At 42.1% G+C, this 57671-nt stretch carries 45 protein-coding genes (2 of these 45 cut by a window edge); 20 read left to right on the top strand and 25 right to left on the bottom strand.

The window, feature by feature from the left end:
• The 5 genes from TOL9009_RS0100445 to TOL9009_RS0100465 form a co-directional block, all read left to right on the top strand.
• Window positions 1-1779, top strand: the 3' portion of a protein-coding gene (locus TOL9009_RS0100445) for a CHAT domain-containing protein (protein WP_029630419.1). The gene continues 861 nt to the left of window position 1, outside the view; the window shows 1779 of its 2640 coding nt (coding positions 862-2640); its start codon lies off the left edge, out of view; the stop codon is at window positions 1777-1779.
• Window positions 1780-1955: 176 nt separating this feature from the next.
• Complete coding sequence (locus TOL9009_RS37210) at window positions 1956-2813, top strand: sensor histidine kinase (RefSeq protein ID WP_051502710.1); 858 nt, start codon at window positions 1956-1958, stop codon at window positions 2811-2813.
• A gap of 258 nt (window positions 2814-3071) precedes the next feature.
• Window positions 3072-3512, top strand: a complete 441-nt coding sequence (locus TOL9009_RS0100455) for a histidine kinase dimerization/phosphoacceptor domain-containing protein (RefSeq protein ID WP_029630422.1) — start codon at window positions 3072-3074, stop codon at window positions 3510-3512.
• A gap of 12 nt (window positions 3513-3524) precedes the next feature.
• The gene (locus TOL9009_RS0100460; RefSeq protein WP_029630423.1) at window positions 3525-4211 is read left to right on the top strand and encodes a response regulator; all 687 of its coding nucleotides are present in this window, start codon (window positions 3525-3527) and stop codon (window positions 4209-4211) included.
• A gap of 279 nt (window positions 4212-4490) precedes the next feature.
• Window positions 4491-6233 (top strand): ShlB/FhaC/HecB family hemolysin secretion/activation protein, encoded by a 1743-nt coding sequence (locus TOL9009_RS0100465; protein ID WP_260675809.1) that lies wholly within the window; start codon window positions 4491-4493, stop codon window positions 6231-6233.
• A 476-nt stretch (window positions 6234-6709) separates the two neighbouring features.
• Here the strand turns inward: TOL9009_RS0100465 and TOL9009_RS0100470 are convergent, their stop codons facing one another.
• Entirely contained in the window at window positions 6710-7162 is a 453-nt protein-coding gene (locus TOL9009_RS0100470; protein WP_242055131.1) for a helix-turn-helix domain-containing protein, read from the bottom strand.
• 395 nt (window positions 7163-7557) lie between these two features.
• Between TOL9009_RS0100470 and TOL9009_RS37215 the strand changes: the two genes are divergently transcribed.
• The 3 genes from TOL9009_RS37215 (at window position 7558) to TOL9009_RS0100485 (ending at window position 14865) form a co-directional block, all read left to right on the top strand.
• Window positions 7558-8550 (top strand): hypothetical protein, encoded by a 993-nt coding sequence (locus TOL9009_RS37215; protein ID WP_038295538.1) that lies wholly within the window; start codon window positions 7558-7560, stop codon window positions 8548-8550.
• Window positions 8551-8905: 355 nt separating this feature from the next.
• Window positions 8906-10474, top strand: a complete 1569-nt coding sequence (locus tag TOL9009_RS0100480; protein ID WP_029630429.1) for a helix-turn-helix domain-containing protein — start codon at window positions 8906-8908, stop codon at window positions 10472-10474.
• 638 nt (window positions 10475-11112) lie between these two features.
• Window positions 11113-14865: a hypothetical protein gene (locus TOL9009_RS0100485; RefSeq protein ID WP_029630430.1), complete on the top strand. Its 3753-nt coding sequence runs from the start codon at window positions 11113-11115 to the stop codon at window positions 14863-14865.
• Between the two features lie 373 nt (window positions 14866-15238).
• On the opposite strand, the gene TOL9009_RS46695 is transcribed toward TOL9009_RS0100485, so the two are convergent.
• From TOL9009_RS46695 to TOL9009_RS37235, 10 genes are all read right to left on the bottom strand, one after another.
• A complete protein-coding gene (locus TOL9009_RS46695) occupies window positions 15239-15430 on the bottom strand; it encodes a hypothetical protein (protein ID WP_186227438.1) in 192 nt (63 codons plus the stop codon).
• 161 nt (window positions 15431-15591) lie between these two features.
• Entirely contained in the window at window positions 15592-16377 is a 786-nt protein-coding gene (locus TOL9009_RS37220; RefSeq protein WP_051502711.1) for a hypothetical protein, read from the bottom strand.
• Window positions 16378-16408: 31 nt separating this feature from the next.
• On the bottom strand, window positions 16409-18223 hold the full coding sequence (locus TOL9009_RS37225; protein ID WP_051502712.1) for a TrbI/VirB10 family protein: 1815 nt from the start codon (window positions 18221-18223) through the stop codon (window positions 16409-16411).
• Window positions 18224-18237: 14 nt separating this feature from the next.
• Window positions 18238-18957, bottom strand: a complete 720-nt coding sequence (locus tag TOL9009_RS0100505; RefSeq protein WP_029630434.1) for a hypothetical protein — start codon at window positions 18955-18957, stop codon at window positions 18238-18240.
• 8 nt (window positions 18958-18965) lie between these two features.
• On the bottom strand, window positions 18966-20090 hold the full coding sequence (locus TOL9009_RS0100510) for a hypothetical protein (protein WP_029630436.1): 1125 nt from the start codon (window positions 20088-20090) through the stop codon (window positions 18966-18968).
• 97 nt (window positions 20091-20187) lie between these two features.
• Window positions 20188-21075, bottom strand: coding sequence for a hypothetical protein (locus tag TOL9009_RS0100515; protein WP_051502713.1), 888 nt, complete (start codon window positions 21073-21075; stop codon window positions 20188-20190).
• 12 nt (window positions 21076-21087) lie between these two features.
• Complete coding sequence (locus TOL9009_RS0100520; RefSeq protein ID WP_029630440.1) at window positions 21088-24306, bottom strand: ATP-binding protein; 3219 nt, start codon at window positions 24304-24306, stop codon at window positions 21088-21090.
• A gap of 15 nt (window positions 24307-24321) precedes the next feature.
• Window positions 24322-24981 carry a hypothetical protein gene (locus TOL9009_RS37230; RefSeq protein WP_051502714.1) on the bottom strand — a complete coding sequence of 220 codons (660 nt, stop codon included), beginning with the start codon at window positions 24979-24981 and terminating at the stop codon, window positions 24322-24324.
• 19 nt (window positions 24982-25000) lie between these two features.
• Window positions 25001-27271, bottom strand: coding sequence for a V-type ATP synthase subunit I domain-containing protein (locus tag TOL9009_RS0100530; RefSeq protein ID WP_029630441.1), 2271 nt, complete (start codon window positions 27269-27271; stop codon window positions 25001-25003).
• A 57-nt stretch (window positions 27272-27328) separates the two neighbouring features.
• Window positions 27329-27784 carry a plasmid mobilization protein gene (locus tag TOL9009_RS37235; RefSeq protein ID WP_186227439.1) on the bottom strand — a complete coding sequence of 152 codons (456 nt, stop codon included), beginning with the start codon at window positions 27782-27784 and terminating at the stop codon, window positions 27329-27331.
• A 617-nt stretch (window positions 27785-28401) separates the two neighbouring features.
• Here TOL9009_RS37235 and TOL9009_RS0100540 point away from each other — a divergent pair.
• The 3 genes from TOL9009_RS0100540 (at window position 28402) to TOL9009_RS0100550 (ending at window position 30738) form a co-directional block, all read left to right on the top strand.
• Complete coding sequence (locus tag TOL9009_RS0100540; protein ID WP_029630444.1) at window positions 28402-28776, top strand: hypothetical protein; 375 nt, start codon at window positions 28402-28404, stop codon at window positions 28774-28776.
• Between the two features lie 227 nt (window positions 28777-29003).
• Entirely contained in the window at window positions 29004-30050 is a 1047-nt protein-coding gene (locus TOL9009_RS0100545) for a plasmid pRiA4b ORF-3 family protein (protein ID WP_029630446.1), read from the top strand.
• A 112-nt stretch (window positions 30051-30162) separates the two neighbouring features.
• Window positions 30163-30738 carry a hypothetical protein gene (locus TOL9009_RS0100550; protein ID WP_029630448.1) on the top strand — a complete coding sequence of 192 codons (576 nt, stop codon included), beginning with the start codon at window positions 30163-30165 and terminating at the stop codon, window positions 30736-30738.
• A gap of 115 nt (window positions 30739-30853) precedes the next feature.
• Here TOL9009_RS0100550 and TOL9009_RS37240 read toward each other — a convergent pair whose 3' ends face one another.
• Window positions 30854-34189, bottom strand: coding sequence for a hypothetical protein (locus TOL9009_RS37240; RefSeq protein ID WP_051502715.1), 3336 nt, complete (start codon window positions 34187-34189; stop codon window positions 30854-30856).
• A 147-nt stretch (window positions 34190-34336) separates the two neighbouring features.
• Between TOL9009_RS37240 and TOL9009_RS0100560 the strand changes: the two genes are divergently transcribed.
• The 4 genes from TOL9009_RS0100560 to TOL9009_RS0100575 all read left to right on the top strand — a co-directional run bounded on the left by TOL9009_RS0100560 (window position 34337) and on the right by TOL9009_RS0100575 (window position 37930).
• Complete coding sequence (locus TOL9009_RS0100560) at window positions 34337-34567, top strand: hypothetical protein (protein WP_029630450.1); 231 nt, start codon at window positions 34337-34339, stop codon at window positions 34565-34567.
• 80 nt (window positions 34568-34647) lie between these two features.
• Window positions 34648-35574 carry a HipA domain-containing protein gene (locus TOL9009_RS0100565; protein WP_029630452.1) on the top strand — a complete coding sequence of 309 codons (927 nt, stop codon included), beginning with the start codon at window positions 34648-34650 and terminating at the stop codon, window positions 35572-35574.
• Window positions 35575-35803: 229 nt separating this feature from the next.
• Window positions 35804-37087 (top strand): RNA-guided endonuclease IscB, encoded by a 1284-nt coding sequence (gene iscB, locus TOL9009_RS0100570; RefSeq protein WP_029630454.1) that lies wholly within the window; start codon window positions 35804-35806, stop codon window positions 37085-37087.
• Window positions 37088-37180: 93 nt separating this feature from the next.
• Window positions 37181-37930 carry a hypothetical protein gene (locus TOL9009_RS0100575; RefSeq protein WP_038295540.1) on the top strand — a complete coding sequence of 250 codons (750 nt, stop codon included), beginning with the start codon at window positions 37181-37183 and terminating at the stop codon, window positions 37928-37930.
• Between the two features lie 11 nt (window positions 37931-37941).
• On the opposite strand, the gene TOL9009_RS0100580 is transcribed toward TOL9009_RS0100575, so the two are convergent.
• The 9 genes from TOL9009_RS0100580 to TOL9009_RS46705 all read right to left on the bottom strand — a co-directional run bounded on the left by TOL9009_RS0100580 (window position 37942) and on the right by TOL9009_RS46705 (window position 43720).
• Window positions 37942-38772, bottom strand: coding sequence for a ThiF family adenylyltransferase (locus TOL9009_RS0100580; RefSeq protein WP_029630457.1), 831 nt, complete (start codon window positions 38770-38772; stop codon window positions 37942-37944).
• Window positions 38756-39475 carry a Mov34/MPN/PAD-1 family protein gene (locus TOL9009_RS0100585; protein WP_029630459.1) on the bottom strand — a complete coding sequence of 240 codons (720 nt, stop codon included), beginning with the start codon at window positions 39473-39475 and terminating at the stop codon, window positions 38756-38758. Before TOL9009_RS0100585 ends, TOL9009_RS0100580 begins: the two co-directional genes overlap by 17 nt.
• Entirely contained in the window at window positions 39459-40169 is a 711-nt protein-coding gene (locus TOL9009_RS0100590) for a hypothetical protein (RefSeq protein WP_029630460.1), read from the bottom strand. The genes TOL9009_RS0100585 and TOL9009_RS0100590 overlap by 17 nt, the downstream gene beginning before the upstream one ends.
• Window positions 40142-40942, bottom strand: coding sequence for a hypothetical protein (locus TOL9009_RS0100595; RefSeq protein ID WP_029630461.1), 801 nt, complete (start codon window positions 40940-40942; stop codon window positions 40142-40144). Before TOL9009_RS0100595 ends, TOL9009_RS0100590 begins: the two co-directional genes overlap by 28 nt.
• A 2-nt stretch (window positions 40943-40944) precedes the next feature.
• Complete coding sequence (locus tag TOL9009_RS46700; protein WP_029630462.1) at window positions 40945-41367, bottom strand: hypothetical protein; 423 nt, start codon at window positions 41365-41367, stop codon at window positions 40945-40947.
• A gap of 28 nt (window positions 41368-41395) precedes the next feature.
• Window positions 41396-42112: a hypothetical protein gene (locus tag TOL9009_RS0100605; protein WP_029630463.1), complete on the bottom strand. Its 717-nt coding sequence runs from the start codon at window positions 42110-42112 to the stop codon at window positions 41396-41398.
• Window positions 42113-42429: 317 nt separating this feature from the next.
• On the bottom strand, window positions 42430-42693 hold the full coding sequence (locus TOL9009_RS37245; protein ID WP_038295542.1) for a hypothetical protein: 264 nt from the start codon (window positions 42691-42693) through the stop codon (window positions 42430-42432).
• Between the two features lie 242 nt (window positions 42694-42935).
• Window positions 42936-43544 (bottom strand): siphovirus Gp157 family protein, encoded by a 609-nt coding sequence (locus TOL9009_RS37250; protein ID WP_038295544.1) that lies wholly within the window; start codon window positions 43542-43544, stop codon window positions 42936-42938.
• 2 nt (window positions 43545-43546) lie between these two features.
• On the bottom strand, window positions 43547-43720 hold the full coding sequence (locus tag TOL9009_RS46705; protein WP_186227440.1) for a hypothetical protein: 174 nt from the start codon (window positions 43718-43720) through the stop codon (window positions 43547-43549).
• Window positions 43721-44239: 519 nt separating this feature from the next.
• Between TOL9009_RS46705 and TOL9009_RS37255 the strand changes: the two genes are divergently transcribed.
• The 3 genes from TOL9009_RS37255 to TOL9009_RS0100630 all read left to right on the top strand — a co-directional run bounded on the left by TOL9009_RS37255 (window position 44240) and on the right by TOL9009_RS0100630 (window position 46373).
• On the top strand, window positions 44240-45262 hold the full coding sequence (locus TOL9009_RS37255) for a hypothetical protein (RefSeq protein WP_063628663.1): 1023 nt from the start codon (window positions 44240-44242) through the stop codon (window positions 45260-45262).
• Window positions 45263-45324: 62 nt separating this feature from the next.
• Window positions 45325-45828 (top strand): DUF4365 domain-containing protein, encoded by a 504-nt coding sequence (locus TOL9009_RS0100625; RefSeq protein WP_029630465.1) that lies wholly within the window; start codon window positions 45325-45327, stop codon window positions 45826-45828.
• Window positions 45825-46373 (top strand): hypothetical protein, encoded by a 549-nt coding sequence (locus tag TOL9009_RS0100630; protein WP_029630466.1) that lies wholly within the window; start codon window positions 45825-45827, stop codon window positions 46371-46373. The genes TOL9009_RS0100625 and TOL9009_RS0100630 overlap by 4 nt, the downstream gene beginning before the upstream one ends.
• 619 nt (window positions 46374-46992) lie before the next feature.
• On the opposite strand, the gene TOL9009_RS0100635 is transcribed toward TOL9009_RS0100630, so the two are convergent.
• Window positions 46993-47388, bottom strand: coding sequence for a CU044_2847 family protein (locus TOL9009_RS0100635; RefSeq protein ID WP_029630467.1), 396 nt, complete (start codon window positions 47386-47388; stop codon window positions 46993-46995).
• A gap of 129 nt (window positions 47389-47517) precedes the next feature.
• On the opposite strand from TOL9009_RS0100635, the gene TOL9009_RS0100640 reads away from it, so the two are divergent.
• Window positions 47518-52695, top strand: a complete 5178-nt coding sequence (locus TOL9009_RS0100640; RefSeq protein ID WP_029630468.1) for an nSTAND1 domain-containing NTPase — start codon at window positions 47518-47520, stop codon at window positions 52693-52695.
• 255 nt (window positions 52696-52950) lie between these two features.
• Here the strand turns inward: TOL9009_RS0100640 and TOL9009_RS41820 are convergent, their stop codons facing one another.
• The 3 genes from TOL9009_RS41820 to TOL9009_RS0100660 all read right to left on the bottom strand — a co-directional run bounded on the left by TOL9009_RS41820 (window position 52951) and on the right by TOL9009_RS0100660 (window position 56358).
• Window positions 52951-55284 carry a relaxase/mobilization nuclease domain-containing protein gene (locus tag TOL9009_RS41820; RefSeq protein ID WP_051502716.1) on the bottom strand — a complete coding sequence of 778 codons (2334 nt, stop codon included), beginning with the start codon at window positions 55282-55284 and terminating at the stop codon, window positions 52951-52953.
• On the bottom strand, window positions 55281-55706 hold the full coding sequence (locus TOL9009_RS0100655) for a plasmid mobilization protein (protein WP_144238096.1): 426 nt from the start codon (window positions 55704-55706) through the stop codon (window positions 55281-55283). Before TOL9009_RS0100655 ends, TOL9009_RS41820 begins: the two co-directional genes overlap by 4 nt.
• 124 nt (window positions 55707-55830) lie before the next feature.
• Window positions 55831-56358: a hypothetical protein gene (locus TOL9009_RS0100660; RefSeq protein WP_029630470.1), complete on the bottom strand. Its 528-nt coding sequence runs from the start codon at window positions 56356-56358 to the stop codon at window positions 55831-55833.
• A 756-nt stretch (window positions 56359-57114) separates the two neighbouring features.
• On the opposite strand from TOL9009_RS0100660, the gene TOL9009_RS37270 reads away from it, so the two are divergent.
• Window positions 57115-57671 carry the beginning of a ParM/StbA family protein gene (locus TOL9009_RS37270; protein WP_051502717.1) on the top strand. It continues 580 nt past the right edge of the window, so 557 of the gene's 1137 nt are visible here — the first part of the coding sequence; it begins with the start codon at window positions 57115-57117; the stop codon falls past the right edge of the window.

Consider the following 57671-nt stretch of genomic DNA (forward strand, 5'->3'; position numbering starts at 1 on the left):
CAACAATCCGCTACATCTCCCTCAGTGAATCTGCGTATACAAGCCCAAGTTAACCAACTTAGCTTGCTTGTCGATACTAATCAAAAAGATGCAGCTAAAAGCTTATTGCCACAAATACAAAAGCAAATTGAGACATTACCACCGAGCTACACCGCGATTGAAGCACGAGTGAATCTCGCGCAAACGATGATGCGGATGAGGAAACAAACCCCAGAAGCCATTAATCTACGTGAAGTCGCGCAACTGCTATCAGTCACCATTCAACAAGCTGTATACTTAGGAAACCCCCGTATACAGGCTGACGCGCTGGGAAGCCTGGGTAATATATATGAAGAAAGGCAACGGTGGGCAGAGGCAGAAAAGTTGACTCAACAAGGACTTCAATTAGCGCAACAAATTAACGCAGGTGATATCGCTTATCGTTGGCAATGGCAGTTAGGACGGGTAACAAAAGCGCAGGGGAAAATTGATAGTGCGATCGCTGCATACAAAGAAGCTGTCGGCACAATCAAATCGTTGCGAACAGATTTAGCCGCAGCCAGTCCGGATGTACAATATTCTTTTAGATATGAAGTTGAACCGATTCACCGTCAACTTGTTGAGTTGTTAGTGGAATCCAATAAAGAAGGCAGTCTCAAGACAGCACGAGATGTGATTGAAGGGTTGCAATTAGTTGAACTCGATAACTTCTTCCGGGAAGCTTGCTTGACTGCGAAGCCAGAACAAGTAGATCAAGTGGATCGACGAGCAGCTGTAATTTATCCAATTATTTTAGATAACCAGCTTGCGACTATCGTCAGCTTACCCAAATCTCAACCAGATTCCCAAACCAAAGATAACCGTGATTTTCGCTACTACAAAACAAGCATTAGCAAAAAAGAAGTTGAGGCGATCGGATCACGTCTAGGAGGTATCCTTAACCAATCAAATACCTTTGACCTGACGCTGCCCGAACTCCAAAAAATGTATAAATTAGTTATCGAACCAGAAGCCGCAGACCTTGCCGCAAGTCAGGTAGAAACACTGGTATTTGTTTTAGATGGAGTTTTGCGGAATATACCAATGGCGGCGCTACATGATGGAAAAAATTTTTTGGTAGAAAAATACAGCATTGTCCTGACACCGGGACTGCAATTATTAGCCCCGCGATCGCTCAAACAAGAACGCTTGGGAGCCTTAGTAGCTGGACTTAGTGAAGCTCGTCCCCCAGATTTTTTTGCGCTACCCAATGTCGAGAAAGAAGTGAAAAAAATTGAATCTGAGCTTCCCAGCCAAGTCTTATTTAACAATAAGTTTACAAATTCCGCGTTTGAAAATAAAGTATCAGCCGTTTCCTACCCGATTGTACATTTAGCAACCCACGCTCAATTTAGTTCTCAAGCAGATGAAACTTTTATTCTCACTTGGAATGGTAAAATCAAAGTCAACGAACTTAGTAGCCTTCTTAAAAACGTCCAATTGTCGCGAAACAAACCACTCGAACTGCTCATACTCAGCGCTTGCCAAACGGCGACGGGTGATAATAAATCCGCATTAGGATTAGCAGGTGTAGCAGTGCGTTCCGGTGCCAGCAGTACCGTAGCAACTTTGTGGCAAATCAACGATGAAGCATCAGCAACCTTGATGAGTCAGTTTTATGAGCAATTGCTACAAGCGCGTAAAACAGGTATCTCAAAAGCAGAAGCTCTCCGTCAAGCCCAACTTGCCATTTTAAAGAACCCGGAATATAAATCACCATATTACTGGGGAGCGTTTGTGTTGCTGGGGAATTGGATTTAAGTCCTGTTAGGATGATTCTATTCGGAGTGCGTGCGGTTTTTGGGTCATAGCTGGTTTGCATCCTTCTGATGAAGATCCTCTTGAACCAGCTGACCCTGTATGAATTCACTAAATTGCATAAGCTTCCCTGACTGAGAAATATAGAAGAAATAGCCGGACATTACAAAGAGGTTGTCGTGGTCGAAGAACTTTATACACCAGAACAACTCGCTCAAATGCATGACTCTTTATGGCAATGCGTATTGCAATTTGCCAATCTCTCAGCCGTGCAAGAACGCAATCGCATTGCGCGGGATTTACATGATTCTCTGGGACATGCATTAACTGGGCTGAACTTTCAATTACAAACAGCGATTAAACTTTGCCAACCCGATCCAACTCAAGCGCAGGAATTTTTGACTGAGGCACATCGTTTAGTAGCGATCGCAACTCAAGAAGTCCGCCAATCTGTCAAAGCATTACGTAGTGAGCAAATCGAAACCCAATCTTTAGAAACGCTGATTGAATTTCTGATCGATGATTTTCAGCAAACAACTGGAATTTTACCTGAAATTGAGATTAACTTACTCATTGCATTACCCTCACAACTTGTCACACCCATTTATCGAATTATCCAAGAAGCGCTTAACAATACTCGCAAGTATGCTCAAGCAACAAAAGTACAACTTTATATCTGCACAACTGCAACACAGGTGCATGTAACAATTCAAGATAACGGTCGCGGATTCGACCTTGAAGAAGTTTCAGGTGGTTACGGACTCAAAGGAATGCAAGAACGAGTAGCAGTTTTACAAGGTCATTTACATTTAGAATCTCAACCCGGAGATGGTTGTTGCATCACTGTTGAGATTCCCATCCATATATCTCACATATCTCATATACCGCAAATGCCTGAAATATATATTCCTAAAGAATCTCCTTCAATTAGCAAAAACCCAAACGCGGGAGTGCCTGCTAGCGCTTCTCTACGAGACGCTACGCGAACGCTATCAGTCAAAATTGGTGAATGGCAACCTCTTCATCTGAATAAATGACAAAATTTAGCATTATTATAACCAGCGTTGAAAACTCCAAACTCCTAACTCCGTGTCTTTTGACTCCTGACTCCAACTTTAGTATTAGATAAATGTATGTTTTAAAACTTTTTGTTTATGACAGGGTAAAAATTAAAACTAAAGTTGGAAAATTGCAGTAGTAGATAGCCAAGCGGTTCAATTAGAGCTATTAATAAAGTAGTTGAGATTTAACTTTATAATCTCTTCACCAAATCTTATTATTCAAGTACAAAAAACATGGTGACTGTTTTGTTAATTTGGATATTTTTCTTGACGCTAGCTTGGCAATTGATGAAAACTATTTGTACATATCGCCAAAAAACTCAAGAATTGATATTAGCTGAAAATCAATTGAAAATTTATGCATCAAAGATGGAATACTTCACACTCATTGAAGAAAGAAATCACAATTTACTTAACTTTTATCACGGCTTAGGACATTCGATCGCAGCTTTAGATATCCAACTGCAAGTTGTACAAAAACTTTGGCAAATCAACCCAATACAAGCTGAAAAATCACTGTCAGAAGCTTACCAACTGAGTAGCACTCTGATGTACGAAGTACGTCAAATTGTGAGAAATATGGGTGAAGATTCTTTCAATAAACAAAGCACACAACAAAGTAGAGAAAATCTCGCTCGTACAAAGTTAGAGGAAGAAAGATATGTTTATTTTTAAAAGGTGCGCTGTATGATTCGCTTATTACTTGTAGACGACCAAAGTTTAGTTCGTCAAGGTCTCAAAGCAATTTTGAGCCTAGAACCAGATTTAGAAATTGTGGGTATGGGGGAGAACGGAGAAGAAGCGATTTCCATTATAGAACGTTTGGCGATCGCACAAGTCGAAACACCACAACCGGATATTGTGTTAATGGACTTGCGAATGCCAGTTATGAATGGCACTACTGCCACCCGCATCATTTGTGAACGATTTCCCAACATAAAGGTTTTAGTATTGAGTACTTATGATGACGATCGCGATGTGAGTGAAGCGATTCGAGCCGGTGCGAAAGGTTATCTTCTTAAAGATATGCCTTCAAGTGAACTTGTGAATGCAATTCGGTCCATCAACAGTGGATATGCCCAACTCGCACCAGGTCTTCTTGAGCGGGTTGTTAGCCAAAATATAGCAAAGCCAATATCGCAATCTATTTCCCCCGCACTGGCAGAATTGACACCAAGAGAATTAGATGTAGCACGTTTAGTGGCGATTGGCGCAACAAATCAAGAAATTGCTCAGAAACTATTTATCTGTGAAAGTACAGTTAAAACGCACATCAACAGCATTTTTAATCGTCTAAACCTAAAGAATCGATCGCAACTTGCGATTTATGCTAATTCTGTTTTCCTTGAAAAGGCAACCACGCAAAACGCCTAATAAACCGACTTTTTGGTTGAAAAGAAAACGCCGAAACGACGTATTTAGGTTGAAAAACCCGGTTTATGCTTTCATCAAATTTGATGAATGCTTTAACTTTCCTTTGCACAGTGCAGCAACACCGCATTATTTCTTCATCTATTCTGTTCAAGTCTCATGTTAAATTTGCATTTACTTAATAACATTTTATGGATAATCGGTAAACGATTATTTCCAAGGTCTTCGTCTTATTTAAAACCCCTATATTTATTTATGGGATTGCCTTCTACCCTTTGCCTTTTGCATTTTACATTCTTGATAGTTTTTTCTGCATCTGCTTGGGCAGATAGCGGCATATCTGCGTTACCATCTGAAGAAATTCCCGATATTGCCCAGCGGATTGATGTTCCGAATATTCCTCCTCAAGATATTCCGCGATCGCTTCCCCCGAACCCACAGCCAGAGCAAACACCGCTTGAACTTCCACCCCCTGAAGATTTATTGCCAAAACCAACTACTGGGCAACCACCCCCAGAACTACCTGGTGATACGCTTAATAATATCTTCGTCCGTAAATTTGAAATAGTTGGCAGTACCGTTTTTAGTTCGCAAAAACTCACTCAATTACTCGAAGAAAAGTATACAGGACGAAACCTCAGCTTTGCAGAATTGTTTCAAGCTCGGTCAATTATTACCGACTTTTACGTTAAACGTGGCTATATCACTTCCGCAGCCATCATTCCCCCTCAAACTTTAGAAAATGGGATTGTCAAAATTCAGATAATTGAAGGTTCCCTTGAAGGCATTAAAATCAATGGCAGCCGTCGTTTGCATCCCGATTATGTCCGCAGTCGCATTGCGTTAGCAACTACGGCTCCAGTCAATGTTAATCGTTTGTTAGAGGGATTGCGACTTTTGCAACTCGACCCACTCATCGCTAACATCTCGGCTGACTTGCAAGCTGGAACCAGTCCCGGAAAAAATTTGTTGCAAGTGAATATAATTGAAGCGAAAACTTTGAGTGTTACCCCATCGATTGATAACGGACGAGCGCCCAGCGTTGGTAGTTTCCGGCGTCAAATTGAATTGAACCAAGCAAACTTACTTGGCTTTGGGGATCAGTTAAGAGTCGGCTACACAAACACAGATGGTAGCAACGAAGTAGATGTCAGTTATACAATTCCTCTGAATCCCCGTAACGGCACACTCCGCCTCGCCTATGGTAATATTAACAGTAATGTAATTGAACCTCCTTTCGATAAACTCGATATTGAGGCAGATTCAAGTTATTACGAACTCAGCTATCGTCAGCCTTTATTTCAACGCTCAAGAGAGGAGTTTGCTGTTGGATTCACTTTATCACAACAACAAAATCAAACAAAGCTAGGTATTGACAACATCGGTGGGTATCCCCTTTCTCCGGGAGCAGATGAAGAAGGACGCACTCGCATTTCTGCTTTGCGATTTTTTCAAGACTGGGTTAAGCGAGACGAACGACAAGTTTTTGCAGCGCGATCGCAATTTTCTTTCGGGTTAGGTCTATTTGATGCCACAATTAACGAAAGTGCCCCTGACAGTCGCTTTTTCGCTTGGCGCGGACAGGCTCAATGGACGCGACTTTTAGCTGCTGATACATTATTAATCGTGCGCGGTGATATCCAAGTTGCGGATAGGGCTTTAGTTCCATTTGAACAATTTGGAATTGGGGGACAACAAACTGTTCGGGGATATCGTCAAGACGCATTGTTGACAGATAATGGCATATTATTTTCTACAGAGTTCCGCCTGCCTATTCTCAAAGCGAACGGTAATGGAGTGCTGCAAGTTGCACCCTTTATTGACATTGGTACAGGTTGGAATAATGGCAAAAGTAATCTTGTTCAAAATACACTAATTGGTGCAGGATTGGGATTGCTATGGCAACAAGAAAACTTATCAGCCCGAATCGATTATGGTCTTCCTTTAATCTCAATCGATGCCGACAAACGAACGTTGCAAGATAACGGTATTTATTTTTCTATCAGATATAGCCCGTCATTTTAGGTTAAAAGCAGTTGTTGAGGGGGTGGCAAGCGCTCTGCAACCCTTGCGTGTCAAAAAATAGAGAGCTTTCTGATATAAAAAGATACAGTTGATGAAGTTGTATTAGTTTTAGAAACGTCAAATACTAAACCAAGTATTTCAAATATCGGTTTTTATCTCAGATAGACTAGGCACAGACATATTCCTTGTTTCGATGACGTATCTGGTCTACTTCCACCACCAAAGCGCCACAATCCGAATTTTCTTTTTTTCAATAAGTACCTATTTCTCTAAATGTTTTTGTTCGACTAAATCTACGCTTTGCTAAAAAATGCTCGTATTCAATACCGATTAATTGCTTTGATTCGTGAGGATATGACTCTATTTTTTCGTTCTTGTGTTGTCATGGTAGATGCACTTCCATTTGTGCTGTGTTGCTTAATTATTTGACGATGCTTATATTAAGGATAAGTTTAAAAATTACAACTATAATTATTTCACTCTACCCCTGCTAGAAACGCTACACTTGAAGAAATTACTTCCGCAATATCTACTGGGTCAAGTAAATAAATTTTTGCTAAAACTTCTTTTTTAATCTGATCAGAAACCGAGCTTTTGTCATTTTTTACTTTCTCTAATGGTTTCTTCTCCAAACCTTGACGGTAGGCTAATAAAGAAATTTTCCCATCTAAATAAAATTGCAGCGATCTAGTGTTACCACCGCTCAACTTCGCCAATTGCCTAAAGTTTTTAGAATCGCATTCGGGAATGGTTTTACTCTTCAACCATCGGTACACAGTTGAGAAATCTACACCAATAGCTGTGGCTAAAGTAGTTTGAGTCCAGCCCTCTTGTAGTAGCTGTTCAATCAATTGAGCCAGTCGATTTTGGCGTTCCTGCATATTAGAAGACCCGGACTCAACAGTCACAAAAGTTACTTTAGCGGTCATACTTATGTAAACTACCTTAGCCTGTATTCCACTATGTCTTAACCTCCGCAAAGGGCACGGCTAGGATCAGACATTGTGGAGTTTAATTATTCATCCTATTTAACTAATTTAAGTCAAAAACCCTTGCATTTACAAGCGTTTCAACAAAACCGCACTGTCCTCCGCGCGCTTGGTTGGAGGAGGAAGTTATTAGAGGAAGTATTCATATCATAAGTGCCTGCCGATTTCTGTTTAGCATAATACATAAATTAATTTATAAGAAAGTTTAAGCAACTATGTGATTAATATTGCATTGTGCAATGCTTAATATTGCATTTTGCAAACACACCGACGCAGTTAAATCACCCATTCGTTAATGAAAGAGTTTTAACGTTGTCGGAGGAAAAAACATATCAATGTCATACTCTAACTCTACTGTAGATTTAGATACACTCTTACGCACTCGAACTCAAGATAGTGAACAAGTGGCGTTAAATGCGAACTGCATTTCAAACAAGACTAATGGTCAAAACCCGTTGAGCAGAGAAAATTTACTCAGCGATGCTGAGGCAGTAGAACTAAGGAGGCTAGAGGCTAAAGTAGAACTCGGCTTAAAAGCGTTTTGGGAAATAGGACAAGCCTTAAGTCAGATTCGAGATAAACGTCTTTATCGGGAAACCCACAAAACATTTGAAGAATACTGTATCACTCGTTGGGAGATGTCTCGGCGTTCAGCTTATCAGTTGATCGGTGCTGCGATTGTGGTCGAAAATGTGCGCAATTGCGCACAAATTCTTCCCCTCAATGAAGCTCAAGCCCGTCCTCTCGTGGCACTTCCTCCTGAACAACAACGAGAAGCTTGGAAGACAGCGGTTTCTACGGCTGCAAATGGCAAAGTTACAGCTCTTCACGTTGCCCAAGTTGCAAGAGAATATCACAGAGCAAGTGTGCCTACCACGCCCAGGAACAAAAACACTTTTGACCAACAAAAGCAATCAACTAAAAACTCTACACCGTCAATTACCCCTAGTTGCTGGAATTGCTCTCATTGCAGCCGAGAGTTTGTAGATAATCCCCAAAACTTTTATTGTTACCAGTTGGGGAAATTGAACTTCATTGAGAAAAACGGTAATCAGCGGGCAGCCGAATGCGAACTGTGGACTTATCGAGGGGGAGAGTCAGCCCAAATTAAAAAGACCAGACTACCATTACGAGAAACCTTCACCCTAACTCTACAACTTCCCGCCGACTTGCAACCCTTGATACAAGACGCTGCCAAAGAGTCCGGCTTGGTTGTGGTGGACTGGGTAGCAAAAGTTTTGTCAGAGGCAGTTTTCACAAGTCATGCTACCCAAAGTACGCATATTCATCAAGATTTTATTGATGTTTCGGGATCGGAAGTTGCCTAGTTTTAAGTGACTGCTGAAGAAACAGCCACGACTTGAAAAAGGGCACTTGCCGTACCTAAAGGGAGTGCTGCAAAGCACCATCGCGTAACGTTTTTGTAGATGCCCGCCATGCGGCCGCATGAATTTTGCTGTCTACTTTTTCTACTTTTTATATGACAAAGTGTATTCTCCTGACTACGACTTTTTGCAAACAACGAGGAATTCCTAAATTCAACCCAAACAAATTACGGCTGCTGGCAGTAACAGCAGTCCGCATTAATACCTCAAATGTCCTTAAAATTCTCCAGCCATTCACCCTTTGCCACAGCCACAACACTCTGTTTACTGTTCCATATTTCGGGGGAGGGCAAAACTGATGTCGGTAGGAGACAATAGAAAAGAGTGTGCCAGCCCTCAATCACCAGGCTACCAAACGGTAATTGCTGGGTTAGAAGTAGCGCAGGCAGCAAGAGCTAACAAGCGTCTTAGGAAACCCAAAAACCTACCTTCTTGTGAACCACCACTGTTTACAAACAAAAACTACGAGATGACGGCAACAGGCGCACCAATTGTCAGTGCCACTCAAGCGTACCTTAAGCATCCAGACTGGAATGAGTACACTAATGGCAGCCTTTACTTCCAAAAACCATTTGGAAAGGGTCGTTATATAGAGTTTTACATACTTCACAAACAGGAGCATCAACCGCAATACATCTCAGACAGCGCTGAACATAAAATCCTTGAGCAATACGGTGTGATGGCCGCAAGACTCCATGCTGTGTTCGCCACCTATGCTGCCCTTCAGGCACAACCTTGGAAGCAGCCGTTTGTTCTACGAGGTTCGGAACTCATCAAAACACTAAAGGTATACAAAAGCAAAAAGCTGACAAAATCACAAAAACTGAAAGCTATAGCGGACTTGGCTTTAGTTGTTGGAACTCTCGGTGCAATCATCCACTGGTACGAAGGAGATTTAAACCTTTGCATTAAAGAGCGCTGCCTACTTTGGACGGTAAGCGTGCAAGAATACAGTCAGCTAAATTTATTCAAAGACGCGGATGAACTTTGCGAAGTTATAATCCGTGTGCAACCAGGTCTTTGGACTTACAACTTCCTCAACTCCATAGGTGAGCAATCAAGAACCGCACTGTATCAGTACGGGTTTATCCCAAAGCAAGTCTTCGATATAGATCCGCATCGCCAGAAACTAGCTAGCAGTTTAGCATTATACATTATACAGAATAGTCGCGCTCATAAAAGTGGTACGTACACGATTAATAGCTTATTAAGTAACGTTTTGCTGTCCTTTCAAATTGAACAGGCAGTAAGTGATTATAGGTATGGCTGGAGACTTAAAGAAACGCTAGAAGAGGCATTGTTGGTTTTAAAAGATAAAGTTGGTATCAAAATTGAGTTTGATGATGACACTTACCCGATCTGGCTCAGACCTTTATGGGCAATGCCAGATGAACTTAGCAACCTCCCTACCAAAGAGAGAAATCAGCGGTTACTTGGGACTAAGAGGCTGCCAGATAACTATATACAGAACTTTTTGTTTCAAGCGAAGTTGATTTTTAAGCTGCCACCTCAAATTCAAAGGTATCTGAATAAATTTAAAACCCCGAAAACCTGCACAGATAAAGAAATTTCTCAATTACAGACAAAAAATTACCCTAGTTCCACCTCAGTCACCACTCCTGAACTGGTCAAAACACCCCCCCAGGCAAGCGCTACATCACAAATCATAGAATTACCCGAAATCAGCGAACTTACCGGAGCTACTATACGGCAAGTTCGGACAGGTAGAGGTATGAGTCAGAGACAGCTTGCTGGTGCTATGGGTCTAAGTCAGAGTTGGGTGCGAGACATTGAAACCGAAGGTAGAGATAAGCCAGTTCCACAGAAACATGCTGTCAAACTCAAGGAAGTCTTGGGATTATCATGAACTAACCACAAGCAACATAGCCTGTTTAACCGTCTTCCGCACCACAAAAAACTTTCAGCTTTATCACAAAATGCGTGCAAACTAACGGGTGGAATGAGGGTTTCAGTCATCCTGAATAGGAGAGAAACAGCGATCGCTTAAAAACGATCGCTTTCTCTTAACGAATGGTATCGTCTCAAACGCTGATTAATCGGTTATTTTCTAGCGTCTGAGTGTTTTGTTGAAATGTCCATCTGGGAGGGGTTCTAAAAAACTTTGTGATAAAGCTGACTCTCCCACTGCCCAATTGCTACCTCACTCAAATTCAAGGAAGTCTTAGGTTTATCCAAAGTAACCTGCAATATTGATTTTTCCTCCTTTGGTACTCACAGGGGGTATTTTGTGTTTTCTGAGTACTCAATAAAGCCCCCTCGCGTGATATTAACGCCCCCTCGCGTGATGTTAACGCCCCCTCGCGTGATAATTACTTTTTTGTAATCTATATCAGGTAAAGTTTTCAGCCTTTAGTACTCATCTGATCATATTGATCATATTGATCGGTGAGTACTTTTTTAGCCAAAAAAAGCAGCGCGGTATTCTTAGGACGCACAGAAATTTCGCCCTTTTGCGAGTTTAAAACTCCGCCTTTAAATGCGCCTATGAAACGCCAGTACACTAGCAAACGCAATCTTTGCCCCATCTGCGGCAATTACCACGGCTGCGCTATCAAAGAAGATGGTTTAATTGAGTGTCTACGGAGTTTTAGTCAACAGGATGCCCCAGCGGGCTATCGTTTCCTGGCGTTGTTGCGTAACGACATGGGGGGTTTATTTGCTCTTGACGATGGCAGTAATTCCCAAACACTTATTGAAGGACATTGGCGACGACAACCTGGGATTAATGTAAAAGTCAAGGAGCGGTTGAGTGTAGAGCAACGCGTAGACGCGGAGCAGCTTGTCGTTGAGCGACATTGCATGAATAGGTTATTGCTGGAAACAACAGTAACAAACTTGAGTACTCGCCATTCCTTACACCTCCAGGAACGCAGACAGCTAACTGTTAACGAGATAAACTGGCTCTGTATGGTAGGCTGGGTGAGAACTTGGCAACCAGGTATTTACGCTCCTAATGGTGTCACCGCTGCCCTTCCCGGCATTTCAAAAGAAGGTAAATTATTAGGGATGCCGGGGATAGCGATCGCAGCCCTCGACCCCGACTTTCACATTACTGGTTTCCAAATTGCGACTCTGCGTACTGATCCCAAATACATCTGGCTTAGTAGTGCCAACCAAGGAGGTTCAGGACCACAATTACCCAATGGTGAACTACCCCTATTTTGCTGGAAACACCCTGACACTAAGAAAGTGAAAGTAGTGATTCTCTGTGAAGGAGCGCTTAAATCTCTACTCACAGCACTGTTTTTGTGGAGACAGGGACAAACTGATATCGCCGTCATCGGGACTGCGAGTGCAGCACGATACGGTAAAAAAACCCTTAAAGATTACCTCAAGCGGTTGCGTCCTAAAGAAATTAGATTAATGCCCGATGCGGGAGCGATCGCTAATTCCCATATTGCTTTATCTAATCAAGAAACTCTTCAACGCTGCCGTCAATGGGGTTATCGGCTTACTGTAGGTGATTGGGGACAACTGGACAACAAACAACATTTAGATATAGACGAATTGCTTGCAGCAGGTCGTCAAAATGAAATTAAATTAATTACAAGTGCTGCTTATTTTTGCCAATGCCATACTTATAGCCAAATCAATCAGTTACTAAAACTTGGTTCGTTCCACCTTTTAAAAGATAAGCTGATTGAGTTGCGACCGTTGCCGGACTCCACCCAAAGCCTGGATTTAATTCGCCAATATGCAACAGGTATTGAACGCTGTCGCAAAGGTGGGTATCGGATAATAGTAGCTTGGAACGGCGAAACTATCACACCTGAAGATTTCTTTGCCCTGTGTCCAGAATCAATCCAGCAACAACTGGCACAATCAGAGCGAGAATGGGCATTACTTTACAACCTTAAACTTTGGCTGCGTAGGATGGTCGAGAGATACCGACCAAAGAAAGGATTCGGCAAACCAATACAAGAAGTTGCCCAAACGACCACAACTACAAACAAAGCGAAAAATCAGACTGTAGTTGATGAAAATGAACAATCAACTGTAAATAATAAACAAAGTAATGTTATCAAGTATAAACCAGGAAAACTACATCGCTTACGTAAGTTGGATTCACGCAAAATTTTGTTTAAAAAGGGTCAACGATTACAAGTACTGCTAGAAGCGATCGCTGCTGGTTGGAAACATATTTTAGATAAAAGTCCTACTGGTACTTTTAAAAGTTATGATGCTGGAAAAGCCATTCCAGAAGTTTTTGGGGTGCGTCAGCTATGGTACTTTACCTCTCAAGTCAGAAACATTACCACAGAATCTGTTGAGCAGAATTACCTGGCAATGGAGGTTCGTAACGATGGCATGGTGTTTCAGTCAACCCCTGGTGGGAAGAAATATCTGAGATGGCCCAAAAAAGGAGAAACCCCTGATACAAGTGGTAACTGCCATCGGACTAAAGTCTTTGCTGCTTTGCGGGACAAAAATATTCCATCAATTGAAGGTGTGGAAAATCCTGTTTGTGCAACGTGTCACTTACTAGAAGCTTGCCGTTTTAAGGAAGGAAAAGGATTTGGATATCGTAACTTGCGTGCGAAAACAATGATATGCGATCGCATTGGAGCGCATCCAGACAGCGCACCCGATCCTGTTGATTATGACTGGACTAGTTGTGGCAACTTCTGGGACGAAGTAATGCACACGGTGCAACCAATTCATCCTGTGACTGTAGAATTGCCAGACATCGACCGCGTTATGGCTGAATTGATGATTTATTGTCCCCAAGTGAATGTTCAGTTACAGCCAATGTGGATGGTTCTACGTCAGTGTCTTACAGGAGAAATTCAACAACCTCACTACGGTTGGAATGATAGTACTCTTAGGGAGATGCTGGGTACACCACCAGATAATTTAGATGAAATTATTGCCTTGGCAACTGAGTTTCTTCATCCTGATTTGGAATCACTGTTAAATACTACGAGCAATTATGGGGTAAATTTGAGTAATTTACCTAGTGGAATGCGAAAACGTTTTGGCAATAAAAATTCTGAGGTACAAGAGATAATTCGACAGCATGTTATTCTCAATTGGTTTGTACCATTTCTAGAAGTATGGAGGAAACAAATTCAAGGTGCTTTACGGATTGTTGACGGTCAACTAATTGTTACAATTCGGAAATCACGACATGCAGAAATTGCCAAAGCTTCTGGGTGGAATATTTATCTAGATGCAACGACTACTGCTGAGTATTTGTCTTGGTGGATGGATATTAATCCAGAAGAGGTTTTAACAATTGAACAATCAGTGCCAGTTCATAAGAACTTGCAAATAATTCAAGTGACTGGGCTAGGTCAAGTTTCTAAGAATCGCACATTATATTGTCAAACTAGGGTGGATGCTTTACGAGAGGAATTGTTAGTACGACATCCAGATATCAAGTTTATTGACTTTGTTAAGTGTTGTCAAAGCAGTGATGGAGGTTGGTTCAGAGATAGTCGGGGGTCGAACGAGTTTAAAGGAGTGAGTACTTTAGCCACTTTTGGTATTCCATATCAAAATATTGGCTCTTTGTCAATGCTTTTTTTAACTCTTAATAAGAATATATTTACTTTAGGTAAAGATTTGCCACTTACAGATTCTCAAGAGTTTCAGGATTTCGTGCGCGATCGCACACAAGCGGAGATTATCCAGGCTATAGGAAGACTGCGAGCGGATAATCGTCCTCAAGAGCAGCTTTGCTTTTATTTTTGCGCTGATTATGACCTTAGTTTCTTAGAAATGAAAGTTGAAAATATTAATGCAGGTGATATCACAATTGAGGCAGCTTCTAAAGATGAGAAATCTTGGTGGAAGATTCAAAATGCAGTCAAAGAACTTTGGGAACAAGGACGTAACATTACGCAAGCTTCTGTAGAATCGATTTCCGGCATTACTCAAGGTTATATATCGAAAGTAGTGAGTAAATTTTCTGGAAATTGGAAGGACTGGCTAAAAATATTCCTATCGCTATTAAATACTTTTAATAGTAAAAGGAATAATTCCGATGATTCATCAGATCAATTCCGAGATGAAGCTCATTCCATTGGGTGTAATGTGATGCCACTTTGGGCAGATTATGATAATGCCGATTTGTTGTCAGAGGTATTTTCTTGGTACAGGGATTTAGATAATAAGTATTGGCAGTGGATTTTAGAAACAACTCCTGTACAAGTGCAAGGTAAAATCATAGTTGGTTTACTTTCGATGTTGCCTAAGCCGTGGCATCAAGAGTTGATGGAATTGTGTTATGGGTGATTTCTTCAGTGGACTAGAAATAGCTTGTCTGGAACGTTACCGATCGCATTTGGGACGCTTCAAAGCTCTGAACGCCAGTCACGTTTTTACCGATCTATGCTAAATACTGGAATAACTTTTACACAGAAATTTCTGAGCATTTACCAGATACATATCAGCCTGAGATGCAAGAACTTTCTAGTAAATTAGAGGAAGCTTTAAGTAAGCTGGTTAATGAGCTTCGCAATCCCACTCTATTTAAGATCCAGCTGTTAGGCGATCGCTTCCTTTTACGACAGCAGTTATGGTTACACAGATATAATTTTCTTTTTTTGTCCGCGACAATTTTCAACAGCGTGAAAACGTCCAAAGAACTGAGGGGAAGGGCGCTGAGTCAAGATGAGATTAACTCGTCGATGTAGGTTTGCTTTGGCGATCGCACCCCTGTCGGATTTAGAGATGCTGCATTAATCGCTATCCTTCGCGGTGCCGGCTTGCGTCGGGCTGAGGTAGTAAAACTCGACTTAAGGACTTTAATAATGATAGCGTTGGCGCAGCCTCTCGTAGAGAAGCGGTAGCGAGTCATCGAGCGTCTGGGGAAATTAAAATCCGGTCTGGTAAGGGAAGGGTTGACAGGACTGTTTATTTATCTTTAGGTGCGATCGCTCCCTTGGAGACAGTAAAAGTAACATACTTTCGGCTGATGCCACAGACTCAACTTCAATTTTTCACAATAGCAACTACGACTCACCCGCCAAAATCAAAAGTAAATTCAGCAGAATTTGAGTTAGCTGGATTTGGGTTAAGTGGAGTTTGAGGAAGTTTAAATTTGAATTTTTCAAGTCCCAATTGTCTTAAAGACGAAACCACAGATAAGGGCAACTTGACACTTGCGGCTGCTTTAGAAATTGGTGTTCTGTTCCGTACCAATGCCAAAAATTCACGCACTTTAAAGACAACCGGGTCATCGGTTGCTGTATAACCCAAGGCGATCGCAATTTTTAACCCTCTTTCAATATCGTTAAGCGTCGCAATTTGGTTACTTCCTACCAACCCAGTTTGTTCGACTTCGGGAGTTATCGCAGATATAGAAATGCCACTGTAGGTAGGTGTACCAAAACCAGGAACGATATTGAAAGTGTAGAGGTGTTGTTGTCCATTTGGAGTGCGGGTCTTGATAGACAAATTAGTTATGACTGCTGAAGTTGCACCTGGAAAGCGTAACGGCTTAATCACCTTTACAAACACAGTTTTTGCCTGATTACTGCTAAGTTCAGCATCAGTGTTGTAAACAGTGCGTGAAGGATCGGCTATCAGAATGTAAGTGATGACTTCGTTAGTCTGGGAAAAATCAATAGCTGTGGAACGACCAGCCCAGACTTGTAAGTTTGTAGTACTTGCCGCTGCTTCCTCTTGCCCGATGACGCGCAAAGCTGGTGTTTGTGCCAGCGTCCGTAAGGGGGAAAGTACTATAGCAGTTGTTGTTAACGAAGAAAAAGCGCAGGCAAGTAAGATAGCTTTTAATTTTTTCATCTATTTTTCCTCCAGGTAACTTTTGTTATAACTATCGACGCACACGTAGAAAGCTGTTGACAAAAACAGAAACCTCAGTCCCTTCTGGCACAACTGCTACATTCGGTTTTTTAAGTATTTCCTGTACCGCTTGATCTGAACGTTTCGTTAGGCGATCGCCTGTCACTTTAAAGAATCCTTCCAAAGCTGCTGCCAGGACATTCGGATTACTTGTAGTAGTGACTGTGGATTGGCTAAAGCCAAAAGAGGATGACGAACTCGATGATTGAGTACGAGGTTGATTGATGATTTCTCCAACTCTTCCCAAACTACTGATAACTCCGATTAACAAATCTTGTTTGGCGATTTGGGAACCTTTATCAAAGAGTCCTTGAGCAATTAACGGCTGATTATTTTTGCCGCGAATTAGCAAGTTGCCGGCTGGTATTTCTTCTTGCCGCATATGCCCTTGTGAATCGGGGTAAACCAGTGCCACAACACTCATGTTTACTAATCTATTACTTCGGTTTACAGACTCTACCTGAGTAACTAAAATAGTGCCAGTTGGTAAAGCTACACTGCCATCAGTTGTCTGCATATCTTCTGTTAACTGAATAGCAAATCTACCATTTGTTGGGCTTTCACCGCTTTCATCCCAGAGCATCGGTACAACAACCCGTGCATTAACAGAAGTTCCAATTGCCACCTCTAAGGCAGAGTCAGATGTTCCACTATTGTATTGATTAACCGGGGAACGGTTGAGAATTCCCATTTCTCCATCAGTCATTCCGGTAGCATTAGTTACTACTGAATTGTTATTAGCTCCGGTGTAACCAATAGAAACAGTTGAAATGCTTTGTTGTTGCCTTTTTGTAGGGAAAGGGCTTGCATTGTTTTGAGTAGAAAGTGCTGTTGGCGAAGTCCGAAAAGCTGTTATGGTTGGTGCAGGGGTCGAAGATGTAGCAAAAGAATTATCACCTAGCTCTGTAGTTGGTTGTCCTTGGCTATTCGATGCCATTTCTGGTGTGGTTAATCCGCGAGTTTGCCCCAAGGAAGCCAATTGGCTCCACCGTTCAAAGGGATCTATAGCCGAACTCGGCTCTGCGGGTGGTGCAGCCTGTATAGCGCGTATAGGCTGCTGTATGGGCTGTATAGGTTGTGTACGCTGTATAGGTCGTGCAGTGAAGAGTGCTGATTGCGGTGGTGGAGGGGATGGTTGACGAACAAAAACTGTTCTAGGTGCAGGTGGAACAGTAGGAGTTTGACGGACTGGGGGTGGAGAGGGAGGAGTTTTAGCGACCACTGGTGATGGGGAGGTTTGGGGCTTAGTGGGCGTAGAACGTTGTTTCTGTATGTCTGGTTTAGTTTCCAATTGTCGTCGTTGGTCTTGAAAAGCTAATTTGCCTTTAAGTTCGGCAGATTCGTCTTCTAATTGTTTTGGGGTCGTTGAAGGAGAAGGGTTAGATGCTTTTTGACGCGCAGGCTTAGGAGCAAGAAATCCAAACCAAACGAATCCTACTGCTCCTATGATGGCTGCTGTTGCAGTTAGAACTAATCCCATACGAACACTTGGTTTTTCTGAAGTTGAACGCCCTTCTGGTTCTTCTTCGTCTTGTTTAATGCGATATTCCTTTGTGAGTAATTCAGGAAGATCATCGTTATATCCAGCCAGTTCTTTCTCGTCTTCCAAGGTGATTTCGTCTTTATTAATACCCAAACTGCCTGTTTCTTCCAACATTTTTCCAGAGTTATTAGCGGAGCCATTAAGACTGTTAGGTGAACCATTAAGACTGTTAGGTGAAGTTAGTGGACTGCTAATTTCATCGGATTCGTTGTCTAATTCTTCTAGTGATGCTTTATTGTTCATATTATTGAAAGTATTTATTTGGGAATGAACTCAGTTATTCTGGTGATTTCTAGCCCTGCGGAGCGAATTTCATAAACTTTTTGCTCAAAGGCTGAAGCGTTCTGTCCTAAAGGAGGTTTTTGAATTTCAACAGCTTTTAGTCGTAGCGTTCGGTTAAAGGGAATTCTTTCGTCAGTTCCTAAAGTGCGGTCAACCAGAAGTCGTGTTGCTATCATGTCAACTTCCCATTCTCCTTGCCGAATTTCTCGCGGTTCTGAGAGGTAAGAAATGATTACTGTGGAGCGTAGTTTACCGGAGAAAACACTAGAAGGGACTAATTCAGCAATTTCTGAAAGTGCTGCTTTCGCAAACTCCCCTTCAAGTAGTAAGGAGGCAAAATAAGTACTGGTAGGTATTCTTTTTCCACCTTTTCCTACACGCACACCAGTATCAGTCTCGTTAGTGCCAGGAATTTTGTTATCCCAGTTAAATGTTAGTTCAGTCCAGGTTCTAACTGTATTTTGGATAACAGATGGATAACGCCAGTAGCGGTCTCTTTCAGAAACAACCAAGGTTTCACCATTTACTAACTGCACAAAGGTTGTTTTCCTCGCAGCGAGAATGTTAATTCGGAAAGAAACAAACAAAATAAAGACGAAAATTAGGGCATTAAATCCTGTCAATGCTACAAAACATAATGCCAGCAAATTTTTTGAAGCAGGTAGAAGTGGAGTCTGAAATCGTTTTATTTTCATCGCATTAATTATTGTCCACTCTTAACAACTAGAGTTGTAAATGAGCCGATAGCGTTGCTAAAAACATCAATTAGCTGCTTAACATTTGAAGAGATTCCGTTGTAGAGAGCAATCCCACCACCACCAGCAATTAAAACAGCCAGAATGGGTGCGAAAATGCTGAGGAAGAATAAAAAGGCTACATCAGAAGCAAGTTCTGCACCAGAATTAACAAGGACAACAGCGGCTAAACCAACGATGATGTTGTAGCCTAACTGAATACCAAATAAGCTTAAAAAGCCAGTTGTCCAAGCCCAGATTGGACGACCTTGGAGGGGAAGTAGTGACATGCCCATTGCTATTGGGGAAAATAATGCTGTTAGCAGTAGTGCCGCTTCGAGAATGTTGACAAAAGCCCACTGCAAACTGTAAAGAATAAAGCGGATGATTGGTATAGCTGTTTCTCTAAAAACTCCTCCGGGGTCTGTTGTCAGTCTCACTGCATCTCTAGCAGTACCTATTATTGAACGATCCACTAAAAAATCTGCAAACTGTCGTAGAGGTTCGAGTGGTCCTTTGCTTTGTTCTTCAGCCCGTTTAACAATCTGTTGAACTTGTGCCTGTTTGGACTCCCAGCATTCAATTAATTCTTGTCCAACTTTTCCTCTACATTCGCTGTAGACGTTTTCTATTTGTTGTTTGGCGATGTTGCTAATTGTGACCTTGGCGATCGCATTCTTAAAAGTAAGTTCTCCTAATTGTGCTTGAAGAACTTTCTGTACTTGCTGGTATCCAAAGTTTCTGGCAAAGGTAACAGTTTGTGATAATAAATTCCCGTTACCACCCAGAAATAAAGTAATCACAATTGGCCAAATAAACATTGCCATTAACTCTGACCATGATTGCTTTTCGACGATTTCCCGACCCGAAGTTAAAGTCAAGAAGACAATGCTGCCCGCTGCTAAAGTTAGACCAAGCCGGACTAAACCAATCCACAAGCCAGAGTCCAACGGTTGAAGTATATTTATCCAAAGACCATTCCAGGCTTCGGAAGTACTCCGAGCTAAGTCAATTGAGCTAGAAACTATCTCAAATGCATCCGCTTCTCCGCCCGTTTGAGGATAGGTAAATGTTTGTGCTAAGAAGTGCAACATTGCTTTAAAACTTACATTCGGGATTTCAAGAATAGGGGAAGGAATGGACTTCCCCTAGATTTTTTAATAAACAGAGAAAAAACCCAATATTGGATTATTATTGGTCAGCATCGTCAGCACCAATCGTGCCACCGCCGGGAAGCATTAACATTCCCGCTTGTTGACTTGCAGCATTGCCAGAGGCGGCATCTGCGCGTCTAGAGCTAGTGTTAATTGCCGCAATTTCCTTAGCAGCTTGTGCAGTTAATACGTTATTGACTGCTCGGTCAGTCCGGGCTTGTTGAGCTTCCTGGATTAGCATTTCGTTAGTTTGAGCGTTGAGGGCGGTTTGCTGACTGATATTTTGCATGATCCGTTGAGTAACGTCTTGATTTTTCGAGTCTTCACTCAGCTGGTTGCTATTATGAGTTGCGGTTTGCGCTGCTAATAGTTGTTGGGCGCTTCGTTCCTGGGCTTGGGTGCTAAGAGTTGCGCCATTGGCAACACCAATAGCAGTTGCTCGTTCAGCTTGCTTGTTGAAGTCATCTTTAATGGCATATGAACCTTCGCCACCAATTTTGTTTTCTAGTGTTTCTGAAAGTTTTGTGCCTTCGTTGTTAGCAGTTGAGGATTTCATAATGTTATCGCTCACCTGATTTAAAACTGGCACTTTAACAGCACCTAGAGTTGAAGAAAGAAGATTGTTGAGAGAACCAAACACATCGTTTTGAACAAATCCAGTTACATCGTCAATGAAATTATTGACTGACTGCACAACATTTTCAATTGGGGCAAAGAAACTACTTCCTGTTGTTTGGCTAGCAGCTTTTGTTCCCATTTGTGCAATTTCTGTACTCGTTGGTGTGTTTGTTGATTGTCCAGCTTGGGTAGTTACATTTGCAGGGTCTTGGGTCAAAGCAGCAGCACGAGTGGTATTTATTATTGCACTGCTTAGTGCAATAATAATAGCTAACAAAAGCACTTTTGAGGATTTGATAAATTTCATGGTTGTAATTTTTTAACGTGCAACAAGTGGGTCGTTTGTTTGCGTTTTTAAAGGTTTGGGTTCATTTGAATTTGACTCTCGACCAATATGTGAGAACCCTTTGCCCTCCTTCACCGCCAGGATGTATTCTTGGGTGAAATGTTTTAATCCTTGAAGTTGACCTTTGAGAGTAGGCGGGTATTTTGCCATAATGCGATCGCGCGCTTCGCGTTCGTTTTGGTTGTTGGCAATCGAAGCCAACATCATCTCGCCAGGGTAAAATCTGGTTCGCCAGAAGCGTCCACCTCTTTCAATCAGCCAGCAGGAGTAGAGGTCAGCAGCCCTGGGCAAAAAGGCTTCAGTGGCATTTCGACTGATAATGTTGGGGTCGTAACCCAAGTGACGTTGGAAAGATGCTACGCCGTTAGCAGTGATGCGCCCGGTGATTCTGTAGACCATGTTTTGCATAATCTGAGAACCTGTAGCACACTGGCAGATAGTGTCGGGGTCTTGACTTAGCAACAAGACAGAAATTCCATCTTTTCTCCCAGTTGCACAGAGTTCTCCCACGATTTGGGCGAAACCGTCACGACGCAGCAAAACTGAAAGTTCATCCCCAATAAACAGGCTTCTCGGATGTGAAAGTGCATTTCGGATGCAAGCAGTGTGAGCGTTAATTGCCATCAAGTAAGCATCTTGTTCATTTGACAGTCCACTGAGGGCAAAGAATTTAACTGCTGGCTCAGGTGAGAAAGTGCTTGGTCTGCCGATCGCTTTCCCCAAACGCGATGCTAATAAAGCATTTCCTTGGCTGAGAATTTGGTTGATGGCTTGTTTGTCCAATTCTTCAAAGGACTTGAGGTTGAGTCTTTCTTTACTGCAAAAACGTAGTAAATCTTTAAGTGTGGGGATTTGCTGCCATTCACGAGACTGCCAACCTTTCTCGAACGCTTGATTATAGCGGGCAATAATCTCTGGATCTCTAAGAAACATATCCAGCATTTGGAGTACGATCGCATCAACTCGTTGAGCTAAGTGCGGATTGTGGACTTTCCCAAGTGCGATCGCCACCATTGCTTTGCGAATAAATTCTTTCCAAGATTCCATTCGCCGTTCTCTTTCTGGCTTATCAAACTTCCGCAGGTCGGGTGGTTCTACCAGATTGCTTGAACCTGCCGAAATGTCATAGTACGCGCCTTGCTCACCTAAAAGTTCAATAGCTGTTTTGAACGTACTATTCCCACCGCTGCTGATATCCATCCCCACAACCGGGATATTGTTGGCGAGTGCTTCTACTGCGAAACGCCATCCTAAAACACTCTTACCTGAACCGGATTCTCCAGTAATCAAAGCGCGACTGATTTGGTCGTGGAATAAGTCAATAAAAATCGGTTTATTTCCCCGGTCTGTGATAAACTCAACTCCTTTTTTATCTATGTCCCTGGGAATGGTTAAAGGCAAAATTCCCGCAACAGTTTCTGTGTCTAAAGTGAGTCGTCGTTCGCTAAAAAGTGAACCACTGTGTAGCAGCCAATTCCAAGTTATCGGCAAACACTGCAACCAAATATCCCAAGCAATATTTCGCTCTCGAATAACTTTAGCTGTTCCAAAGCTATTACTAAAGACATTACAGGCATTGTTTAATTCCAGAGAATCATTACGGTAGACCAGAAAAGCTACAGCACAATGAAGTGCTTTTGCACCTTTATAAAGTCTGCGTTGTGCATCGAAGGATTCTTCTTGTTTGATTTCTGCTCCGATGTCACGCGCTTGTCCCTTGGTTATTGCCCTGGTACTTGCCGCTTTAGATTGTTTGGCTTGACGAGCTAGATTGTCATTGATGATAAAATTGTTTCCGGCGCTAATTTCAATCCATGCTTCGGTGTCATGAACGTAGCTAGAACTCATTACTTCCCAAATCCACTTTAGTTGCTGTCTCGTATTGATCCAACCTGTTGGTGGCTCATACATAGTCAACACACCACATTCTTTGCCTTTGCCATTGAGATAGACACGGTTGTGACTTAAGCGATGTTCTGGACAAGACGATCTACCTTCTTCTCCCTCAATCAAGACAGTACAGATATGCTTTTGCGTGGTTTTGGTTTCTGTTAGCTTGAAGCCCGACGATGTTTCTTCTAATGTTAGTATTTGTGGAATTGGTGGAGCCTCACCGCTGTTAAACCGTTTCCAAAGCCATTCCCAAAGGTCTACTGCATTGCACGGAGTAATTTCCAGACCCATTTTGGTATTTAGTAGTAATTCCCAGCGGATGAAACCTTCATCAAATCCTTTGAGGAACAGCTTTGTATAAAACTGTTCTTTATAGAGCCGCGTGTTACCAGTAATGGAGCCAAGTAACGAGTCCGCAAGATTTTTTACACCGTCAATTACTTTACCGAGAAAGTCTCTAGATTGTTGTTCTGCTTGAGCATCAGCTGTCCAAGAACAGAAAGCAATTTGTTCCCAGACTTGCCGTGTCCCGTTTTGGGTCATTTGTTGAAGTCGGCGCTGCTCATTCCGAACTAAGATAGAAATCGGCTTCAGATGGGTATTATCAGCTAGTTGAGTGAGTTCCTTTTGGCGATCGCTGTCGTCGCTGTAGCAACCTGCACAAAAAGTAATCTTTTCGCCGTTTGGGATGTCTTTCATCGCTTCTTCAATAGAGTCAGCAAATCCCGAAACCTCACTTTGAAAAAGTAAATTGTGAAGTCCTTTGGTGTTAAAACCAAATATCAATTGGTATTGTGAACCATTATTAAGAAGAATTCCGGCAGCTTCTCGACCTTCTTTTTTGATTTCAACTAGGCAACAGATATGTGTTTCATTTTGAAATGGCATAAACTTGCTCTTGCCTCCTTTTTGATTTGGTACAATTTTTGGCTTGAGCTTTACTTGAAAAGGTTGTGAGTTCTTGTGCTGTTTTAGGGTGTGTTGGCGATCGGAGTGTGAAAAGGGAGAAATATAGAGAGAGTCGCCGTTACACCATTCATATCCAGGTGGTTTTCGGAATTTATCTGTAAAATGGTGTGGCTGATTGCCAGTTAAAAGCCACCAGCTGACGATTAGCCAAAACGAAACAGCAAAGAACCACCCCAAACCTAAACTGAAAAGTGCGTTTGTCAAGATATAGGAAACGACGAAAATTGCACACCAGGGTCCTATTTGGTTGGCAGGAATGGGACCGACACTTGCCTGTTTGCCTAAAATCTTATTAACACGGATAAAGTCTTTTTCTGGATCTCGTGGCATGGTGACTTTAACTGTTTAGTTCAAAAGAATCGTGGCGATGTTACGTATGAAAAAGGTGTTGATTGCTGTTGCAGTACCATTACCAATGAACAAGAACGTAATCACATCAATGGCAATGACTATGCCAAAAGCCAAGCCAATTTGAGTGACAATAGGTCGCCAATCATTACCCTGTTGCGCCTGGTTGTAAGCAAAAAGTGAAGCTGCTGCAACCAGTAAAAGGAAGACACCGCGAATGACGTTAAATATCAATCCAATAGTGGTTTCGTCAATTGCCGTACCTCCTCCTGCGGTAGAGCTTTGTGTTGCTATCTGCTTAAAGAACGCTTCTAACCCGCTGAGGAAAATGGCGTGAGCAGGCATCTCGAAAGTGTTGAGCAATGCTGTAACCGCAATGATTGCCGTGACAACGTGCCAAAACCGAATTTTGGCTCCAATCAGTTTTTCCAGAATGGGTACTGTTCGTGTAATCTGCCACAGCCCAAAAAACATGACACTGGAACAACCTAAAACACTCATTAACACGGGTTCTTTAACGACCATGTACACGCTGACAACAGCACAAAGGGCAATAAAAAGCAAGTCAGTCCGATTGATTTTAAATTTTCGTAAAAACTGGCTGACGGAATGGCGATGGTTTTGTCTTGTTGGTTTGATTTGATAATTACTACGCATTTTTACTCCTTAAGAATTGTTAAGCTTGCATTTCGTCTTTTTTTTGCTGTTCTTGTCGTTCTAGCTTCTTGACATCTCTGCCATTCTGGGATGGTTGCGATCTAGCTGCCTCCGGTTCACCGAGCAAACTCTCCATCTCTTCGATGGGGATACGACACTTTCTGATGTCCGGCGGTTGACCGTCTACTAAAACAGCCTCGAACACTTGTTCATCACCTTTGCGCGGGTCAAATCCTTGTAGTACCTTCAATCCCTTTAAAGACAGAATTTCAAATTCATACTTGGGCTGTTTGTTCTCTTTCCAAGTGAAGGTAGGCTCTTTTTCTCCGTTGAAACGTTTGGGGAAGGTTTCTTCAAACTTTTCGACTAAAGCTTGGGCGCTGGCTTTAATGGCATAGTCTTCTGACGACTGAGGCAGATTGAGTATGTGATTCTTTTCATCAGGGTTAAGGTTGTCAGAATGAACGTTCCACTGTTTATCCTTTTTGGTGCCTGCGAAGAGTTCTTGCCCGTTATTGCTTTTAAGGGTGAAAGAAAGTTGATCGTTTTGACCCTCAACAAATAAAGTGCTACCGCCAGTCAGAGGAATCCCCTCTTGAGGAGACTGCTGTGTTATTTGCGCTGTCACCGCAGCAAAATTCACCAAGGATTCAGCGCAGGCTTCCCGTTGCTGTTGGACTTTGCGTTGCACCACAATTTGTTCGAGAATGTCTTCTGGCTCATCGGTTTCCCGATTTCCATTAGAGCTAAATTTCTCCTGTGTCGTGTGTAGTTCTTCTTCATCTAAATCTTCATCGTCAGTTTCCAAAGCATCGGTGCTTTTATTTACAACAGTTGACTTTTGTTTTGACACTTTAAGTTCTGTAGGTGGCGATGATGCTCGCTCAACTTCCAATTTGGCAGCAGGCACAGCATCTTCACCAACAGCAGCTTCAGTTGGGCGAGATTGCGTTTGAGCTTTTGAAACGAGCTTTTCTTCAAGCTCATTAACGATCGCTTCCAGTCGGTCGAGTCTCTGCGAAAGTTTGTTTAGGTATTTTTCAATTTGGTCAAGTTGTTCGCTGATTGGCGCGTTTTTATCCAGTTGCAGAGGTTGAGACTTGTATTCTGGGTCAAGTTGGCTCCCTAACTTGTCAATTTTCTCTCCTACTTGAGTCGCAGCGCTGGCGATGGGGTTGTCTGCTAGGGTTTCTGACTGGCGGTTTTCTGACTTAAATATTTCAGCAAAGGGAGCCAATTCTTCTGGCAGTTCCGACTCTGGCGTACTTTCCACAAATGAAGCAATGCGTTTGAAAAGTTTGCCAATCCGGGCATCCTTTTCTTCTAGGTTTTTAAGGATGTCCTCCAGCCGTTTTTCTTCCCCTTGTTGTTTGATCTGCTCTAAAAGCTCATCAAGCCAGGCAATGCTTTTTGTTCCTAGCACAATCCCCAAGCTTGTCAGCTGACCAGCTAACCCGACTTCATTGATACCGTTGAGTTCACCTCCTTTGGTAGCAGCGTTAGCGCTAAAGCGGGAAGCTTCTTCAGCCAAGTTGTCTGCCAAGTCTTTTGCAGACATAGACTTTTGGTCGTTTGAGTCTGCTTCAGTTTCCCGGTTTTTACGTTGGGGTTTAGTTACGCTGCGTGCTGCTGGTTTGTTCTGGTTTTTTGGTTTTGCAGAATGCACCTCGTCATCTTCAAGCAATTCCTCCGGGTTTACATCGTCCTCCCCTGCTTCAGCCACTTGAGGTTTAGCAGTGCGCTTTGCTGCTTTTGAAGCAGGTTTTGGCTGGGAGCGATTGTTGGATTGTTTATTGATTGACCGACGGGGAGTCGTTTCTTCCTCCTCATGTAATAAATCTTCTTCTAAGTCGTCTAGGTCATTATTTAGGTCGAGGTCTTCATCTTCTTCGTCCAAGTCAAGGTTATTTGAATCTTCAGCTTCTATCCCCAGCATTTCCATCACATTGGATGGAGTAAAGTAGTCTTCATCCTTACTGGTGGCATTTCCCAGGTTTTTAATTAGGTACTTACCGCTGGTTCTTTGGCTTGGATCTTTGGTGAGGTAGAAGCGAAATCCTTTAATTTCGTCGCTACCTGGTTCTGTGCATAGTTCTACAGCGATCGCAGCTTTTCCCGACTGTTCGCTATATTCCTCGACAAAATCTTTGAAGTCCTCTAGAGACTCGATATCTCCTTCTTCTTGCATCGCTGCAATTGCTTTGTCAAGGGTGTTTTCGATGTGGCGCAGCTTCCTGGTATCAGTTAGGTTTTGCCATTGTCTTTTCTTAGAAGTAGCTGTATAAGCCATTTTTTCAATTCCCTTTTCCTTTTGAGACTGTTTAATGCACGGGAGGGCATTTCAGGTTTAGTCGCAACTCTGTCCTAGATCCTTTCGGGAGCAACCATCCTGCTGTTCAATCCTTTGTTGAAAAACCTTGCCCTTCAACTCCAAGTGATATTCTGCTAACTGCCTGCCGAACTCCCGTAAAATTTCATAGTTTTGCTGGGGCATTTGTCCAGCTGCTAAGGCTTTTTGGGCGAATAGGGCGAGGGAGTGCAGATGTGCGCTCATGCGCCGTAGTTCACGGGCTACCTCTTGATTGATTTCTGGCATCACAGGACGAGGACTAAACTCGAAAGCGCGTTTGCGGAGATAATCAGATAAGCTTTTCTCGCCAGACTGCGCTGTTCGCTTTGCTAAGTCCTCTTTCTCAATTGGGGTGAGCCGCATTCGGACGACTTCAGTCCGATGGCAAGAGTCTTGGGTTAGGGAAGCGGCTCGGAACGAGCATTGCTCTTGTCTCAGTGTAGTTTTAGGCATTTAGTTCAAAAATTTACTTTTTTTTGACGTATCATTACGCCGATAAAAAACCACTTGATTGAGTATGACTACCAGATTTAAATTAGGCATTGATCTTAGAAAATTCATAAACATCGTTGCCTTTGTGAATTTATTTTAAAGCTGTATCTATACATCAATATTGATTGTTGTTTGGTTTTTTTTATCACTACGTTTTGCTATTACTAATTTCTCAAATAAAGTATAAATTTTGGGTATTTCTTTGGTTGGATATTTTGCTCTGTCTAAAGCTACATGATTTAACAGGTAAAGGTTTTGAAATTTTATATTCGATTTAATTACGACAAGAATGCGACTAAATTACGACTTGCATACGCATCAGTATTTTTTCCAAAATTTTTTTATTAAAGAGTTCAATTATTTTCAAACAAATTACGCCTTAAATACGTATTTTGGCTGAGTGAGTTTCTAGGAGTGAGATGTTTATAGTGGATTTATTAATCCTAAATTTTCAAGGCAACTATGCAAGATGTCAGCTTCAAGGTAGTAAATAGCACTGGAGCCAGCAGAACTAAGGCGATCGCTGCTGCCTCCATGTCAGTAGGAAAGAAACACAGTAAAAAGGTGGGAGCATAATAATGAACGAAGAAATTACACTTCATCTCAAAATACGAGTTCCTGTCGATTCCCCAGACAGTAAGCTGCTCAGTTTCCTGAAAGATAGCCGTACCTCAGCAACCCAAATGGTGTTAGAAGCTGTTCGTGCTTACTGGTTGCCGGTGGCTTGTGCTAGCAATAAACATCCTGAACGAATTAAGGCGATCGCTCACGAGTGTTTACGAACTTTGCAAATTCAGGAACGCTACATCAGCACAGTATGCGAACTGGAAAGTTCTCTGGCATCTGTACCTGTTCATTCCGATGTGTCGCGCTCCAATCAGGAGTACCAGATTGGTGCGGGCGCTAAAAGTGAAAATGTGCCTTTTTCATCTCAGGAACCTCATTCATGTTGAGAATTACTGGTCTAAGGATGTTTTCTCGGAATTCAATTAACTAGACGCGTAAGCTACAACATAACTGTGTTCCTGTCGAGTAATCGACAGGAACGCTTTTTGCGCGGGTGAGTCTCATGCAGCATTAGTTCCAAAGCTCATATTTTCGAGTCGGTGACACTTAGTCAAAAGGCAAAGTCGAAAACTAATAAAATAAATCTGAGGTGAGCTAAACCAGAGTAATAAGTATGGCTAAAACTAAGAAATCAGAAAACGTTCCCAATGCGATGCAAGAAAAGTTCGATGGCATTGTGGCTTCTTCGGATGATTTTGCAAAACTTCATTTGAACTCGGAATATGCCCAGTTGATTCGTTTTGCAACAGCAGCTCTGTGTCGGAAGAGACCATCTCCCCTGGCAAGCGGTAAGGAGAAAACTTGGGCTTGTGGCATTACCCATGCTATTGGTATGGTCAATTTTCTCTTTGACCCTTCACAAAAACCCCATGTTAGTGCCAAGGAAATCTACGATTGGTTTGGTGTAAGTCCCAGCACCGGGCAGTCAAAATCAAAACAGGTACGAGATATCCTGGATATGCGGCAGATGGACCCTAATTGGTGTCTGCCGAGTAAGTTAGATAAAAACCCGATGGCTTGGATGATTTCTGTGGATGGATTTATCCTGGATGCCAGAACTGTTCGCCGAGAAATACAGGAAGAAGCATACGCACGGGGTTTTATTCCTTATATTCCGGCTGATGGCAAACCGGAAGATATCGACCTTGAACAAGCATCATCCATCATGTGCAAACCAGTTAACTCTTCTCCCGATGCCCTATATGTGCTAGATGTTTTTATAATTGACGGTCCAATAACAGAGAAATTTATCGCCAAAAATCCAGTGATATCCCGAACCATTGAGATTAAAGGCAGCAATACCCTGGAAGACCTCCATAAAATTATCTTCAAGGCATTTGATCGCCAAGAAGAGCATATGTACGAATTTCAAGTGGGAGGCTGTGGACCACAAGACCCAAATGCTAGAAGGTATGGCTTGAAACAAGCATTTTCAGGTTACGATTTTGCAGAAGCGCCTACAGGCGATGTGTCTAGCACCCCAATTGCTTCTCTGGGTTTATCGATTGATGATGCTTTTGGTTACTGGTTCGATTTTGGTGATGATTGGTGGCATCAGATTAATGTAACCAACATCGCAGACAAGACTCCAGGGAGCAAGTATCCCAGAATCACTCTTGTGGTTGGAGCTAGCCCTCCTCAATACGCGGATTTTGAGTAACAAAAACGGGCATTACTGATTTATAGGATGATTTCGGCTCATTTTGAACTAAATATTAATACTCATCCTCGTTGTAAACTATCTACACGAGCGTATATAATGGGGTGTAGATATGGTACGAATCGAACGGGAATCCATCAACTTTAAACTCCCCAAACCGTATTCTGACGCACTTCGAGCCAAAGCTGCCGAGCTAGACACCACCGCTACCAATTTAGTCATCGAGGGGCTGCATCACATCCTGGGAGAGATTCCGGGTATAGAAGACAGTGTAGAAACTCGTCTACAACAACTCGAAGCTCAATTAAATCACCTCGCTAATAGTACAGATAAGCGTGTAGACACTGATGTAGACAACAGACTTAGTTTGTTAGAGCAGAAACTAGAAGCACAAGCATTACAGTTGGCAAAAATTGAAGGAGTTATAACAACCCTTAGTCAGCAGCGATCGCATACAGGTGGAGGCTACAGAAGGCAAGCTTTTAATTATCATCCCCCACAACTTGAACTTCAGCCTTACACGGGGGAAAATTTAGCTAAAAGATTGGGAGTTGATATCGCAACCCTAACTCGTGAGCGAGAAAACAACACCCAGGCTGAGTTTGAATCGTGGTGTCGTCGCAAAGACCCAAGTCCGGTGGGGTGGCGTTTTAACTCAAATTCGGGGCTTTATCATCCCGTAAAGTAAATGGTGATAGAGGCTCATGTCGGAGCAATAATACTTATAACTTAGGTTTCTACCACAAGCTTACTCTCTTACACGATCGCTTAAACTTACGTGCCATTGACCTTGACACTTATACCTACGCTAATTCCATTTCCTTTTTTTTGCCTGACCCCCTGGAATTTGCTTCTAAGACAGGAGATTGTAGTTGGGCTGATTTTGATGTCAAAATAATCATCTCTTGCAATTGCAGTGCCCCTGCATCTGAGAGGGGTAGGACTTCTTCTCCGGTATGAATATTGCCTTTGCAGATAGTTCGCTTGGATTCCGAACGCACAAAGAAATCACCATTGGGTTGCACGTAAGCAGTCCAACTGTTGCCAATTTTGAACTGTTTAGTTTCAGTATTATCAGGCTCTCTTTCTTGCCTGCGTTTGTACGTATTACTGACGGCTTCAAAGAGCAAGTCTTGCATTTCTTTGCGCCAGTCTGAGCTCGTGTTATCCTGGGGGATAGTGTCTGTCTGGGTTTCGCTTTGGGCGGCTGGCAAGCGAATGGAATTAGGGTCAATATTGAGTACAACGGTAGCACCCAACGGTGACAATGAAGCTTGGAATGTAGTGCCGATAGGTAGTTTAGGGGTATCAGGGGCGAAGGTTCCAAGATTTTTACCATCAATTTGAATAATGGGGATGCCATTGTAGCGGTAAAATTCTGGGTGCGATTCAGTCAGCTCAAAAGTGCCGACTTCTAGAGTGACTTTCTGCTTTTTCCATTTTTTACTAGCAAAGTCTTCATTCTTCAAGTCGTTGTATTTTATGCCTAGCACTTTGATTTCATCAAATTGAAACTGTTGTAGTTGCTCTACAATTTCCTCCATGAATAAGTGGTAAGCGATCGCAGCTTTTCCCGGTTCAGTTCTCGATTCCACCCAGGCGCAATCTGCGGGTGGGACAATCATTACATTGTCCGGCATTTGAAGAGAGTCAATGTCGTTGTAGTTGTTGCCGTATTTAGCTTCTAGCTTTTCAATTTGTAATGGTGACAAGCTTTTTAAGGCAAACTCAACTAGCGGTAATCCTGGGTGAACTGTTGCCTCATATTCGATGCCTTTTTGGTCGAGGGATTCTTTCCATTCTTGAACTTTCTTTCCAAATGGTACTTGCAGGACATAGATATCTCGCGGGAGTGCCTCATGGAGTAACTCGTAGTCTGGTTCAAGGGAAAATGTCATTTTGAGGGTTTTGGCGATTTTTAGACATTCCTCTCTGTGGCTATCGATGTCAAGTTTGGTATGTTGGGTATGCCAAGTAGCAGCCGCCGCGCGAAAACGTTCTTCTTTTGTGGGGAACAACTCATCGATTTCGGCACGGTAGCTATCGTAGAGTTTTCCTAACTCTTCATTGAAAGCGTCCTTGTCGTCTCCAATTCGTTGGGCGATCGCCGCAATGTCTTGTTTAGATCGTTTTTTGAGTTCTTCAGCCCATTCTAGTTCGTCTATACCGAATGTCTTTTTCGGAAATAGATACCGAAATTCGTGGCGTTCTCGGTGTCGAATACGCGTCGCTTCCCAGTGGGGATTTACCGCTTCTCTTGGGATTACATTAATCGGGTTCGGTTCCTCAGCAGGCATAGCGAAGGTTTTGTAAAGTCGGTTGTCTTTTTTGAAGTCGAAGAAGTAACTTGGATGAGCTTCCGACCATTTTTTCGAGTCTGGTAGCAAGTTTTCCCCGTCGATTTCCTTGATATCCTCCAAGCGTTCTGCACTTTTTTGGTAATCAACTTCAGGCTGTAATGCTATAAATAGGCGGTTCAGCAGTCTTGTTTTCTTGCGCTCAAACAGTCGGGGATTTTCATCTTCATTCGGGACTGATGATTGGACTTTTCCAATTGTTGTGGCGACTAAACCAATTTTATTCTGGGAACTGGCTGCGGCTATGCTTGACAAAGTTTTATATTTTTGCTTACCCTGAGCATCTTTGACTGCTGTGTAGGGAACTTTAGGGCGCTGTTTAACTTCAGCATAGCGCCTGGGTTCTCCGGCGCGTAGAGTTTCAGCAGCAATGTGGGGTAGCATTTTAGATGGAGCAACTACCATTTGGTCGCCGTCAAAGTCAGCTTGGTGGTATTCTTCAGCGTCTTTTGGCTGCATGAAGACAACACCTTTATATTTCATTAGTTCTGGTTTGTGAACATTTGTATAACGTCTGATGTTGTCACTGGAGACAATGGGAAAGCGAGTGGTGATAATATCGCCTTCGCTTAGGTGAGGTACGCAGATTGTTCCTCTTTCCAAATCTGTACATGGCATAGCCATCCCAGAACTAAATTTGAAAGCTCCCTTGATTGCCAAGTCACACCAGCGATTGGCAACGTATTGTCGCATAGCATCAGCAACGAAGGGGCTGTCGATCAAAAGACCGAATTTGTCGTTGCGTAGCAGAGTAACGAGCCGTAATTCTTGTTGCTCTTGGTTTTTGTCAGTATTTTCACGCTCTAATGAGTCATCAACTGAAAGTGCAGCATGTTCTTTGGCACGTTGCTGTTTCTTGTCGTACTCTTCAACAATGTGTTTAGCTAGAGCGAGGGGATTGCGTTGAAGCTTGGCTAGTTTTTCGGCTTCTTTTCGGGTTGGTTCTACGAAGTCTTTCTTGAGAGCCTCTTCGCTATACCAGATGCTAAATTGCCAGCTGTTGTCATAGTCGATTACCTTGGCATTACCCCGGTTGCCCAAAGCACTTTTAGGAAACTCATATTCGCCGCAAGGGATTAAATTAGGTAAAAGAGTTTTCTTAATCCCTTTAATTGAGGAGCGATCCATGACAATATCAAACCCCTCTGCTTCTAAAGTGGCATTGGGTAGTAAAGTGCCTTTAGCCAGGAAACTAGTTAGGGATTGCTCCGGATTATCTACCCAATTTTCTAGCCAAGCAAAGCGAAATTGGAAGGGTCGGTTAGCTAAACCTCCCATTAGTTTAACAAGGCTGGGTGATACTTGTCCATGACAGTCTCCAGTTTTATATTTTTCGGCTTCAGCCTTCTCTTTGGGGTCTTTGCTGTTATAGTCCACAATTTTGATTCGTAGACCTTCAATTTGCTCTGCTCCCTTAAAGCAATTACTAACCAACAGAGAACCGTAGCGACAGGCAGTATCTTCTTCAGTTTGGAAGATTTTGCCTATTTTGGCGCGTAGTTCATCATCTGCAAAGTAGTAGTTATTGCCAGAACTAAAGGTGAGTTGTCGTTTGACACCATCGAAGGTTTTGGGTTTTAGATGTTTAGGGTCAGGGTTTTTCGAGTTAATTTTGACCAGTACGAGAGATTCGAGTTCTTCTGGCTCAAACATGAGTTCCAGAAGAGAGTTTTTGATAATTTCTGGTTCAGAAAGGAACCTTCCTTTACCGTTGTTATAAGAACCGTCGAAAACTTTAATTTTGAGACCGATGTTTTGAGCGACTTCTGTTGTTGGTATCATTGTTAAATTGTTGTTGTTAACTATAAAAATATGCGTTTTATAGGCTTAACATAGGATAAGTCTGTTAGTGATTAGTCGTTAGGAGGATTCTGGAGGTAAGTAAGGCACTTAGTATTCACCGAAAAGTCATTTTGAGGAAATGCGATTATGTACATTGGTAATGGGCAGAGTGGAAAACCACATTATTTGAAAGTTTCGGACTTGGAACTGGAGAGCGATGGGCTGTTAGAGGATGAAGGTCCGGCTGAAGTTGTAGAAATTTCTCCTGGCGAGCTGGAGAAGATAGGAGCAAGGATTGGTAAAGTTAGGTTTGAGCGGGATAATTTGGAGATGGATGAGCGGCTCAACCTTTATCCGGACGATATTGATCGGGTTTGATGGTATTCCCTCCGAGTGTGACAGTTGTCACGGTCGGTGGCTTCCTTGGGGATTTGCTTCCATAGCACGGTACCGACATTATGACTAACGAGTTTGATATTATCGTCGTACCCGGTGATGCCGCCGAAGCTACCGAGGCGATGGGAACCAAATTCAAATTTTGGTTTTACCACCCGGAACTAGGCTATTGTCTTTATAAGCAAGCTCGACCTAATACAGGTGAAGACTGGGCAGAAAAGATAGCGGCTTCGTTGTGTGAGTTACTCAAAGTGCCCCATGCCCGTATTGAACTGGCTACCTGGAACAACGCTCGCGGTACGGTGTCACCATCATTTCTACCTAATGGTTCCTCACTCATTCTTGGTAATGAGATTCTTGCTCCAATGGTGCCGGAGTATCCCCGATTCCAAGCTTTTAATGTGTCGCAACACACCCTTGATGTTGTGCTGGCAGCCATTAATAACAATGCAGTCAATCTGCCTTTGAACTGGATACCACCAGCAGGTATCCAGACAGCAGTAGATACTTTTGTTGGCTACTTAGTGTTGGATGCTTGGATTGGTAACAGCGATAGGCATCACGAAAATTGGGGATTTATAGAAACATCTTTAGATGCCTCTACACAGAAGAGAATGTTTCATCTTGCACCCACCTACGACCACGCTTCCAGCCTAGGTCGGGAAATGCTGGACAGCAAGCGACTGGAGCGACTTCTCAATCGCTCTGTCTCAGCCTATGTAGACAAATGCAGATCGGCGCTATATGCTCAAATTGGCGATAAAAAAGCCTTGAGACCTCTGGATGCGTTTCGTGAAGCAGCGCAACAGGCAACCAATGCAGCTTCAGTGTGGTTGGAGTGCTTAAGTTGTGTGTCCTCCACAGAAACGCTGGCACTATTTAATCGCGTGCCATCGAACCGGATTTCAGAAACGGCGATCGCTTTTGCTCAGGATATACTGGAAATAAATCAACGCCGACTGCTTGGACTGCGGGAGGAACTACTGTAAGCAACCCCGGTCTAAAGACACGGGGCTTCAGCAAATAAGTTGAAGCCATGCTTACCAGCCTAAGTCTTAACTGACTACGTTTTGAAGGTCACGACACCCTGAATTGCGAAGCTAGATTCTTGCTCTGTCATCTGCAATTAAACAGTTTTAAGGTCACTGAAACAGTGTTGCAGGTCTAACAAGCTTTCAAAACATTGGCGAAGCTAACATTACCCGAAAGGAGGGACTTATGTCCAAAATATTTGTATTAGACACTGAAAAACGTCCATTAGACCCAATACATCCAGCACAAGCTAGACAATTATTGCGAAACAAGAAAGCAGCTGTTTTTAGACGTTTCCCATTCACAATTATCCTCAAAGAATCACGTTCTGATTCTACCATCTCACCTCTGAGGTTAAAAATTGACCCTGGTGCAAAACACACGGGAATTGCACTAGTTAACGATTCAACTGGTGAGGTTGTTTTTGCGGCTGAATTAAAGCATAGAGGTTTCGCAATCAGAGATGCTTTAATTTCTAGAAGACAACTAAGACGTTCTAGACGTGCTAGAACAACTCGTTACAGACAGCCAAGATTTTTAAATAGAACTCGTCCAGACGGTTGGTTGGCTCCAAGCTTGCAAAGTCGGATTGATAATATCAAAACTTGGGTTGATAAGTTTCGTAAATTTGCAGCAATCGAAGCAATTAGCCAAGAACTTGTACGCTTTGATATGCAACTAATGGCAAATCCTGATATTCAAGGCTCATATTACCAACAAGGGACTTTAGCTGGTTACGAAACAAGAGAATATCTATTAGAAAAGTGGGATAGACAATGCGCTTACTGTGGAGTAAAAGACGTTACTTTTCAGGTTGAACACATTCATCCGAGAGCTAAAGGTGGTAGTAATTCGATTGCGAACCTGACCTTAAGTTGCGAAAAATGCAACACCAAAAAAGGAACTAAAGATATTAAAGAATTTCTCAAAAAAGACCCAACAAGGTTAGAGAAAATATTGAAGCAAGCAAAAAGACCATTGGCAGATGCAGCCGCTGTAAACACAACTCGGTTTGCATTATTAGAGGTTTTAAAAGCTATAGGGTTGCCAGTAGAAACAGGCTCAGGAGGTCTAACAAAGTTTAATCGTAGTCAACAAAACCTAGAAAAGACTCACTGGATGGATGCCGCTTGTGTTGGGGAATCAACTCCAATTCTTAATATCAAAGGTTGTAAACCATTATTGATTACTGCAAATGGTCATGGCACTAGACAGATGTGCGGAACTGATAAATTTGGTTTTCCGAGTCGCCATCGTTCAAATAAACAAATCCATTTTTGTTTTCAAACCGGGGACATTATCAAAGCGGTTGTTACCAATGGCAAGAAAACTGGCGAATATATTGGACGTGTTTTATGTCGTGCAACAGGTAGCTTTGATATCGCCACCAAGGCTGGGAGAGTGTCAGGAATTAGCCATAAATATTGTTCAACTACCCATAAAAAGGATGGTTACTCGTATGCATTTTAAGATATTTAGATGGCAGATAAATCTGCCTGAGTCGTTTTTCCTCCCTGGGCTAAAGCCACAGGGCTTCCAAGCTCCCAGGAGGTTTATGTGAAAATGCTCTTTCTAGCTTGGCAAGACCCAGTTAGTCGCGCTTGGTTTCCCATCGGTCGCTTATCTAGTGATGGAACCACCTATCAATTTGTTTACACTCAAGGAGTCCAAGTGGCGCAGCAACAGTGCGCCTTTCAGCCATTGCCGTCTTTCCCAGACTTAGACTTGGTGTACTTTTCGCCAGAATTGTTTCCATTATTCGCTAACCGCCTTCTACGTCGAAGCAGACCGGACTACGCCGATTTCGTACAGTGGTTAAACCTCTCCACCCACGAAGATGACCCAATCGTTTTGCTTGCTCGCAGTGGGGGACAACGGGCTACCGATACGTTTTTTGTCTTGCCTGCAAGTGAGCAGGATGGGAATGGAGTTTACCACATTCACTTTTTTGTTCACGGTCTACGCTATCTACCGCCCGAAACTATTAATCGGATCAGCCGCTTACAGACGGGCGAACTGTTGCATCTTGTTCGCGACACATATTCTGATGAAGAACGTGGTTTGATTTTGTGTACTGAAGACCGTTACATTGTGGGCTACGGTCCTCAATATCTTTTAGATGATAGCTTTGAGATGCTGCGCTCTTTACTAAACTGCGTGCAAGTTGCCGTTGAGCGCGTCAATCCACCCCCCACACCCCTCCAGTTTCGGTTACTTTGTCACCTGAGTGCCTGTTTGCCAGAAAACTTTCGTCCTTTCTCCAGTTCAATTTACCAACCACTGGTTGATATGGTAGCGGCTAGCCCCGTTTAGGAAAGGTCAACTCATAGTGTTTGAATAGCTTTGAAGACAGACTCTTCGGTGAGGTAGAGCGATCGCATACTGGTACTTGCCGAATCAAAGTAAGTGGCGAAGCGTTTTAATTCCCCCGTTGTTAGTTGAACTAAATAATCAGTGGCAACTGCTGCTACTTGTTGGTTGATGCTCAAGCTTTGAGTATTGAGCAGCACCATTTGTTCGCATGATAAATTGTTGTCTTCCAATTCCTCTGGTAGTGGAACCAAAAGTTCTGGATGTTGGATTGTTGGCGAGGGTATTTGGCTACAGCCAAGGGGTCCAAAGCTGTAGTCTTGCGGGGCATTAGATAGATTTGAACCTAATAAAACTTGTCCGCTACTCTTACTATTTCCACAGTCTAAATACCAGATTGAAGGAGCCTGATTAGAATTGTAATCGTTATGTTTCAGCACTTGTGAAAGTGACTTTCGCGCCGAAGCATTATCTACGCACCCAATAATAATTGACAGTGTTTTGTACCCTGCTTGTACCATTTTTGGGTGAAAGCGTTTGGTTATTGCTTTAATTTCCATCCCCCAGGCAATTGAATATCTTAGAGCTAATGTTTGGGCTTTGAGCAAGCCGATTTCTTTATAGCAGAAGCACTGCCTTAGTACATTAGCTTCTTCGACAACATCATGATCTACGAAAGTGACTTGCACCTCTTTACCCGTATTGCTTAAGCTACAAGCAAGTCGAACAACACTGGTAGCAAGCCAACTCCCAGTCCCTCCCATTCCAACGACCCAAAATTCAATGCGGGAGTGTTGTAGAAGAATTAGCTTTGATGCGTTAAAAAAATCATAGTTTAGGTTCATCTTCATCCAAAGAATTCTCCAATTCTGGATAATTAGTATTCGAGTAAAATTTGTAGGCAATTTCTGAGTCACAAGAGATGTCATGCATAAACTCAGGTAGTTCAAAAACATCGCTTGCAGGAATATCCCAGTAGTTTCTGAAAAGTCCCACTCTGACTCGGATTTCAGGTTCTTTGGTGTTGACTCGCCCCAAAACAGCATAGATGCGGAACCCTCCTTCGTCAGCATCATCGGTTGTTGAGAAGAAGGCTTTCATTGCATGATGAGAATGCACATCTATAGCCGCGTTGTGGAACGAAGAATCACCGTCAAATCTGGTTGGTTGACAGCTTGCGCTATGCTGAGTTTGGTCTGGTATTTCCAAGCGCCAACTGTTCTGTTCATAGTGAATGTGAAAAGCAATTTCTACTGCACCTTGAGCGTTACAAGCGAGGCAACTGCGTCGCCACATTTCTAGCAATATTGTTTTAGGAATCCTACTTGGTTTGAGTTGCAAATAAGGTTCAAGAATTGGTAATCCCCGAAGATTTTCTCTGTAGTATTCTACGGGCATCAATACTTCTAATCCTGGGCGGGTGCCTCTAATGAATACTCCATTCCCAGCAAAAAGATATTCAAACAGAGAACTGGTATGAGATGGTAAAGGGAGTTGACGGACAATTTTGTAGTCAACTATTTCCTCAAAATTAACTAGCTGAATCATCGGCAATTTCTGAAACTAAAGTTGCAATGGTAGCCTTTTTATCTAAAGGCACAAGGTCTTTGAGCGGGTAAGTGCAGTTTTTTTGCTGATGCAAAGCTAAAAGTTGATTGCGGACATCATTTGTATGATGCTTCGATTTGCCATTGCTTAAATGGGAATTAAACGGACTAGAAATGAAAAGATTCCAAGCTTGATTAATGGATTGGGCAGAAGCAGATGGGGGTTGATTTTTACCCCAGCAAACTTTTCCCCACGGCGTGTACACATTTGGCAGTGGGGCATGGAAAAGGCTGGCATCAGGGTCGAATATCTTAATTTTGGTTGCCCATAACCAGTAGGTAAAATTTTTGCCGACAAATATCATTGCAGGCATTGGAATTTGAACTTGCCCTAGTTCGTCACAGTCAAGTAGTGTTCTTTGTGGCGGGACGAATTTAACTACCCATTCCCCAGAGTTGCTAGTACAAGTGCGAACTACACCTTCACCTATCCAACCAGAGTCGATAGGTTCATTGCTAAAGGCGATGCGGAGTGCAGTTGGTGAGAGACATTTATAGTGTGATTCTTCTCCAGATCGGTAATGCAGGATGTAAGTGCCATCAAGGATTAGTAGCTCGGCTTTGATTGCAGATAAGCTTTTGGGAGGGTCTTGTAAAAGCTCCCTGATTATTTCAGCAGTGATGATGTGTTCCATATTCCCAAAACCAGTTCAAAGTGGTTTATAAGGTCTTGCTCCAGCCATTCGATAAGGTTATAAACTTGGTCGAGGATTACCTTGGCATTTTGCCATTCCCTCTGTAAAAATTTGATATTTTCAATTGTCCAAACTAATGAAACTTCTGGTTCATTTGTTGCACAATAATCCAGCCAAATGTTATTGCTTTGATAGTCAAGAAGTTGCAATGCCAAGGGTAAGAATTTTAAAGGTTTGGCAGTACGACAAGATAATTTTTTTAACAATTGGGCGTTAATATCTTTGGGGTGTGCGATCGCCTGCCATGACACCCCAAACTCGCACTCATACCAATCAGTGCCTTCCACTGACTCAAGCCAGTAATATCCTTCTGTGCTTAAAGGAAGAAGAATTTGCCATCCAGACCGCAATGATTCAATGTCCTCGTGTCCGATCCAATCGCAGCCCATTGGCATAAGTGGAATTTGGTAGAAGCGTTCTTCATAGGCGTTTTCTATTTGTAACTCCCAGATGGGAAATAGGTTTTGGCTGACTAGATATAAAAACTCGATTTCAAGGGGACTGTGACTATCAGGGTTATTTAGGTCTTCGGGGTAGTGTGCAGCTGTACTGTTCTTAAATTCATCTGGGAATAAGTGTTGATATAACGCCAGCAGTCGGTAGCTATTGAAACGGTTTTCTAAATAGTCAACCGCTTGGTTAGTGTCAAGAATTCTTTGGCACTGTCGCAAGCGGTGAATCGCCGACAATGCATTTAAAAGAGAAGGTAACATTGCTAGAACCCTTCTGGAATTGCGCCTGGTGATGGCAGAATTTTCTGTAACAAGCGCAATGTTTTCCGAATTACATTAGAGTATTCGGTTCCCTGTTTAATGGCTTCTTCAATTTCATTAGAAAGGGCGTTCATACTTTCGTAATCAAATTCTCCCATCAATTCCATATGCTGAACTTTTCGGCACATGGTTATTGCTGGATTAACTTCTTCAGGTGAGGTTATTAAAACCTCTAGAGGTGACGCACCTTTAGGACCCGCTCGTTTTATAATTTTGATAATTTCTCCTGGCTTCCTCTCAATCACAGAATTTGCCATATCGGGATAAAAAGGTGTAAAAAGGTCGCGCAGTAATTGGTCGTTAGCAGCAATGTTTTCATCTACAGGATGTTGTTGTCCCTCAAAAGACACTATTACTTTAACCATAGTAGAATTATTGTGTTTAAATGTTGAACTAGACCCCAAACAGCGTTAGCTGTGTATTTTTGCTGGTAGGGTTTTCTTCTTTAGTTTTGACAGGGGGAGAAGCAGCGGGTTGTTTATTTTTGGTTTTCTTAAGAGCCGCGTAGGAAATAGCCCGTCGCACTTGTCGGTTGGGAAAATCTGCTACTAATTCGTTAAGAAGGTTAGTGATAGCAGGTGGTAATTCGCCCATTTCATAAAGTCGCAGCATTTTATTAACAGGAAAGTCGCCGTGGCTACTGGCTGCCAGCATCACCTTTCTACCTTCGGGAGAGTTGTCATCAGGTAGAAAGGTAATGGTTAGCTTTACTGTGCATTTTTCAAAGATGTACGGTTCTAATTGTTCTTCTTTTGAGTTTGTTTCAGACTCGAAGTTTTGGGATTCTAAGTCGTCATCATTCAACTCGTCCACTTCGTCATTTAATAAAGCTGAAGAAGGCGCGTCAACTATTGGTTTTTGTTCATCTGGCTGTGAATCACCTGAAGAGTTGTCGTTAAGTTCATCACTTTTGGACGCTGGTTGGAGAAGTGCCAAGTAATCAGATGCACCTGATGACCAGCGATCGCGCTCAAAAAGAAGTCCTAATTCTTGGAACCGTTCTTCTGTTGTTTTGTGTTTTTGAGAACGATTGGGGTAAGAACTGAGAGTAGCAGGGCTAATTGAAAGTTGAAGCAATGAGACAGCTTGTTCTGGAGTTAGCCAGTTCATGATGCGTGTTTTCTACAATAGTCAATTGTTCTGCTTGTGGGGGCGATCGCCCCTTAGACTACAGATTTTATTCCACATTAGGAAATTTGGGGTTTAGTTAGTCGTGAAGCGTTAATTCAGTAATTCAATCGCTAAGTTTCAGCGCTGAAAAATCAATCATTTAGCGGCTAAAATCCATTTATTGCTTATTACTGAATCAGTGTTGTGGTGCTATTGAATCGTGCTAGTACAATGTGGCGGAAATAAAGCACCCATCTGCAATGGGTAAAAAGCCCGTAGTATTCAGATTTATTACTTTTTACTTTTGCCTTGTTGTACTAGTTGTTTTCGTCGCTCAGTAACAGAAGTGGATCTGGATCATCGACTTCTTCTCTGACACCAGCAGTCATAGCATCGGCTATATTTTCTCGGATATCCCCCAGTATTTGGAATAATTTCCCGTCTTTAATTGGGAAGACAATTGCGATTGTGTTGTGTTCGTCGCTGATTCCTAAAACAATTTTTTCTCGGTCAATGTGGTGGGAGAGGGTGTCCAGTGTGGATACTTCAATAGTTTGATATTGTTGGTTGCTTCTTTTCATGTTGCTATAGTGCGCGTGATGGCACGAGTATTCTTTGATAATGGTTGTTGAAAGGAGGAGATAAGTGTGAAGATAAATTTGGCATAGCGTGAAAGGTAAGTAGTTTAAAGGGGTGTAATTTATGCGATAAGTGAAATGACTCTTGATAAGATATGCGTATTCGCTCTTATAATCAGTTGTACTTCGTTTGCTAATTCCTCAAGCACCAAATATGCTCATTTTATGGTGCTTGAGTGTATGAATTACTTTACTGCGGAGACTTTCTTTTTTCCATTACGTTTTTGATGGTTATCTTGAACGTCTTGGATGTTTTTCGCAATTATTCCGTACTCGACTTTTCGTTTGCGTTCTATATGCGTACCGTCTACGGGTATGCCTTTTTTCCAATCAGCGATGATTCTCTTTTTGTCAGGAGTAACCACTTCTTTTCGGTTGATGTACTCTTGGGGTAATTCCTCCGTAGGAATCAGTACTTCACAACTAGGCGGGTTTTCTTTGATAGTAATGTGGCGGGATTTGCCCACTAATTTATCTGGTAAAACTCCAGTGGAGTGGAAGTACAGTAGGGTAGAATCCAAGGAAAGTCGCCAGCGTTGCAAGCGATCAAGTGCCGTTTTATGAATTTCTACTAAATGTTCAAGGCGTGCTTTGATCCCAACTATTTCAGCATCCAGCTGCAAAGCTAGCTCGGCTTGAGTGTCAGTTGATGTTTCTTGGTTTTTCTGGTTTTCCCAGAGTGCTTTGAGAATAGCTTCCTCTTCTTCTGGGGTTTGGGCGCTTTCTAATTGTGTCCAAAGTTCAACAGCTTCAAATGAATATTTGGCTAAGGTTGCTTGAGCTAAGTAAGACATTTTTACCACCTTCCGCAGCTATGTTTGTAGTCCCATTCGGCTTCAATTTGGTTGATGATAACCATAGTTTCTGAATCAAGTTTTTCTTCAGATGACATGGGAATTGGTAGGATATTAATGGTCGTCTGATGTTCAAATGTGGATAACTTTGGTTTTGTAACTCGTTTTGGCATCATTGTTAGTGCTACTAGAAATGGCTATAGTGTTGAAAGTTAGGACGTGGGAGTAATGTTGCTAACATTTAACGCTCATAGCGCGGTAGCGCGGCAATACGTGCAACGAATGCTCAATTGACTTTAAGAGGGTATTGATGCGGTTGAAAGAAGCGTTATGGACGGTCAATATTCCTTAGGAAAGATGTTCTCAATCTTTAAGCGGTAGAGGGCATTTAAAATTTTTTGTGCCACTATAAGTTGATGGCTTGTGCAACTTGACTTATGAATTAGTCGTCGGTATTTGTCTTTTATAAGGACGTGCTTTTTTAGTTTTTGTTAGTTTAAAGATGTAATTCAAACTAAGATAACGACAAAATTAGTTTCTGCTTTTTACTAAATAACACCTAATTTATGACTTAATGAACTGAACGCATATATCTTAATAATTGTTTTATTTACAGCTTTTGATGTTAGTTATGTGGGTTATATACGTGCCAAAATAATTTAAATAAGTATAAAAAAATATTATGAGATTGAGTTATGAGTAATGGTCTTTATCCAGTGGTTCTTTACCCGATGTTAGTCAACAGTTTTTGTGTAGAAAATCCCTTACCAATTCAAGACTCAGGTGCTACACCAGAGCTTATTCCTCCTGTGCCGTCGCGATCGCCTCAGTTTTATGAACGAGCTTATATTTGGGTACTACAGGGTTGGCTGATTAGCGTGGGGGTGTTAGTGGTGACTCAGTGGTTGTTTGGGCTTTCATTAGTTGCGTTTTCTTTAGCTTTGGGTTGCTCTGCAATTAGTGGAATAGCGATTTGGTATTACTTGCTAAAGTGCGATTCTAGGGCGAAAACACGGTATAAACAACGATTGTCCGAGTATGAAAATCGTTACGACCATCGTTTGAAAATGGCGACGGGTACTCAAAAGAATTCTTTACTGTTGCAAACTCGTCAGAAGAAGCTGAAAGCTTTGCTCAATGGTCGTATTCAATTGCCCTGTAATTCCAGTAATGCCCAGCAAGGGGTAAGCGAACAGCAGTTTTTTCGCTATTTACTTCGTTATTTTCCAACTGTTTGTCAGGGTATGGAATTTCAAATCCCTGACTCGTCTTTTCGTTACTCGGCTGATTTTATCCTTTACCACCAGCAATCCGGTTTAGGTGTAGACATTGAAGTTGACGAACCGTATGAGGGACGTACAGGAGAACCACATCATTGCGTAGACCAAGGCAAGGACAGCCGTCGGAACCAATTTTTTATTGATAATAACTGGATTGTAATTCGATTTTCTGAAAAGCAAGTTGTGCAACATCCAGATTCTTGCTGTAAAGTAATTGCTAGTGCGATCGCTAAAATTACTGGTGATTACAGTTGTTTAGTTTCTCTTCAAGATGTTCCAGCTTTACCTTTTGATAAGCAGTGGACAATTAAAGAGGCAAAACGAATGGCGAAAACTAATTATCGACAGTCTTACTTACCAGGTATTTCATTTCCAAAACGTAGTTTTTCAGTAAATATAAAGCAGCAAAAGTCGCGTATATATCGTAAAATTAGATAATGTTGAAAAATTTAATCAGCACTATTACTAACATTACATATTAATACAAAAGTGTCAGTTTAATGGATTTGAACATCCAAAAAGAAGAATTTAGCTATGCTTATATATATGCTGTTGTATCAGCTGCGGGTTACTCATGCCAAATAGCATCCAGACCCACAGATATTGGCGGCATCGACATCATCATTTCAGGTACAGAACAGGAATATTCGCTTTATCCACCTCGCCTCGAAGTGCAGGTTAAATCTACTTCAATAGATGTAATGAGTGATGAATTTATTAGATATCCTCTCAAACTTAAAAACTATAATGAGTTGAGAAAGCAAAAAACTCTTGTACCCAAAATCCTGATTGTAGTGTTAATTCCTGACAATCTAATTGAATGGGTGAATCAGTCAGAAACCGAACTCTGTATGCGGCGTTGCGGCTACTGGATGTCATTAAAAGGGCAACCAGAGACACAAAATACTGAAACCGTGACTGTCTATTTGCCTCGTTCACAATTATTTACAGTCAATGCTCTTAAAAATATTATGCAGCAAATCGAGACAAAAGGCACATTATGAAAGCAATTGTTTGTGATAGTGACATCCTGAAAAGTTTAGATCCCCGTCAGGTGGCAGCTTATTTGCAATCTAAAGGATGGCATGAGAGAACCCGCGTTCCTGCTCAAGTATCTAGTTGGACTAGGGACACTTTCTCAGAAGATAAATTAAAGATTTATTTACCCTTAGACCAGGATTTCGACGATTACCCCCGTCGAATGTACGAAGTTATGGAAATTTTGGAAAATGCAGAAAATCGGTCGCAGTTGGATATTTTGAGCGAGCTAATTACAGTAGTGGGGAATATCGAAATTCAAGGAGTTGTGACACAAGTTCAACCGTTAGCCGAAGTAAAAAGTGGCAACATTACAATTCTGGGTGTTGTTGTGGATAAGTTGCGGAAAATCCACATTAATTTAAATGAAGACGAATACAATATAGCAGTGAAAGCTTACTGGGAGCGAAAGCCCATTATCTGCATTGGGGATTTAATCAAGGAGGGTAACTCTTTTATGCTGAAAAACCCCCGAAACTTTAGTTTATATCCAGAAGAGGAGATAAATTAACCGTAATTGGCAGGTTAAGTTCACAACCGTGTTTAAGATGCTAAAACCCTCCTTGCGGTATCCTCACTGGCTTTATGTGTAACGTTAATTTAAAGGGCTTGCATTTATGTCCAAGTAGCCGCGACGAGCTAGTTCCGCTCTTATATGTGGTAGGATAAGCGGGTTTGCTGTTGGCACTTTGCCAAATTGATAAAGCTTCTTCTGCGTCCAAAGGTGGGTTACAGCGTTTGCAATATTGGCGGAATAGGCTTTGTGGTGTCGGATAGTAAGCTATGCCTTGCTCTTCCAAGATGGCAGATGTACCCAGTAGGTTTCGTGCTAATTTATAGCCTGAGTGATTGCGGTTTCCTTGTAAGTCTCCTTGTTTTATTAAAGTTTGGTCACTGCGATCGCTACACGGGAACGCCGCTTTTTATCCGAGGCTAGGGCGCTCTTGGCATTGAGCCAAAATTTTTGTAAAATTCTGTAATTTAGTCGGTTAACTTTTGTTAAATGTAACTTTTAGCCATTCTTTGAGGTCAGGATAAATACTGATGAATTATTCTTGCTCTATTTTGAGATAGCTTGGCTTCTTATGCGCTACACTATCTCAAAATGTCTAACTTTGAGATGAAAGCATTTATTTTATTTCAAGTTTATTTTCAGGAAACGAACACTCCACAGTAATCTTCATATTACTTTTAGCCGTGCCTTTTGTTACATAAGGAATACCTGCTTCTCCACCTAATTCAATGCCAAATTCTAAAGTAACTTTATTTACATTAGTAATGGGAATTTGCTTAAATGCATTTAAGGAACAAACAGTATAAGCCCGAATTGTGGAGTGAATTACCTGAAAATTTTGGATCATTTTTTGCCGTATTTGCACGGGACTCATTCCTTTACCAACTAGTGCTTCTTCCTCCTCTTCTTCAAAAGTGGTTTCTGGCTCGACTAAAGCAAAGTCCACGTCTTCGCTAGCTTCGATATAGATAATCGTGTTGTCATCTAGCTTGATCGGTGTAAGCTTGGTCATTATCAACTCCCAAGAGTAAATAGCTCAGTAATTACCACAATTTCTAAATTACTCTTTCCGGAAAATTGAATTGAGATTTTGTAGCACCTAAGTAATAATGCTATTCAGCAGTTATCTTAGGGGTGTGCTATGAGCCGGGATGCATTGGTAGTTGGTATTAATTTTTATGAGCCTTCGTCTAAACTATGTAAATTAACGACACCTGCACAAGATGCGGAGGCTATCGCAAAACTGTTAGAAGACTACGGAGAATTTAACGTAACGCGACTACCTGCAATGGGGTTTAAAAAGGATAAGACGATTCGCGTTCATTCATCAAATCCAGTGAATTTCGTTGATCTAGAAAAAGCAATAACCCAACTGTTTAAGCCAGAAAGCACACAGTTGCCAGAAACAGCGCTACTGTATTTTTCTGGACATGGGTGGGTTAAACCCAATGGTTTGAGAGAAGGATTTTTAGCAACCACTGATTTTAATGAAGAACATGGTAAATACGGCTTATCTCTAAGATGGTTGCAGCAACTCTTACAAGAAAGTGAGATACCGCAGCAGATTATCATTTTAGATTGCTGCTATAGTGGAGCATTGCTAAATTTTGATGCTGAGGCAAATCCGGGCAACAAGGGAAAAGTGCGAGACAGATGCTTTATTGCTGCTTGCCGTGATTTCGAGATTGCTTATCAAGAAATTGGTAAAGCACACAGTGTACTTACTAAAATACTGCTAGAAGGACTGGAACCTCCCCAACAAGGATGGGTTACTAATTACCGTTTGATAGATTTACTGAGTCAGAAACGCAACTCTTTTCCCCAAACTCCAGTCTATTACAACTCTGGTGAGGTCATCAACCTCACCAAGATAACCGTGGTAGCTACAGAAAAACCTGGGACTAAATCAGAACAAGCTATTTGTCCTTACAAGGGTTTGAAAGACTTTGAGTGTAATGATGAAGACGTGAAGCACTTCTATGGGCGAACAAAGTTAATTGACGAGTTGATATACAAACTGGACACTGGTAATTTCTTGGCTGTGTTAGGAGCATCAGGAAGTGGTAAGTCTAGTGTTGTGAAAGCAGGTTTACTTTATCAATTAAAGTTAGGACGCAAATTATCAGGTAGCGAAACTTGGCAGTTTAAAGACTTTCGACCAGGAGATCACCCCCTGCAAAGTTTAGCATTAACATTTGTGAATTCAGAGGTATCAGATGCTGAGAAAAGTTCACAGCTAATTCATGCTCAAAATTCTATTGCCCAAGGTGCAGCTGGTTTAAAAGCGTTAATTACAGTTATTCAAAAGCCCGTCTTGCTAATGGTGGATCAGTTTGAGGAAGTTTTTACTCTTTGTAAGAATAATGAAGAACGAAAGAATTTTTTTGATTGTCTACTAGGTGCTTTAGAACTTTCAAGTAATAATTACTATCTAGTAATAACCATGCGGGCGGACTTTTTTGACAAGTGTACTGAATACAGTAATTTGGCTCAAAAGATTCAAAACCATCAAGTCATCGTCTCTTCCATGAATAAAGAAGAGTTAAAAGATGCGATCAAGAAACCTGCTGAAAAAGTTGGTTTAGAGATTGAACCTGAATTAGTCACTCAAATGATTGCTGATGTTGCTGAGTCGCCGGGAATGTTACCGCTTCTGCAACATACTTTATGGACATTGTGGAACCAACGCAAGAGCGATCGCCTAACAGTGCAAGCTTATATTAATCTGGGTGGCATCCGAGGAGCCTTAGAAAAAACAGCCAATCAAGTTTACGATGATTTATCATCAGAAGATGAAAAACAGATAGCCCAGAAAATCTTTTTAGAACTCACACAGCTTGGTGAAGGTACTGAAGATACTCGCCGACAAGTACGTAAGCAAGATTTGTTAGACTCCCATTCTAACCCTAAACTAGTCGAGCAAGTTCTCCAGAAACTTGTGAGTGAAAAAGTCAGGTTACTCGTGACTAGCGCAATCGTTCAAAAGGGAGACTCCTCCAAGCAAGTCGAAAAAGGAAGCCGCTCAAAGCCAGTGGAAGTTGTAGATGTTGCTCACGAAGCACTAATTCGTCATTGGGATAAGTTGCGTCAATGGTTAAATGAGAGTCGAAACAATATCCGCATAGAGCGAAAAATTGAGGCTGAAGCGAAAGAATGGATAGCCAGAAATCGCGCTGAGGACTATCTCCTAACAGGTGGAAAACTGATAGAAGCAGAAATCTTTCTCGAATCGCTCAAAAAGCATCCTGTTCGAGTGTTTTTTGACAAAAATGCACAGGAATTTGTTGAAAAAAGTATTCAAAGAAAACAAGAAATAGAAGAAAGAGAACGCCAAATAGAAAGAGCCGAACAAGAACGAGAGCGAAAAAGAGAACAAGAAGAACTTCAAAAACAAAAGCAACGTTTGTTGAGGAATAGAGTCGTACTTGGAGTAACAGTACCTCTGTTATTTGGGGCATTGGCTTGGATCTGGAACAGTAAGCAAAACACTGGAATCATAAAATTAGCGGAAAACTCAAACCGTCTCTCTGATTCTAATAAACAAGTTGATGCTTTAGTGGAAAGTATAAAAGCAGCTAACGCCTTAAAAAATCCACTTGCTATCATCACTTCCAATACCCGAACTAGAGTTGTGGCTACTCTTGGACGAGCAATTTATGACCTAAAAGAAATTAACAGCCTTAAAGGTCACGGGAAGCGAATTGACAATGTTAGTTTTAGCCCAGATGGAAAGACTGTTGTATCGGGAGATCAAGATGGTGCTATCAAGCTGTGGAGTTTAGATGGAACGTTGCTGCAAACAATTCAGGGGCATACTCGTTTTGTTCGTGGTATTAGCTTCAGTCCTGATGGCAAAATGTTTGCTTCTGCAAGCAGTGATGGAACAGTCAAGCTGTGGAATTTGGCAGATGGCAAACTTATCCAAACATTTTTAGGGCATGGAAATGAAGTTTATAGAGCAATTTTCAGTTCAGATGGAAAAACTTTAGTATCAGCAAGTACCGATGGTTCTATTAAGTTTTGGTCGTTGGATGGTAGCTTAATCAAAACGATAAAAATAGGCTTTCGGATTTTAGACATGAGTTTCAGCCCTAACGGAAAAATCTTAGCTGCATCAGGGTCGAAGGACGGTACTTTCACATTATTAAACGTAAAAAATAACAAATCAACATCAATTGATACCAAGCAGTGTAATGAGAAAAGATGTCTGATTTTTGCTATAAGCTTTAGTCCAGATGGAAAATTTTTAGCAACTGGTGGCGACAACGCTACAATTAAGCTTTGGAAGTCAGACGGAACATATATCGGAATTGTTGATAATATTGAAAAAGATAAAGATGAGCATACAGATAAGATTCGGGGGTTATCCTTCAGTCCGAAGATCCAATCTGGTGAATATCTGTTAGCCTCAGCAAGTACGGATAAAAGCGTTAGAGTTTGGTTTTTGAGGTCAAATTACGACAGCGAGCCACCAAAAAGTAAAGAATTAAAGCCAAAGAACTTGGAGTTATCAGGACATGACAGAGGAGTTTTAGCTGTAAACTTCACGGATGATGGTCAAACTGTAGCTTCAGCTAGCGAGGACGGAACTGTTAAGCTTTGGAACATCGATAGTAGACTTAAATATCTGCCACATGACAAAGAAAAAGTCAAGAGTGTTAGCTTTAGTCCTGATGGAAAAACAATCGCTTCAGCCAGCCATTCTCCAAAGGGAAATCAGGGCAATATTAGCCTTTGGAATTGGAATGAAAATAGCAAAAAATGGGATAAAAAGCTATCAATTGATGCACATAGAGGATGGATTTGGCAAGTTAGTTTTAGTCCTAATGGTCAAACATTAGCGTCTGCTAGCAATGATGGAACTATCAATCTTTGGAGTCGAGAAGGTAAACTTCTTACTTCAAAAAATATAGGTAACGAGTCTTATAGCATTAGTTTCAGCCCTGATGGAAAAACTTTAGCTTCCGGTGATGCTAATAAAAAAGTCATCCTTTGGGAATACAAAGGTGATTCATTGACTGAAATTCAAACTCTTTCAGATCATACAAATGGTGTTCGTAGTGTCAGTTTTAGTCCTGATGGTCAATTATTAGCTTCTGCTGATTTTAACAACATAATTAAACTTTGGAGGAAAGAAGGCAATTCGTGGGAGTTTCAAAAAAATTTAGTAGGACATCAAAATAGACTTCAAGCGGTTACTTTTAGCCCAGATGGTCAACTCCTAGTCTCTTCCAGTACAGATGGTACAGTCAGACTGTGGAATCGGGATGGCAAATTAATCAACACACTGTATGGTCATACTCAAGGAGTTACTAATGTTGCTTTTAGCCCCGATAGCCAAATTATCGCTTCTGCGGGTGCAGATATAAGCGTGATTTTGTGGGGTCGTGATGGTAGTTTATTAAGATCAATTAAAAAGCATACAGACGGTGTCTACGATGTAGAGTTCAGTCCTGATGGTCAAACTCTTGCTTCTGCAAGTGATGATGGCCGAGTGATTCTTTGGAATTTGAATTTTGATCAGTTGTTGGAAGGGGGTTGTGCTTTAGCACGAAACTATCTACGCACCAATTCTTCCATAACTTCAGAGGTTCGCAATCTGTGTAAGATACCAGCAGTTGATGCTAAGTTGCTGATTGAGCAGGGAAGAGATTTAGCACGTAAAGGAAATACTGAAGGAGCGATCGCTAAATTCAAAGAAGCTCAACAACAAGGTCAAACTTTAGACTTTAAACCAGAGGAACACGCAAAAAATCTATTTGAGGCTTCTCAGCAATTAGCACAAGGATTGACAGCAGCAAAGCAGGGTAAACTCGAAGAAGCAGCAGCGGCTTTTGAAAAAGTGATCGCTCAAGAAGACCCAGCTTTTGCTAATTCAGGAATTAAACCCGAACAAGAAGCACAGCGCTTGTATGCCCTAAATCTTGCGGATACTGCTCAACTATTAATAGAAGGGGTGAAAGCTGCCAAACTAGTAATACAAGAGGGAAAAAGTAAAGAAGCAGCAGATATCAAAGCTTTGAAGGCTAGAAAAAAGAACGAAGCCTTCGATGCTATTAATACAGCAATCAAGCAAGACCCTGCGTACAATTCACCAGAAGAACTCAATCAAGAGCAAAAAACCTTAAAAGATAATGACATAAAAGTAATTGCTCAAAACCAAAACAAATATATTGATAAAGCCCTTCAATATTATCAGCAAGCAAAAGGATTATACCCACAAATTGAAATTTCTTCTTCAAGTTTCGACTTTTTGTGTCCTAGTGGTAACACACGGGGTCAATATGCTAAAGAGTGTTCACAAATCAAGCCAAGATGATAACCTCAATTTTAGTATATATAAAGGGCAACAATCTTACTTTGGGTTTCGGCTTTTGAAAGACCTTCATTGACTTGGTGAGTTTGACTTTGGTATGGTAAACCTTCTCCACCTTTGAGCCATTTTGTGTAGTGAAAGACATGAGTCTAAGAATGTAAACATTGCGCTCCTAAACAATTGAACAAGTGCAACTTTGTTCAATTGTTTAGGAGCGGTGAAAAGAGCTAGTGACTCCCATTTAGTCACTTCGGAGCATCAATCAATATCTAAGCCTTGGTCGCATGTCTGCTTTTTATGAAGCTTTTGTACCTCAGATTTTATATCTTCGTCAGTTAGTATCTTGTTCCAGCCAGCCATACCAGGGTTTATTCGTCTAGCCTGGGGTAAAACAGCAAGTATTTCTTCAGATACTGCATTGCCTTCTTCATCCCCTTTCAAACCCACTACGACATTAGGTAATTTCTCCAGAAATTCTTTGGGAATTGCTTTGACGCTATCGGCAGCCAAGTATAAAGTTGGCGTTTGATTAAAGTCCGGGTCAAGAGCCATTACTGAAAGCACTTCCACCGGATCGCTGGTAAGAACTGCTCTTTGAATTGGGGTAATGGTTGCTACCCAGAAGCAGCCCGTTGTTGTGTTCGGATCATCAGGGGCAGCTGTTTCATCGAAGCCAAGGCGAATAGAAGAGAATGTGCTATCATTCAGCACAAATGCCCCGGTCGGTTCACCGTCAAGAGTCCGCCCGACAAATACAGTTTGACCTTCATCGTCCGCATAGATCCAACCTTTGGCGTGCAAGAGTTTTACCATTTGCTCAGGCAGCAAGCGATCGCCTACCAAATACTCTTGCACCTTATGCCAGTTGTTCTCGTTTCGGTCGGGCAGCACTGGGGCTGAGATTTCTGGTGATGCGTCGTTCGTTTGTTGTTCCGGTATTTGGGGCATCTCGTCAGACTGTGACGTAGGCATTGGCTCTGCCCTATGAAGAATTTGCTGCTTTGACTGCGATCGCCAACGGACACGCTTTGCTGTAGGCACTTCATCATCTTCAAGTTGGGTGTCAGATTCTTGGGTTTGTGCTTGGTTCATGGGTTGCCCCAATTGGTCGGGTTTCTGGCGCTGCGTGTCTGGTTTTGTTTGGGAGGGTGCCTGCTGATTAAACTCTGATTCTGACAACAGCCTGCTGTGTCGTTCCGCCAGCATTGATGGTTGTTCTTTTAGTGCGTCTTGATCCGGCTGCTGTTGTGCAACGCTCGTTGTTGCTCTAGCCTCCTTGGGTTGCTGTTGGTCAGTAAGTTGTTGCTGGTCAAGATTTTGGGCAGCCTCGGATTCCCCTTTGTGTAGCTTTGTTTCACGTTGGTCGCCATCCACATCTTTGGGTCGCCGTTGCTGCCCAATAGTCGAGGCGGTTCCTATTGTCACGTCAAAAAGCTCTTGTTCACGCTTGACTTTGCTGATGTTATCATATATAGCATTTTTTCCATAACCTGATGTATTGTCGTCCCCCAAGATAACCGACTGTTGTTGCTTAAGACGCGATGGGCGAAGCCCCGCCTGAGGCGATCGCTTCTTATGCCGCGTCGTGGCTGCCTGTTGCTGCTGTTTTAGTTGCTCAAGCGATTGATTGACGGGGCTTGCGGTTTGTTGCTGGTCGCTGTCCAATCTGTCTGGCGCTTTTGGGTAATCAGGCGAGGTGGTGGTTTCGGTACGGGATTTTATCTCTTCCTCCTGGCGTTTCCGAATCTGGTTTTGATGTGCGAGTTGAGCCTGTTGTTGCTGCTGTTCCTCGGTCGGGCTACGTAATGCTTTCTCGATAGCTTCTTTCTCGCTGTAACTAACACCCCTGTATTTCTGCAATCCTTTGAAAGTGTATGCTTTACCCAAGTGGGTGCCAGAAAAAGCGACGCCGTTTAGCTGATAGCTAATGCCCATTTCTCCGGTTGGTGTTGGCGACACCTTAACATCAATGCCTTGGTCTTTTAGCTGTTGAACCAAATCCGGCATCGTGGGACTATCTTCGGTCAGTTGGTCAATTGTATCTTGCAGTTTCTTTCTAACGCTCGTTTCTCCGGTTCGGGAAAAGAGACGGCGTTCTCCCGTGGTTGGAGAGCGGCGGTCTTTTTCAAAGCTTGATGATGCTGGTGTCAGTTCGTACTTATTCTCCAAATCCCTGATTAATTCCTCAGAACGTTTGTAGTCCTGCCATTCAGAAACAGTGGAGCCATTCAGTCTCAGACGGCTGGCTACAATATGAACATGGTTATGTTCAGTATCGGTATGACGCGCCAGGATGTACTGATTGTCGTCAAATCCCATACCTTGCAAATAATTTTCTGCGATCGCGCACCAAGTTTCATTCTCCAGTGTTTCTTCTGCTGGCACACTCAAGGTTGCATGATAAACAACTTTGCGGGTGGGCTTTTTAGTGCGCGTCCTCTCGTGACGCTGCACAGATAACTGAAATTCTTGGGATAATTCAGCTGGTGTCTCTCCTACCATATTGCCGCCTATTAGCTCGGCTCCTTCTTTGCCCAGCACATAGTCCAGACAGCCGTAAAAGTCAGTTCCCTTGATTTGCTTACCAATCATCCTGGTTGTTTTTTAACTATGTCTGCTGTAGTGCCTGCTTTGGTTTGGGAATTGTTTGTTTGGGTCTCGATTCCCGCTATTTCTTTACGAGTCTGGATCAGCAAGGACTGGAGTTGGTGCAGGAGGTTAAGGTCTATAGGGATGTCCTGTTGACATGAAGCTACCGAATCTTGTAGCGTGGCGGTTAGTTTCTTCAGGTCAGCACCAATGCGTCCTAATTCCCTGTAGGTGTCGATAGAAATGTCTGTGATGATAGGGGGAAGGTGGCGAGATAAGGCGCATCTTCGTATATATTCGCTTAAGTTGTAACCTGCTTCTTTGGATTTGGCTTTCACTTTTTGATAATCCGAAGCATTGAAGTGGACGGGAATGTTGCCACTGGTGAGAGGCGATTTGGCACTTTGCTGTGTTTTCTTTGGCATTGTTAAGGTTTTTAAGTTATGAGAATAAAAAAGTTTTTGACAGCCCAAGAGGGCAGGTGTGCTGTGGCGGCTCTTCAAGAAAGCAAATGAGTCGTGTTGATGTCAGCTACTTGTAATCGCTTTTTTAATCTACCGAGGTGCTATCAAAGATATGCCCGCATCGATAGCACCGGGCTTGACGCTCCCACTTAGTTAGGGCAGGCAAATAGACCTCTTTTTTGTAGCGAGCATTGACCCGATTTCTTTTCCAAAGCAACAAGCAAGTAGCGGCAACCAAAATAATAATCAGTGGTACTGCTGCTAGGCTAAGAATTTGCACCCAAGCTTCTAGAGGAAAAAAGCCAATCGCCACTGTGAACATTGACCAAATTGCTTTTATTAAAATCCCCGCGATCGCAACAGCGATGACAAGTGCCCACTGCTCGTAAACTTTCCCGACATTTTTAGGCAAAGGAGGAGCCACTCGTTGGGCTAGTCGTGTTTCTATTCGACCTCCACTGCTAAAGTTGCCAGATTCGCTGCTGATGCCGTGTCTACCAAAATGGATACCTTTGTAACTTCCGGTAGCTTGGGTATCGGCAATTTCCTCTTCATAAATAGCTTTAAGCTTACGAGTCTTCGTGCTGTTGCATTGGGGACATTTAATTTTCATAGCTCAAGATTGAGTTTTTTTATTTGTAACTTTGACGCCCTCGCGCTTCGCTTGCCGCTGCTGAAGAAGAAGGAGAATTTTTCGCTTCTTTTATTGAGCGATCGCTCTAGCCCCCAGTCTTTTTGAACGAACTCGTCGCGGAAGACTCTGGGCGATCGCTCTTACAAAGTGCCGCGAACAAATATTCATAATTTTCTGGTAGTGCGGTGGTCGCCATTCTTCGTAAAGGTAAATATTGATCTAGTTTCCATAAGGCGAAGTGTAAGTTTAACTTTTGGTGCTTACTGTTAGCTTATTCCAGTTGAGTGTTCTTCATCTTCCCACTGGAGAAATAATCTCACGAAAAAATTTGTAAAAATATGATTTTCGACAATGCGAAAGTAAGGCGTAATTAATGCGTATTTAATTAGTCAATAAGGCGAATCTAACCATTATTTATGTTTTATAAACCTCCTAAATACGTTGAAAAACATATAAATAAAATATGGCTTGCTCAAATGGAAAAACACGAATAATCTGCTCAATTAGTCTGCCTTTAGGCACAGAAATAACTTCTATCTTTTGTCTGAATTCAGAAGTAATTAAAATGAGTTAAGAAGATAAGAGAAGAACAAGCAAGCAATTTTAGGACTCGGAGAATTGTTAAGGCTAAATATTGTGTCTTTTTAAATCTTCTATTTGCCTAAAAAATGCAGAGATTCTCTAAGCACAAGCTTGTAAATTGCGTCAAATGTCTTATAAAATCTTGGAAAATTAATGAGTACGAATACTCAGCAGAAAAAAGTAGCACTGCTGACTCTGGCTTTGGATTTTGGAGGCTCCGCTACCAAAATTGTTTACGCCACGTCTTTAGATCACAAAGCGCGGTTGCTGTGCATGGAACCGGAGGTAGCAGTTTTAGCTCGTGAATCTATCTTGGAGTACGAGGGTGGTAAATTAGGATCTTCAGATCCAGAGAATGTAGCTTGGGTAGCGGTAGGTGAGCAATATAGAGCCGTAGGGTATCTGGCTCAATCTCGCTTCTATGCCAATGCGGGTTTATCGGAATTGAAATACGAGCGAGCTATCTACAAAACCTTAGCAGCAATTTGGGTGATTAAAGAGAAGCTTGGGCTGGGTTCGCGATTAGGAGTAGCGATCGCAGTTTTATTGCCCCCCGGAGAATACGAAGATAGAGATCGCTTTGAAAAGATGCTGCGATCGTCGCTGGCTGGATATCAGACTCCCACAGGACGAATGAGTGTGTCCCTAAAAGCCTTCAACTGCAAGCCAGAAGGGGGTGGAATTTATCTGGTGCATCGCAAGAAAGTAGG

The sequence above is a fragment of the [Scytonema hofmanni] UTEX 2349 genome (assembly GCF_000582685.1).
GTDB lineage: Bacteria > Cyanobacteriota > Cyanobacteriia > Cyanobacteriales > Nostocaceae > Hassallia > Hassallia hofmanni.

Excerpts from the sequence above, each read along its gene's own strand:
- TOL9009_RS0100455 (WP_029630422.1), top strand. The coding sequence starts at position 3,072 with ATGGTGACTGTTTTGTTAATTTGGATATTTTTCTTGACGCTAGCTTGG.
- TOL9009_RS0100460 (WP_029630423.1), top strand. The coding sequence starts at position 3,525 with ATGATTCGCTTATTACTTGTAGACGACCAAAGTTTAGTTCGTCAAGGT.
- TOL9009_RS0100470 (WP_242055131.1), bottom strand. The coding sequence starts at position 7,162 with ATGACCGCTAAAGTAACTTTTGTGACTGTTGAGTCCGGGTCTTCTAAT.
- TOL9009_RS37215 (WP_038295538.1), top strand. The coding sequence starts at position 7,558 with ATGTCATACTCTAACTCTACTGTAGATTTAGATACACTCTTACGCACT.
- TOL9009_RS0100480 (WP_029630429.1), top strand. The coding sequence starts at position 8,906 with ATGTCGGTAGGAGACAATAGAAAAGAGTGTGCCAGCCCTCAATCACCA.
- TOL9009_RS0100485 (WP_029630430.1), top strand. The coding sequence starts at position 11,113 with ATGAAACGCCAGTACACTAGCAAACGCAATCTTTGCCCCATCTGCGGC.
- TOL9009_RS46695 (WP_186227438.1), bottom strand. The coding sequence starts at position 15,430 with ATGACTCGCTACCGCTTCTCTACGAGAGGCTGCGCCAACGCTATCATT.
- TOL9009_RS37220 (WP_051502711.1), bottom strand. The coding sequence starts at position 16,377 with ATGAAAAAATTAAAAGCTATCTTACTTGCCTGCGCTTTTTCTTCGTTA.
- TOL9009_RS37225 (WP_051502712.1), bottom strand. The coding sequence starts at position 18,223 with ATGAACAATAAAGCATCACTAGAAGAATTAGACAACGAATCCGATGAA.
- TOL9009_RS0100505 (WP_029630434.1), bottom strand. The coding sequence starts at position 18,957 with ATGAAAATAAAACGATTTCAGACTCCACTTCTACCTGCTTCAAAAAAT.
- TOL9009_RS0100510 (WP_029630436.1), bottom strand. The coding sequence starts at position 20,090 with ATGTTGCACTTCTTAGCACAAACATTTACCTATCCTCAAACGGGCGGA.
- TOL9009_RS0100515 (WP_051502713.1), bottom strand. The coding sequence starts at position 21,075 with ATGAAATTTATCAAATCCTCAAAAGTGCTTTTGTTAGCTATTATTATT.
- TOL9009_RS0100520 (WP_029630440.1), bottom strand. The coding sequence starts at position 24,306 with ATGCCACGAGATCCAGAAAAAGACTTTATCCGTGTTAATAAGATTTTA.
- TOL9009_RS37230 (WP_051502714.1), bottom strand. The coding sequence starts at position 24,981 with ATGCGTAGTAATTATCAAATCAAACCAACAAGACAAAACCATCGCCAT.
- TOL9009_RS0100530 (WP_029630441.1), bottom strand. The coding sequence starts at position 27,271 with ATGGCTTATACAGCTACTTCTAAGAAAAGACAATGGCAAAACCTAACT.
- TOL9009_RS37235 (WP_186227439.1), bottom strand. The coding sequence starts at position 27,784 with ATGCCTAAAACTACACTGAGACAAGAGCAATGCTCGTTCCGAGCCGCT.
- TOL9009_RS0100540 (WP_029630444.1), top strand. The coding sequence starts at position 28,402 with ATGAACGAAGAAATTACACTTCATCTCAAAATACGAGTTCCTGTCGAT.
- TOL9009_RS0100545 (WP_029630446.1), top strand. The coding sequence starts at position 29,004 with ATGGCTAAAACTAAGAAATCAGAAAACGTTCCCAATGCGATGCAAGAA.
- TOL9009_RS0100550 (WP_029630448.1), top strand. The coding sequence starts at position 30,163 with ATGGTACGAATCGAACGGGAATCCATCAACTTTAAACTCCCCAAACCG.
- TOL9009_RS37240 (WP_051502715.1), bottom strand. The coding sequence starts at position 34,189 with ATGATACCAACAACAGAAGTCGCTCAAAACATCGGTCTCAAAATTAAA.
- TOL9009_RS0100560 (WP_029630450.1), top strand. The coding sequence starts at position 34,337 with ATGTACATTGGTAATGGGCAGAGTGGAAAACCACATTATTTGAAAGTT.
- TOL9009_RS0100565 (WP_029630452.1), top strand. The coding sequence starts at position 34,648 with ATGACTAACGAGTTTGATATTATCGTCGTACCCGGTGATGCCGCCGAA.
- iscB (WP_029630454.1), top strand. The coding sequence starts at position 35,804 with ATGTCCAAAATATTTGTATTAGACACTGAAAAACGTCCATTAGACCCA.
- TOL9009_RS0100575 (WP_038295540.1), top strand. The coding sequence starts at position 37,181 with ATGCTCTTTCTAGCTTGGCAAGACCCAGTTAGTCGCGCTTGGTTTCCC.
- TOL9009_RS0100580 (WP_029630457.1), bottom strand. The coding sequence starts at position 38,772 with ATGAACCTAAACTATGATTTTTTTAACGCATCAAAGCTAATTCTTCTA.
- TOL9009_RS0100585 (WP_029630459.1), bottom strand. The coding sequence starts at position 39,475 with ATGATTCAGCTAGTTAATTTTGAGGAAATAGTTGACTACAAAATTGTC.
- TOL9009_RS0100590 (WP_029630460.1), bottom strand. The coding sequence starts at position 40,169 with ATGGAACACATCATCACTGCTGAAATAATCAGGGAGCTTTTACAAGAC.
- TOL9009_RS0100595 (WP_029630461.1), bottom strand. The coding sequence starts at position 40,942 with ATGTTACCTTCTCTTTTAAATGCATTGTCGGCGATTCACCGCTTGCGA.
- TOL9009_RS46700 (WP_029630462.1), bottom strand. The coding sequence starts at position 41,367 with ATGGTTAAAGTAATAGTGTCTTTTGAGGGACAACAACATCCTGTAGAT.
- TOL9009_RS0100605 (WP_029630463.1), bottom strand. The coding sequence starts at position 42,112 with ATGAACTGGCTAACTCCAGAACAAGCTGTCTCATTGCTTCAACTTTCA.
- TOL9009_RS37245 (WP_038295542.1), bottom strand. The coding sequence starts at position 42,693 with ATGAAAAGAAGCAACCAACAATATCAAACTATTGAAGTATCCACACTG.
- TOL9009_RS37250 (WP_038295544.1), bottom strand. The coding sequence starts at position 43,544 with ATGTCTTACTTAGCTCAAGCAACCTTAGCCAAATATTCATTTGAAGCT.
- TOL9009_RS46705 (WP_186227440.1), bottom strand. The coding sequence starts at position 43,720 with ATGATGCCAAAACGAGTTACAAAACCAAAGTTATCCACATTTGAACAT.
- TOL9009_RS37255 (WP_063628663.1), top strand. The coding sequence starts at position 44,240 with ATGAGTAATGGTCTTTATCCAGTGGTTCTTTACCCGATGTTAGTCAAC.
- TOL9009_RS0100625 (WP_029630465.1), top strand. The coding sequence starts at position 45,325 with ATGGATTTGAACATCCAAAAAGAAGAATTTAGCTATGCTTATATATAT.
- TOL9009_RS0100630 (WP_029630466.1), top strand. The coding sequence starts at position 45,825 with ATGAAAGCAATTGTTTGTGATAGTGACATCCTGAAAAGTTTAGATCCC.
- TOL9009_RS0100635 (WP_029630467.1), bottom strand. The coding sequence starts at position 47,388 with ATGACCAAGCTTACACCGATCAAGCTAGATGACAACACGATTATCTAT.
- TOL9009_RS0100640 (WP_029630468.1), top strand. The coding sequence starts at position 47,518 with ATGAGCCGGGATGCATTGGTAGTTGGTATTAATTTTTATGAGCCTTCG.
- TOL9009_RS41820 (WP_051502716.1), bottom strand. The coding sequence starts at position 55,284 with ATGATTGGTAAGCAAATCAAGGGAACTGACTTTTACGGCTGTCTGGAC.
- TOL9009_RS0100655 (WP_144238096.1), bottom strand. The coding sequence starts at position 55,706 with ATGCCAAAGAAAACACAGCAAAGTGCCAAATCGCCTCTCACCAGTGGC.
- TOL9009_RS0100660 (WP_029630470.1), bottom strand. The coding sequence starts at position 56,358 with ATGAAAATTAAATGTCCCCAATGCAACAGCACGAAGACTCGTAAGCTT.